Source organism: Luteibacter sp. HAY1-4A (genome assembly GCF_056755355.1).
This window is the reverse complement of sequence record NZ_JBNDHZ010000012.1, coordinates 1-57,671: the sequence shown is the minus strand read 5'-3', so window position 1 is coordinate 57,671 and position 57,671 is coordinate 1. Positions and strand designations below refer to the sequence as shown.

The 57,671-nt window shown below is 66.2% G+C and carries 46 protein-coding genes and 1 riboswitch; of the genes, 34 read left to right on the top strand and 12 right to left on the bottom strand.

Going from position 1 to position 57,671, the window contains the following annotated elements:
* Window positions 1-14 precede the first annotated feature (14 nt).
* The 5 genes from hrcA (at window position 15) to dapB (ending at window position 5,948) form a co-directional block, all read left to right on the top strand.
* Window positions 15-1,076, top strand: coding sequence for a heat-inducible transcriptional repressor HrcA (hrcA, locus tag ACPYOD_RS05855; protein ID WP_481300795.1), 1,062 nt, complete (start codon window positions 15-17; stop codon window positions 1,074-1,076).
* A gap of 87 nt (window positions 1,077-1,163) precedes the next feature.
* Window positions 1,164-1,700, top strand: a complete 537-nt coding sequence (gene grpE / locus ACPYOD_RS05850; protein WP_481300794.1) for a nucleotide exchange factor GrpE — start codon at window positions 1,164-1,166, stop codon at window positions 1,698-1,700.
* Window positions 1,701-1,830: 130 nt separating this feature from the next.
* A complete protein-coding gene (gene dnaK, locus ACPYOD_RS05845; protein WP_481300793.1) occupies window positions 1,831-3,756 on the top strand; it encodes a molecular chaperone DnaK in 1,926 nt (641 codons plus the stop codon).
* Window positions 3,757-3,880: 124 nt separating this feature from the next.
* On the top strand, window positions 3,881-5,011 hold the full coding sequence (gene dnaJ / locus ACPYOD_RS05840) for a molecular chaperone DnaJ (protein ID WP_481300792.1): 1,131 nt from the start codon (window positions 3,881-3,883) through the stop codon (window positions 5,009-5,011).
* Between the two features lie 142 nt (window positions 5,012-5,153).
* Window positions 5,154-5,948, top strand: a complete 795-nt coding sequence (dapB, locus tag ACPYOD_RS05835) for a 4-hydroxy-tetrahydrodipicolinate reductase (RefSeq protein WP_481300791.1) — start codon at window positions 5,154-5,156, stop codon at window positions 5,946-5,948.
* Between the two features lie 12 nt (window positions 5,949-5,960).
* Here dapB and ACPYOD_RS05830 read toward each other — a convergent pair whose 3' ends face one another.
* The gene (locus ACPYOD_RS05830) at window positions 5,961-6,410 is read right to left on the bottom strand and encodes a hypothetical protein (protein WP_481300790.1); all 450 of its coding nucleotides are present in this window, start codon (window positions 6,408-6,410) and stop codon (window positions 5,961-5,963) included.
* 192 nt (window positions 6,411-6,602) lie between these two features.
* A riboswitch (yybP-ykoY riboswitch) is annotated at window positions 6,603-6,718 on the top strand.
* A gap of 100 nt (window positions 6,719-6,818) precedes the next feature.
* Here ACPYOD_RS05830 and ACPYOD_RS05825 point away from each other — a divergent pair.
* The gene (locus tag ACPYOD_RS05825; RefSeq protein ID WP_481300789.1) at window positions 6,819-7,826 is read left to right on the top strand and encodes a sodium:calcium antiporter; all 1,008 of its coding nucleotides are present in this window, start codon (window positions 6,819-6,821) and stop codon (window positions 7,824-7,826) included.
* A 108-nt stretch (window positions 7,827-7,934) separates the two neighbouring features.
* Here the strand turns inward: ACPYOD_RS05825 and ACPYOD_RS05820 are convergent, their stop codons facing one another.
* Window positions 7,935-8,618 carry a 2OG-Fe(II) oxygenase family protein gene (locus ACPYOD_RS05820; protein ID WP_481300788.1) on the bottom strand — a complete coding sequence of 228 codons (684 nt, stop codon included), beginning with the start codon at window positions 8,616-8,618 and terminating at the stop codon, window positions 7,935-7,937.
* Between the two features lie 216 nt (window positions 8,619-8,834).
* On the opposite strand from ACPYOD_RS05820, the gene carA reads away from it, so the two are divergent.
* Genes carA through greA form a run of 3 tightly spaced genes read left to right on the top strand, consistent with a single transcriptional unit; the run spans window position 8,835 to window position 13,734 of the window.
* Window positions 8,835-9,977 (top strand): glutamine-hydrolyzing carbamoyl-phosphate synthase small subunit, encoded by a 1,143-nt coding sequence (carA, locus tag ACPYOD_RS05815; protein ID WP_481300787.1) that lies wholly within the window; start codon window positions 8,835-8,837, stop codon window positions 9,975-9,977.
* Window positions 9,978-10,027: 50 nt separating this feature from the next.
* Window positions 10,028-13,255 carry a carbamoyl-phosphate synthase large subunit gene (carB, locus tag ACPYOD_RS05810; RefSeq protein ID WP_481300786.1) on the top strand — a complete coding sequence of 1,076 codons (3,228 nt, stop codon included), beginning with the start codon at window positions 10,028-10,030 and terminating at the stop codon, window positions 13,253-13,255.
* Window positions 13,252-13,734: a transcription elongation factor GreA gene (greA, locus tag ACPYOD_RS05805; protein WP_481300785.1), complete on the top strand. Its 483-nt coding sequence runs from the start codon at window positions 13,252-13,254 to the stop codon at window positions 13,732-13,734. The genes carB and greA overlap by 4 nt, the downstream gene beginning before the upstream one ends.
* A 1-nt stretch (window position 13,735) precedes the next feature.
* On the opposite strand, the gene ACPYOD_RS05800 is transcribed toward greA, so the two are convergent.
* From ACPYOD_RS05800 to ACPYOD_RS05790, 3 genes are all read right to left on the bottom strand, one after another.
* Window positions 13,736-14,623, bottom strand: coding sequence for an RNA polymerase sigma-70 factor (locus ACPYOD_RS05800; protein WP_481300784.1), 888 nt, complete (start codon window positions 14,621-14,623; stop codon window positions 13,736-13,738).
* A gap of 89 nt (window positions 14,624-14,712) precedes the next feature.
* Window positions 14,713-15,126, bottom strand: a complete 414-nt coding sequence (locus ACPYOD_RS05795; protein ID WP_481300783.1) for a cupin domain-containing protein — start codon at window positions 15,124-15,126, stop codon at window positions 14,713-14,715.
* Window positions 15,127-15,151: 25 nt separating this feature from the next.
* Window positions 15,152-15,631, bottom strand: a complete 480-nt coding sequence (locus ACPYOD_RS05790) for a carboxymuconolactone decarboxylase family protein (protein ID WP_481300782.1) — start codon at window positions 15,629-15,631, stop codon at window positions 15,152-15,154.
* Window positions 15,632-15,735: 104 nt separating this feature from the next.
* Here ACPYOD_RS05790 and ACPYOD_RS05785 point away from each other — a divergent pair, with 104 nt between their 5' ends.
* The 6 genes from ACPYOD_RS05785 (at window position 15,736) to ACPYOD_RS05760 (ending at window position 20,770) form a co-directional block, all read left to right on the top strand.
* Window positions 15,736-16,056 carry a sigma factor-like helix-turn-helix DNA-binding protein gene (locus tag ACPYOD_RS05785; protein WP_481300781.1) on the top strand — a complete coding sequence of 107 codons (321 nt, stop codon included), beginning with the start codon at window positions 15,736-15,738 and terminating at the stop codon, window positions 16,054-16,056.
* The gene (locus ACPYOD_RS05780; protein ID WP_481300780.1) at window positions 16,053-17,054 is read left to right on the top strand and encodes a LysR family transcriptional regulator; all 1,002 of its coding nucleotides are present in this window, start codon (window positions 16,053-16,055) and stop codon (window positions 17,052-17,054) included. The genes ACPYOD_RS05785 and ACPYOD_RS05780 overlap by 4 nt, the downstream gene beginning before the upstream one ends.
* A 72-nt stretch (window positions 17,055-17,126) precedes the next feature.
* Window positions 17,127-17,897 carry an SDR family oxidoreductase gene (locus ACPYOD_RS05775; protein WP_481300779.1) on the top strand — a complete coding sequence of 257 codons (771 nt, stop codon included), beginning with the start codon at window positions 17,127-17,129 and terminating at the stop codon, window positions 17,895-17,897.
* 14 nt (window positions 17,898-17,911) lie between these two features.
* The gene (locus ACPYOD_RS05770; protein ID WP_481300778.1) at window positions 17,912-18,406 is read left to right on the top strand and encodes an Ohr family peroxiredoxin; all 495 of its coding nucleotides are present in this window, start codon (window positions 17,912-17,914) and stop codon (window positions 18,404-18,406) included.
* Window positions 18,407-18,663: 257 nt separating this feature from the next.
* Window positions 18,664-18,966, top strand: a complete 303-nt coding sequence (locus ACPYOD_RS05765) for a hypothetical protein (RefSeq protein WP_481300777.1) — start codon at window positions 18,664-18,666, stop codon at window positions 18,964-18,966.
* 4 nt (window positions 18,967-18,970) lie between these two features.
* Window positions 18,971-20,770, top strand: a complete 1,800-nt coding sequence (locus ACPYOD_RS05760; RefSeq protein WP_481300776.1) for a tetratricopeptide repeat-containing diguanylate cyclase — start codon at window positions 18,971-18,973, stop codon at window positions 20,768-20,770.
* 57 nt (window positions 20,771-20,827) lie between these two features.
* On the opposite strand, the gene ykgO is transcribed toward ACPYOD_RS05760, so the two are convergent.
* The 4 genes from ykgO to ACPYOD_RS05740 all read right to left on the bottom strand — a co-directional run bounded on the left by ykgO (window position 20,828) and on the right by ACPYOD_RS05740 (window position 23,653).
* Window positions 20,828-20,953 carry a type B 50S ribosomal protein L36 gene (gene ykgO / locus ACPYOD_RS05755; RefSeq protein ID WP_029213509.1) on the bottom strand — a complete coding sequence of 42 codons (126 nt, stop codon included), beginning with the start codon at window positions 20,951-20,953 and terminating at the stop codon, window positions 20,828-20,830.
* An 88-nt stretch (window positions 20,954-21,041) separates the two neighbouring features.
* Complete coding sequence (locus ACPYOD_RS05750; RefSeq protein ID WP_481300775.1) at window positions 21,042-21,956, bottom strand: LysR substrate-binding domain-containing protein; 915 nt, start codon at window positions 21,954-21,956, stop codon at window positions 21,042-21,044.
* 329 nt (window positions 21,957-22,285) lie between these two features.
* Complete coding sequence (locus ACPYOD_RS05745; protein WP_481300774.1) at window positions 22,286-22,921, bottom strand: CoA transferase subunit B; 636 nt, start codon at window positions 22,919-22,921, stop codon at window positions 22,286-22,288.
* Window positions 22,922-22,933: 12 nt separating this feature from the next.
* Window positions 22,934-23,653 (bottom strand): CoA transferase subunit A, encoded by a 720-nt coding sequence (locus ACPYOD_RS05740; RefSeq protein WP_481300773.1) that lies wholly within the window; start codon window positions 23,651-23,653, stop codon window positions 22,934-22,936.
* A gap of 169 nt (window positions 23,654-23,822) precedes the next feature.
* Between ACPYOD_RS05740 and gndA the strand changes: the two genes are divergently transcribed.
* A complete protein-coding gene (gene gndA, locus ACPYOD_RS05735; RefSeq protein WP_481300772.1) occupies window positions 23,823-25,235 on the top strand; it encodes an NADP-dependent phosphogluconate dehydrogenase in 1,413 nt (470 codons plus the stop codon).
* 196 nt (window positions 25,236-25,431) lie between these two features.
* Window positions 25,432-27,762 (top strand): type II secretion system secretin GspD, encoded by a 2,331-nt coding sequence (gene gspD / locus ACPYOD_RS05730; RefSeq protein ID WP_481300771.1) that lies wholly within the window; start codon window positions 25,432-25,434, stop codon window positions 27,760-27,762.
* A 128-nt stretch (window positions 27,763-27,890) separates the two neighbouring features.
* On the opposite strand, the gene ACPYOD_RS05725 is transcribed toward gspD, so the two are convergent.
* On the bottom strand, window positions 27,891-28,238 hold the full coding sequence (locus tag ACPYOD_RS05725; protein ID WP_481300770.1) for a hypothetical protein: 348 nt from the start codon (window positions 28,236-28,238) through the stop codon (window positions 27,891-27,893).
* Window positions 28,239-28,421: 183 nt separating this feature from the next.
* Here ACPYOD_RS05725 and ACPYOD_RS05720 point away from each other — a divergent pair, with 183 nt between their 5' ends.
* The 9 genes from ACPYOD_RS05720 to ACPYOD_RS05680 all read left to right on the top strand — a co-directional run bounded on the left by ACPYOD_RS05720 (window position 28,422) and on the right by ACPYOD_RS05680 (window position 37,665).
* Window positions 28,422-29,111: an STN domain-containing protein gene (locus ACPYOD_RS05720; protein WP_481300769.1), complete on the top strand. Its 690-nt coding sequence runs from the start codon at window positions 28,422-28,424 to the stop codon at window positions 29,109-29,111.
* A gap of 2 nt (window positions 29,112-29,113) precedes the next feature.
* Window positions 29,114-29,650, top strand: a complete 537-nt coding sequence (locus tag ACPYOD_RS05715; protein ID WP_481300768.1) for an RNA polymerase sigma factor — start codon at window positions 29,114-29,116, stop codon at window positions 29,648-29,650.
* Between the two features lie 5 nt (window positions 29,651-29,655).
* The gene (locus ACPYOD_RS05710) at window positions 29,656-30,621 is read left to right on the top strand and encodes a DUF4880 domain-containing protein (protein ID WP_481300767.1); all 966 of its coding nucleotides are present in this window, start codon (window positions 29,656-29,658) and stop codon (window positions 30,619-30,621) included.
* 137 nt (window positions 30,622-30,758) lie between these two features.
* On the top strand, window positions 30,759-32,369 hold the full coding sequence (locus ACPYOD_RS05705) for a ShlB/FhaC/HecB family hemolysin secretion/activation protein (RefSeq protein WP_481300766.1): 1,611 nt from the start codon (window positions 30,759-30,761) through the stop codon (window positions 32,367-32,369).
* Between the two features lie 39 nt (window positions 32,370-32,408).
* Window positions 32,409-34,184 carry a DUF2341 domain-containing protein gene (locus ACPYOD_RS05700; RefSeq protein WP_481300765.1) on the top strand — a complete coding sequence of 592 codons (1,776 nt, stop codon included), beginning with the start codon at window positions 32,409-32,411 and terminating at the stop codon, window positions 34,182-34,184.
* 10 nt (window positions 34,185-34,194) lie between these two features.
* Window positions 34,195-34,602, top strand: a complete 408-nt coding sequence (locus ACPYOD_RS05695; RefSeq protein WP_481300764.1) for an ExbD/TolR family protein — start codon at window positions 34,195-34,197, stop codon at window positions 34,600-34,602.
* A 4-nt stretch (window positions 34,603-34,606) separates the two neighbouring features.
* Entirely contained in the window at window positions 34,607-35,287 is a 681-nt protein-coding gene (locus ACPYOD_RS05690; RefSeq protein ID WP_481300763.1) for an energy transducer TonB family protein, read from the top strand.
* A gap of 35 nt (window positions 35,288-35,322) precedes the next feature.
* Window positions 35,323-37,029 (top strand): putative porin, encoded by a 1,707-nt coding sequence (locus ACPYOD_RS05685; RefSeq protein WP_481300762.1) that lies wholly within the window; start codon window positions 35,323-35,325, stop codon window positions 37,027-37,029.
* A 9-nt stretch (window positions 37,030-37,038) separates the two neighbouring features.
* Complete coding sequence (locus ACPYOD_RS05680) at window positions 37,039-37,665, top strand: hypothetical protein (protein WP_481300761.1); 627 nt, start codon at window positions 37,039-37,041, stop codon at window positions 37,663-37,665.
* 11 nt (window positions 37,666-37,676) lie between these two features.
* On the opposite strand, the gene ACPYOD_RS05675 is transcribed toward ACPYOD_RS05680, so the two are convergent.
* A complete protein-coding gene (locus tag ACPYOD_RS05675; RefSeq protein WP_481300760.1) occupies window positions 37,677-37,868 on the bottom strand; it encodes a hypothetical protein in 192 nt (63 codons plus the stop codon).
* On the opposite strand from ACPYOD_RS05675, the gene ACPYOD_RS05670 reads away from it, so the two are divergent.
* The 8 genes from ACPYOD_RS05670 (at window position 37,867) to ACPYOD_RS05635 (ending at window position 57,071) form a co-directional block, all read left to right on the top strand.
* On the top strand, window positions 37,867-38,259 hold the full coding sequence (locus ACPYOD_RS05670) for a hypothetical protein (protein ID WP_481300759.1): 393 nt from the start codon (window positions 37,867-37,869) through the stop codon (window positions 38,257-38,259). The genes ACPYOD_RS05675 and ACPYOD_RS05670 overlap by 2 nt on opposite strands.
* Before the next feature lie 56 nt (window positions 38,260-38,315).
* Complete coding sequence (locus tag ACPYOD_RS05665; RefSeq protein WP_481300758.1) at window positions 38,316-50,423, top strand: filamentous haemagglutinin family protein; 12,108 nt, start codon at window positions 38,316-38,318, stop codon at window positions 50,421-50,423.
* Between the two features lie 174 nt (window positions 50,424-50,597).
* Entirely contained in the window at window positions 50,598-52,010 is a 1,413-nt protein-coding gene (locus ACPYOD_RS05660) for a substrate-binding domain-containing protein (RefSeq protein ID WP_481300757.1), read from the top strand.
* 126 nt (window positions 52,011-52,136) lie between these two features.
* Window positions 52,137-52,559: a type IV pilus modification PilV family protein gene (locus ACPYOD_RS05655; RefSeq protein WP_481300756.1), complete on the top strand. Its 423-nt coding sequence runs from the start codon at window positions 52,137-52,139 to the stop codon at window positions 52,557-52,559.
* A complete protein-coding gene (locus ACPYOD_RS05650; RefSeq protein ID WP_481300755.1) occupies window positions 52,556-53,218 on the top strand; it encodes a prepilin-type N-terminal cleavage/methylation domain-containing protein in 663 nt (220 codons plus the stop codon). Before ACPYOD_RS05655 ends, ACPYOD_RS05650 begins: the two co-directional genes overlap by 4 nt.
* On the top strand, window positions 53,215-54,129 hold the full coding sequence (locus tag ACPYOD_RS05645) for a type II secretion system minor pseudopilin (protein WP_481300754.1): 915 nt from the start codon (window positions 53,215-53,217) through the stop codon (window positions 54,127-54,129). Before ACPYOD_RS05650 ends, ACPYOD_RS05645 begins: the two co-directional genes overlap by 4 nt.
* 135 nt (window positions 54,130-54,264) lie before the next feature.
* On the top strand, window positions 54,265-55,254 hold the full coding sequence (locus ACPYOD_RS05640) for a YVTN family beta-propeller repeat protein (RefSeq protein WP_481300753.1): 990 nt from the start codon (window positions 54,265-54,267) through the stop codon (window positions 55,252-55,254).
* A 140-nt stretch (window positions 55,255-55,394) separates the two neighbouring features.
* Window positions 55,395-57,071 (top strand): putative bifunctional diguanylate cyclase/phosphodiesterase, encoded by a 1,677-nt coding sequence (locus ACPYOD_RS05635; protein WP_481300752.1) that lies wholly within the window; start codon window positions 55,395-55,397, stop codon window positions 57,069-57,071.
* Here the strand turns inward: ACPYOD_RS05635 and ACPYOD_RS05630 are convergent.
* Complete coding sequence (locus tag ACPYOD_RS05630; protein WP_481300751.1) at window positions 57,056-57,622, bottom strand: hypothetical protein; 567 nt, start codon at window positions 57,620-57,622, stop codon at window positions 57,056-57,058. The two genes, ACPYOD_RS05635 and ACPYOD_RS05630, sit on opposite strands and share 16 nt — an antisense overlap.
* Between the last annotated feature and the right edge of the window lie 49 nt (window positions 57,623-57,671).

Sequence of the window (57,671 nt, the reverse complement as noted above, 5' to 3'; positions counted from 1 at the left end):
GACACGTCCAGCGCATGAATCCGTTTACCGGTCACGACATCGATGCTCGCGCGCGCCGGCTGCTGCGGACCCTCATATCCCAATACCTGTCGGACGGTGAGCCGGTCGGCTCGCGCACGCTGGCGAAGTCGTCGGGCCTGGAAGTCAGCCCGGCCACCATCCGCAACATCATGGCCGACCTGGAAGACGCCGGCCTGGTCGCGTCACCGCATACCTCGGCCGGCCGCGTGCCCACGCCGCGGGGCTTGCGTCTTTTCGTGGACAGCCTGCTCGAATTGAAGCCGCTGCCGCGCGACGAGATGGCGCGCCTGCAGGGCAGCCTGCCGCCACACCAGACCACCACGCGCGACCTGCTGGGCAACGTCTCGAACCTGCTTTCCGCCATGACCCGCTTCGCCGGCGTGGTCACCGTGCCGCGCCAGGGCGACTTCCCGCTGCGCCACATCGACTTCGTATCGCTGCCCGACGCGCGGGTGCTGGTCATCCTGGTGTTCTCCGACAATCAGGTCCAGAACCGGGTGGTGCAGCTTGCCCGCCCGCTCGACGCCAGCGAGCTGGAGCAGGCGGCCAACTACCTCAACGCCCAGTTCGCGGGCTTCCGCCTGGCGGACATCCGGGCGCACCTCGCCTCGGAACTGCGCGAGGCCGGGGGCGAACTCAACCGGATGCTGGCTGCCGCGGTGGAACTGGCCACGGCCTCGTTCGCGCACGACGAGGACGCCGACGACGTCCTGGTCAGCGGCCAGACCAACCTCATGGGCTATTCCGAGCTGGCCGACATCGACCGGCTCCGCGAGCTGTTCGACGCCTTCCAGCAGAAGCGCGACCTGCTCCAGTTGATGGAAATGTGCGTCCAGGCCCCCGGCGTCCGCCTCTTCATCGGCGAGGAGTCCGGCTTCTCGGCCCTGGACGGCTGCAGCATCGTCACCGCCACCTACGGCACCGGCGGCCGCATGCTCGGCGCGATCGGAGTTATTGGACCGACGCGTATGGCATATGAGCGGGTGATTCCGGTGGTGCAGGCCACTGCCGGATTGCTCAGCGACGCCTTGAATCGCGCCGCGGCGACCTCATAAACCGCCCCGGGAGGCGGGTTTACTATTTCCCGCGGATGTTCGGTCCCCTCCTGGAGGCGGGCCGGTAAGCTGACATTTGGAGCAAGCATGCAGAACAACGATCCCCATGCGCCGGATCAGGTGCAGGATGGCGGTGCGGCGGACGGCGGCGTGAACGCCGACCTCGACGCACTTACCGCGAAGCTGGGCGCCCTCGAATCGGAACTGGCCGGGGCGCGCGAGACGGTCCTGCGCGAGCGGGCGGAGATCGAGAACCAGCGCCGCCGTCTTCAGCGCGACCTGGAACAGGCGCGCCGTTTCGCCAACGAGAAACTGCTGGGCGACCTGCTTCCGGTGTACGACGGCATCGTGCTCGGCCTCACGAACGACTCCGCCGACGCGAAGACGTTGCGCGAGGGCCTCGAGCTGACGCTGAAGCAGCTGGAGAAGGTCACGCAGTCGAACGGCCTGACCGTCATCGATCCCCTCCACCAGCCCTTCAATCCGGAGCACCACCAGGCGATCAGTTCGGTCGAGTCGAACGAACACGCGCCGGGCACGGTGGTGGCGGTGGTCCAGAAAGGTTTCGTGCTCAACGATCGTCTGTTGCGTCCGGCGCTCGTCGCCGTGGTGCGCGACAACTGAACAAAGCCCCATGTGGCGCGGGTTCGCGGCACTTGGGGAGTCTCACCAGGCATTGAATCGATGGGGCCGGTCCCCACTTTCACAAACAGTCGCGGCCGCGGGGGCCGCTTAGAAATACGGAGCAACTTCAATGGCCAAGATCATCGGCATCGACCTCGGTACGACCAACTCCTGCGTGGCAGTGATGGAAGGTTCGACCGCACGCGTCATCGAGAACGCGGAGGGCGATCGCACCACGCCGTCCATCGTCGCGTTCACCAAGGACAATGAGGTTCTGGTCGGCGCGCCGGCCAAGCGCCAGAGCGTCACGAATCCGAAGAACACGTTCTACGCGGTGAAGCGCCTCATCGGCCGCAAGTTCACCGACGCGGAAGTGCAGAAGGACATCAAGATCGTGCCCTACGGCATCGTGGCGCACGAGAACGGCGACGCCTGGGTGCAGACGGCCGATGGCAAGAAGATGGCCCCGCAGGAAGTCTCCGCGAAGGTCCTCATGAAGATGAAGAAGACCGCCGAGGACTTCCTGGGCGAGCCGGTCACCGAAGCGGTCATCACGGTGCCGGCGTACTTCAACGACAGCCAGCGCCAGGCCACCAAGGACGCCGGCAAGATCGCCGGTCTCGACGTCAAGCGCATCATCAACGAGCCGACCGCGGCCGCACTGGCCTACGGCCTCGACAAGACCGCCTCGGGCGACCGCAAGATCGCCGTGTACGACCTCGGTGGCGGCACCTTCGACGTGTCGATCATCGAGATCGCCAACGTCGACGGCGAGAAGCAGTTCGAAGTGCTGGCCACGAATGGCGACACCTTCCTCGGTGGCGAAGACTTCGACAACCGCGTCATCGACTACCTGGTCGACGAGTTCAAGAAGGAGCAGGGCATCGACCTGCGCCAGGACCAGCTCGCGCTGCAGCGTCTGAAGGACGCCGCCGAGCGCGCGAAGATCGAGCTTTCCTCGTCGCACCAGACCGACGTGAACCTGCCGTACGTCACGGCCGATGCGTCCGGTCCGAAGCACCTCAACATCAAGCTGACCCGCGCCAAGCTCGAGTCGCTGGTGGAAGACCTGGTCAAGCGCACCATCGAGCCGTGCCGCACCGCGCTCAACGACGCCGGCCTGCGCGTGTCCGACATCAATGAGGTCATCCTCGTCGGTGGCCAGACCCGCATGCCCAAGGTGCAGGAAGCCGTGAAGGACTTCTTCGGCAAGGAAGCGCGCAAGGACGTCAACCCGGATGAAGCCGTCGCCGTCGGCGCCGCCATCCAGGGCGGCGTGCTGGGCGGTTCCGTCAAGGACGTGCTGCTGCTCGACGTCACCCCGCTGTCGCTCGGCATCGAGACGATGGGCGGCGTGATGACCAAGCTCATCGAGAAGAACACCACGGTGCCCACCAAGGCCTCGCAGGTGTTCTCCACGGCCGACGACAACCAGACCGCCGTCACCGTGCACGTGCTGCAGGGCGAACGCGAGCGCGCCAACGCCAACAAGTCGCTCGGCAAGTTCGACCTGCAGGGCATTCGCCCGGCGCCGCGCGGCACGCCGCAGATCGAAGTCACCTTCGACATCGACGCCAACGGCATCCTGCACGTGTCGGCGAAGGACAAGGACACCGGCAAGGAGCAGAAGATCGAGATCAAGGCCGGCTCGGGCCTCTCGGACGAAGAGATCCAGCGCATGGTGGCCGACGCCGAAGCCAACCGCGAGGAAGACAAGAAGTTCCACGAGCTGGTGCAGGTGCGTAACAAGGCCGACCAGCTGGTGCACGCCACGCGCAGCCAGCTGAAGGAGCATGGTGGCAAGGTGCCGGCCGAGCAGCTGGCCAGCATCGACGCCGCGGTGTCCGAGCTCGAGAAGGTGAAGGACGGCGACGACAAGAACGCCATCGAGGGGAAGATCACCAACCTCGAGCAGGTGGCGCAGTCGCTGTACGCCGCGGCGCAGTCCGGTGGTTCGCAGGACACGTCGCAGCAGTCGGCGCCGGGCGGCGGTTCGGCCCAGCCGGACGACGTGGTCGATGCCGAGTTCACCGAAGTCAAGGACGACAAGAAGTAAGTCGTCTGAACGAGCGACGTGCCGCGGCGAGGGGTTGCGGCACGTCTTCAACGGTTGACAGGAACGATCGCGCCGAGGGGCAACCCATCGGCGCGTTCGTCCGTCCAGGGAAAGCAAGCGGGCAATGAGCAGCAAGCGCGACTACTACGAAATCCTCGGTGTGGAACGCACCGTGACGGAGGGCGACCTCAAGAAGACCTTTCGTCGCGTCGCGATGAAGTACCACCCCGATCGCAATCCCGACGATCCGGAAGCGATCGAGAAATTCAAGGAAGCGAAGGAAGCCTACGACATCCTCTCCGACGCGCAGAAGCGCGCGGCCTACGACCAGTACGGTCATGCGGCCTTCGAGGGTGGCGGGTTCGGTCGCGGCAATGGCGCCGGCTTCGGCGACGTGGGCGACATCTTCGGTGACATTTTCGGCGACATCTTCGGCGGTGGCGGCGGACGCCAGCGCGCGCGCCGCGGTGCCGACCTGCGCTACATGATGGACCTCGACCTCGAGGAAGCCGTGTTCGGCGTCGAGAAGAAGATCGAGGTGCCTACCCAGGTCAATTGCCACCACTGCAACGGCACGGGCTCGGAAGACGGCAAGGTATCGACGTGCAGCACCTGCGCCGGCCATGGCCGCGTGCGCATGCAGAACGGCATTTTCTCAATCCAGCAGGCCTGCCCGACCTGCCACGGCTCCGGCCAGAAGATCGACAAGCCTTGCAAGAAGTGCCACGGCGACGGCCGCCTGGAAGAAGAGCGCACGCTGTCGGTGCGCATTCCGGCGGGCGTGGACAATGGCGACCGCATCCGCCTCACGGGGCAGGGTGAAGCCGGCCCGGCGGGTGCGCCGGCGGGCGACCTCTACGTGGAAGTGCGCGTGCGCGAGCATGCCATCTTCCAGCGCGACGGCTCCGACCTGTATTGCGAAATGCCCATCCGCTTCGCGCAGGCCGCATTGGGTACCGAGTTGATGGTGCCGACGCTGGAAGGCGAAGTGCCGGTGAACGTGCCGCCGGAAACGCAGACGGGCCAGCAATTCCGCCTGCGCGGCCGCGGCGTCAAGTCGGTACGCGGCGGCCGCACCGGCGACCTCATCTGCACGGTCGTCGTGGAAACCCCGGTACGCCTCACGAAGGAACAGCGCGACCTGCTGCTGCAGCTCGAAGCCACGTTCGTCGGGGAGGAAGCCGCCAAGCACACGCCGCGCTCCACCACGTTCATCGATGGCGTGAAGGACTTCTGGTCTCGGGTCACTTCATGATCCTTGTGGGAGCCGGCTATGCCGGCGATCCCGCGGCAGCGGGCCAGCTAGTCGCGAGCACCCATCGCCGCTGAAGCGGCTCCCACATTGCTCCGCAGTAGTCTAGGATTCGCCGTTTCAGAAGCCCTTGAAGGTTCAGCCCATGTCTCGTCCAGTCCGTCTCGCGATCAGCGGCGCCTCCGGGCGTATGGGGCTCGCACTGTTGACCCTCGTGCGCGACGACGAACGTTTCGAACTCGTCCGTGCCGTGGTTTCGTCGTCGTCCGCCTGGCTGGGCAAGTCGGTGTACGGTGACGTTTCGCCCGTCCGATTTGGCGACTGGTCGGGCGAAGGCGATGTCGACGTAGTGGTCGACTTCAGTGGTCCCGAGGGACTGATCGCGTCGCTGGATCATTGCGAGGCGAGTGGTGCCGCGCTGGTCACGGGAACCACTGGCTTGTCGCCCGCCGTCGAGGAGCGTCTCGCCAAGGCGACGGAGCGCATCGCCGTATTACGCGCGGCGAACTTCAGCCTGGGCGTCGCCGTGCTCACCCGCCTGCTGCGCGAAGCGGCCGCGGCGTTGCCGGGATGGGATCTGGATATCGTCGAGGCGCATCACAGCCGCAAGGAAGACGCCCCCTCGGGAACCGCGCTGGCCCTCGGCCATGCGGCCGCGGAAGGTCGCGGCGCGACATTGGAAGACCTGGCTGTCTATGCCCGCGAAGGCCGGCCGGGCGCGCGCAAGGCCGGCACGATCGGCTTTGCCGTAGTTCGCGGTGGCGACATCGTGGGCGAACACCAGGCGCTGCTTATGGGGCAGGGCGAACGTATCGAACTGGGCCATCGCGCCACGGACCGGTCGATCTTTGCCCGTGGCGCGGTGGAAGCCGCAATCTGGATCTCCGGGCGTGCGCCGGGCGCGTGGACGCTCGAGGATGTGATCGCGGCGAAGGTCTGAGTCGGTGTATTCCTAGCGGATCGTGAGTTTCGCCGCCCAGGTGACGCCGGGCGAGCGCTGCGCGGGTTCGGCCACACAGTGGGCCCGGGTTGTCAGGGGGCTCGCGAGATAGGAAACGGGGCGCGGCGAAGGCTGCGGGCGCGAGGCGGGGGTGTCGAGGGCCGCGATCATGCATTCCTTTCCATTCGAGGCGCCGAACGTTACCGTCGGGGTGCGAAGGGGAACCGGTCGCACATAAAGATGCTCACTCTGCCCGGGAGCGATGACGATTCCGGGAATGAGTTGACTGCCGTTGCTGTCCGCGAAGATGTCAGAGATGTGGTCTGTCCGGAACAGGTGCATTTCCGCGTCCGTGAGATTGACGATCTCGATCGATCCCATCTCGGGGGCATCGGTCGTGCTGGCAAACGCCGGTGAGGTCAGGGCGCAGAGCAGCAAAGTACACAAAGCGGGGTGTCGCATTCGAGGAGTTCCTTTTTCTCGGGGGAGGGCGCGCGCCGAATTTCGTTCGTCGCGTCAAGGGCTATTCTCCGAGGGCGAGCCCGTCAGGCGCAGTCAGCTTTAACTGACAATCCTCGGACGCATCGCCCTGGAAGCGATGTAGGTGATTCGCCACGCGTTGTTTCCGAATCTAGAACTCGTGTTAACATTTCGACCGAAGTCATTGGGGAGTAGCCATCCTCGTTCCCCCTGAGGAGTTCGCGTCAACAGACTTGGCGGTTTAACGACCCCATGGCGCGAACGGCAGCGGAGCGCACAAGCGCGCCGCCGGCCCGGCGAGACCTTTGGCCATCGACATGCTCACCCGGGCCGGGCGAGCCGTGTCGTTGCGCCATCGGTTCCGCGCGCTCGCCCGGCCTTGTATGAAACATGCTCCTTACCTGTTTCCTGTTCCTGGTATCGGCCGGGGCCATCTATTTCGCCTGCGAGTACTTCGTCAACGGCGTCGAATGGTTTGGGCGCAAGCTCAACCTCGGCTCGACCACGACGGGTACGGTGCTGGCCGCGTTCGGCACGGCGTTGCCGGAAAGCGCGGTGACCTTCGTCGCGGTCGTCTTCGGCAAGACCCCGGAAGCCAGGGACATCGGCGTGGGCGCGGCCCTGGGCGGGCCCCTCGTGCTGGCCACCATCGCCTACGCAGTGGTCGGATTCGCTTTATATGCCGGTCGCAAGCGACTGAAGCGCAACGATTTACGGGTGCGCGTGGACAACCGGCGCCTGGCCCGGGACCAGTCCTGGTTCCTGGCGATCTTCCTCGTGAAGATCGGCCTGGGGCTCGTCGCGTTCGCGTGGAAGCCGTGGCTCGGTGTGCTCTTCCTGGCCGCCTACGCCTTCTATGTCTGGCGAGAGATGCGCGACGACACGAGTGGGCCGGAGGACGAGGAGCTGGAACCGCTCACCTTCCGCCGCAACGATCCCGATCCGGCCATGGGCTGGGTGGTGATGCAGACGGGTCTGGCTCTTGTCGTGATCGCCGTGGCCTCGCGCACGTTCGTCTGGCAACTCGAGTCGTTGGGCGCGTTCCTGCACCTGTCGCCACACCTCGTCGCCCTCGTGCTGAGCCCCGTCGCCACCGAACTGCCGGAGACGGTCAACGCACTGATCTGGGTCAGGCAAGGCAAGGAACGGCTGGCGTTGGCGAACATCTCGGGCGCCATGATGATCCAGGCCACCATTCCGAGTTCATTCGCCTTGTTCGCCACCCCATGGCTGTTCGATACCCCGCTGATCGTGGCCGGCGCGATCACGGTCGTGGCGGTGGTGGCCTTGTGGGCGATGTTCCGCCGGGGAGCCGTCGAGGCGCGCTGGCTGATGCCGATCGGGGCGCTCTACGGTGTTTTCGCCGTGTTCGTGGGCTGGTATTTCGGGGCCCACTGACCATAGCGCGGCGCCCTTGTGGGAGCCGCTTCAGCGGCGATGGGGGCCGCGGCGAGCCTGCCCGCTGCTGCGGGATTGCCGGCATAGCCGGCTCCCACAAGGTCGGCCTCAGTCCGGGTGCGAAGCGCTGCGGTCGCGGTCGGCGCCCACCTTCCGGTCCAGCTTGCCGAAGATCTTCTTGAAGGCTCGGGAGAACTTGCCGCGCTTTGTCTTGCGGGCCTTTTCCTCTTCCGATGTAAGCCAGGCCACCTGGATGACCCGGCGCTCACCCTCGTAGGGCAGGTGGCCGTGGAACGAGTTCTCGGCGCGGCGGAACACGGCGAACTCGCCGTAGAGCGGCTTCAACTCCGGCGCAACGACATCGTCGATGTCATTGATGGAACGAAGGAAACGCAGGCAGCCGTCGCTGGTGTCCGGCCACATCGGGTTGAGGTAGATCAGCGCCGTGGCGATCTTCGACTTGCTGTCGGTGTGGATCGTGCCGTGACGGCGGTTCAGCAGGCGGCACAAGGTGACCAGGGTGGGGTAATTCTCCAGCCCCTCGATGCCCAGGTGCCTGCCGATGGCCGCGGAGAATTCCCGCGAGGTCATCTGCGCCACGAGCTCGTTCACCGACGGGCCGCAGTCGCTGGCGTCGTACGGAAAGAACCCCGCGCTGCCGTACTGGGGGAAATCGCGGTCGAGGTCGCCCCGGGCCTCGTCCGGAAGCTGCCCGTGCGCGATCATGAACGAGAACGGCTCGTGCCTGATGTCAGTGTCGGGACGTTCCAGGCGAGCGGGGTCGAGCAGCATGCGATCGGTTCTCGGGTAGGTACCTCGGACGCCATTGTATCGTGACGGAGCGGGTTCCCAGGGGCATTTTCCTACGCGTTCAGACATCGTTTCCGGTGGACAGAAAGCCGCCTGTCATCTATCATTCTTTCCCGCCCAACGATTCCTTTTCCCCAAGGCCCACGAGCCGCTTCAAGCAGGCTTGCGGGCTTTGCTGCACCCGAAGGCGGCCATCCCATGCGTACTCCTGCTCTGCTTGCTCTCGAAGACGGCAGCATTTTTCACGGCCACGCCGTTGGTGCCCGCGGTGAGACGGTTGGCGAGGTGGTGTTCAACACCGCCATGACCGGTTACCAGGAAATCCTGACCGACCCGTCGTACTCCCGACAGATCGTCACCCTCACGTACCCGCACATCGGCAACACCGGTACCAACGACGTCGACGTCGAAGCCGACCGCGTTCACGCGGCCGGCCTCATCGTGCGCGACGTGCCGCGCCTGGCCAGCAACTGGCGCAGTGTGGAACCGCTGCCGCATTACCTCGAACGCCATGGCATCGTCGCCATCGCGGGCATCGACACGCGCCGCCTCACCCGCATCCTTCGCGAGAAGGGCGCGCTGAACGGATGCATCGTCGCCGGCGACGCGATCGACGCCGACGCCGCGGTGGCGAAAGCGAAGGCCTTCCCTGGCCTCAACGGCATGGATCTGGCCAAGGTGGTCAGCACCACGAAAACCTACCAGTGGAGCGAGGGCGTCTACGACCTCGATAAACAGGCCTTCTACAACGCGCCGAAGAAGTTCAAGGTGGTGGCGTACGACTACGGCGTGAAGCAGAACATCCTGCGCCTGCTCGCCAGTCGCGGCGTCGACATCACGGTGGTCCCGGCGCAGACGCCCGCCGCCGAGGTGCTCGCCATGAACCCCGACGGCATCTTCCTCGCCAACGGTCCGGGCGATCCGGCCGCCTGCGACTACGCCATCGCATCCACGAAGCAGATCCTCGACACGAAGATCCCCACCTTCGGCATCTGCCTCGGCCACCAGATCATGGCGCTGGCCGTTGGCGCGAAGACGCTGAAGATGAAGTTCGGCCACCACGGCGCGAACCACCCCGTGAAGGACCACGACACGGGCCGCGTGCTGATCAGCTCGCAGAACCACGGCTTCGCCGTGGATCCCGACACGCTGCCGGCCAACGTCCGCGTCACCCACACCTCGCTGTTCGACGGCTCGCTGCAGGGCTTCGCCCTGACCGACCGCCCGGCGTTCTGCTTCCAGGGCCATCCGGAAGCCAGCCCGGGACCGGAAGACGTCGGCTATCTGTTCGACACGTTCATTGCCGCGATGGAAGCGCACAAGGCGAAGAAGGCGTCCTGACGCCCCGCTTACCGCCGTCCTCCCACGCCATCGATTTGCGAGAGAAAAGCATGCCAAAGCGCAGCGACATCAAGACCATCCTCGTCATCGGCGCCGGCCCGATCGTCATCGGCCAGGCCTGCGAGTTCGACTACTCCGGTGCCCAGGCCTGCAAGGCGCTGAAAGAAGAGGGTTACCGCGTCGTCCTGGTGAATTCGAACCCGGCGACGATCATGACCGACCCGGAAACGGCCGACGCCGTCTACATCGAGCCGATCAACTGGCAGACCGTGGAGCGCATCATCGCCAAGGAGCGCCCCGATGCGGTGCTGCCGACGATGGGCGGCCAGACGGGCCTCAACTGCGCCCTCGACCTCGCCGACAATGGCGTGCTCGAGAAGTACGACGTGGAGCTGATCGGTGCGTCGCGCGAGGCCATCCGCATGGCCGAAGATCGCGACCTCTTCCGCAAGGCCATGGCCGACATCGGCCTGGAATGCCCGAAGGCGGAAGTGGCGCGCTCGATGGAGCAGGCGCTCGAGATCCAGACCACCGTGGGCTTTCCCACCATCATCCGCCCGAGCTTCACGCTCGGCGGTTCCGGTGGCGGCATCGCCTACAACAAGGAAGAGTTCATCGAGATCGTCGGCCGCGGCCTCGAGCTCTCGCCCGTGCACGAAGTGCTGGTCGAGGAATCGGTGCTGGGGTGGAAAGAGTTCGAGATGGAAGTGGTTCGCGACAAGGCGGACAACTGCATCATCGTGTGCTCGATCGAGAACTTCGACCCGATGGGCGTGCACACCGGCGATTCCATCACCGTCGCGCCGGCGCAGACGCTCACCGACAAGGAATACCAGCGCCTGCGCAATGCCTCCATCGCGGTGCTGCGCAAGATCGGCGTGGACACCGGCGGCTCGAACGTGCAGTTCGGCATCAACGCCGAAGACGGCCGTGTGGTCGTCATCGAGATGAACCCGCGCGTGTCGCGTTCCTCGGCGCTGGCCTCCAAGGCCACCGGCTTCCCGATCGCCAAGGTCGCCGCCAAGCTGGCCGTCGGCTACACCCTCGACGAGCTGAAGAACGACATCACGGGCGGCCTCACGCCTGCGTCGTTCGAGCCGTCCATCGACTACGTCGTCACCAAGATCCCGCGCTTCGCCTTCGAGAAGTTCCCGGCGGCCGACGCGCGCCTCACCACGCAGATGAAGTCGGTGGGCGAGGTGATGGCCATGGGCCGCACCTTCCACGAGTCGATGCAGAAGGCCCTGCGCGGTCTTGAGATCGGTAAGACCGGCTTGAACCCCACCGGCCTGGACATCGGCAGCGAGGAAGGTTTCCTGACGCTTAAGCGCGAACTGCGCGAGCCGCGTCCGGATCGCGTCTTCCACGTGGCGGACGCCTTCCGTGCCGGCCTGTCGCTGGAAGAAGTACACGACCTCACCCGCATCGATCCGTGGTTCCTCGCGGCGTTCGAGGACATCGTGATGACCGAGGGAGAAGTGCAGCGCCAGGGCCTCACGGCGCTGGACGAGCCGCGCATGCGCGAACTGAAGCGCATGGGCTTCTCCGACGCGCGTCTCGCCGAGCTGGTCGGCACCGACGAAGGCGCCGTGCGCCACCTGCGCCGCACCCTCGGCGTGCGTCCGGTGTACAAGCGCGTGGATTCCTGCGCGGCCGAATTCGCCACCACCACGGCGTACATGTACTCCACCTATGAGGAGGAGTGCGAAGCCAACCCGACGAACCGTGACAAGATCATCGTGCTCGGCGGTGGCCCGAACCGCATCGGCCAGGGTATCGAGTTCGACTACTGCTGCGTGCACGCGGCCCTCGCCCTGCGCGAGGATGGTTTCGAAACCATCATGGTCAACTGCAATCCGGAAACCGTCTCCACCGACTACGACACCTCCGACCGCCTGTACTTCGAGCCGCTCACGCTCGAAGACGTGCTGGAGATCGTCGATCTCGAGAAGCCGAAGGGCGTCATCGTGCAGTACGGCGGCCAGACCCCGCTGAAGCTCGCGCGCGCCCTCGAAGCGGCGGGCGTGCCGGTCATCGGCACCAGCGCCGACTCGATCGACCTCGCCGAGGACCGCGAGCGTTTCCAGAAGATGATCCAGAAGCTCGGCCTGAAGCAGCCGCCGAACCGCACCGCGCGCAATGCCGACGAGGCGCTGGCGCTGGCGCGCGAGATCGGCTATCCGCTGGTGGTGCGTCCCAGCTACGTGCTGGGCGGCCGCGCCATGGAAATCGTCTACGCCGACGCCGACCTGTCGCGCTACATCCGCGAGGCGGTGCAGGTGTCGAACGAATCGCCCGTGCTGCTCGACCGCTTCCTCGACCACGCGGTGGAAGTGGACGTGGACATCGTCGCGGACGCCGAAGGCAACGTGCTGGTGGGCGGCATCATGGAGCACATCGAGGAGGCCGGCGTGCATTCCGGCGACTCGTCGTGTTCGCTGCCGCCTTATTCGCTCAGCGCCGAAGTGCAGGATGAAATGCGCCGCCAGGTGAAGATGATGGCGCAGGAGCTGAAGGTCATCGGCCTCATGAACACGCAGTTCGCCATCCAGGGCGACGACGTGTTCATCCTCGAGGTGAACCCGCGCGCCTCGCGTACGGTGCCGTTCGTGTGCAAGGCCACCGGCATGTCGCTGGCGAAGATCGCCGCGCGCGCCATGGCGGGCCGTACGCTCGTCGAGCAGGGCGCGACGAAGGAAATCATTCCGTCGTACTACTCGGTGAAGGAAGCCATCTTCCCGTTCCTGAAGTTCCAGAACGTCGACCCGATCCTCGGCCCCGAGATGCGTTCCACCGGCGAGGTGATGGGCGTTGGCCGCAGCTTCGGCGCCGCGTTCGCGCGTGGCCATGAGGCCGCCGGCATCAAGGCGCCGCCGAAGGGCAAGGTGTTCATGTCGGTGCGCGATGCCGACAAGGATCGCCTGCTGCCCATCGCACAGGACGTGGCCGCGCGCGGCTACGTCATCGTGGCCACCTCGGGCACCGCGAAGTTCCTGCAGGACAACGGCGTGGCATGCGAGCGCATCAACAAGGTGCTCGAGGGCCGGCCGCACATCGTCGACCTGATCAAGAACGGCGAGGTGGTCTATATCGTCAACACGACGGAAGGCAAGCAGGCCATTTCCGACTCGTTCTCGATCCGCCGCGAAGCGCTGCAGCAGCGCGTCACGTATTCCACGACCGTCGCAGGCGCGCGTGCCCTGGTGCATTCGCTCGACTTCCACGCCGATGGCGAAGTCAACAGCCTGCAGGACCTGCACAAGGAGTTGAAGGCATGAGCAGTACGCGTCCTCCCCTGACCCAGAAGGGTGCCGACCGCCTGCGCGACGAGCTCGAGTACCTGAAGCGCGTGAAGCGCCCGGAAATCGTCGCCGCGGTAGCGGAAGCGCGCGCGCACGGCGACCTGAAGGAGAACGCCGAGTATCACGCCGCCCGCGAGATGCACGGCTTCAACGAAGGTCGCATCGCCGAGCTGGAGGCCGCGCTGTCGAATTCGGAAGTGATCGACACCGAGCGCCTCAGCGTGGGCAAGCGCATCGTCTTCGGCGCGATCGTGGACCTGGTCGACCTGGATTCGGATGCCCAGGTCACCTACCAGATCGTCGGCGACCTCGAGGCCGACATCAAGCAGAACCTCATTGCCGTGTCTTCGCCGATCGCCCGTGCACTGATCGGCAAGAGTGAAGGCGACGAGTTCGACTTCACGGCGCCGAACGGTGTGAAGACCTACGAGATTACCGGCGTCCGCTACAGCTGACTTAGGCTCGGAAACCCTGCATTCCACGCACGATCCGGGCGAGCTTGTCCGGATTGCGCTGCACGTGGATGCTTAGGATCTTCTCGCCGTCCGTGACATAGGTCTGCGCCGACTCCAGGTCGCCGTCGATATAGCGAAGCAGCGACCATTCGCCATTGATGCGCGCAAGGCGTACCTGCACACCGTCGCCGTAACGCAGGTACGCGGCGAAGAACAGCTGGGCGATCCGCTGGCCGCCGAGCATCGGCTTCGGGAACGTGCTGACCTTCCCGCCGCCATCGCCCTGGAGGTCGGCATCCACCGCCAGCAAAGACCGTAACGTCTGGAAGTCGCCGCGCATCATGGCGTCGGCGAAGCGCCGCATCAGCCCCAGGTGGGTGTCGTGCGGCACGGTCTGGCGAGGACGTTCGTCGCGAAGCTGGTCCTTCGCACGATGCACCAGCTGGCGGCACGCCGCCTCGCTCTTGCCCAGGGCGTCGGCGATTTCAGGGTAGTCCGCATCCAGCACCTCGCGGAGGATGAACGCGGCGCGCGCTTCCGGGGACAGGCGTTCCAGCAGCAGGAGGAACGCGACGGACACATCGCCCGCGAGTTCCTGCAATTCTTCTGGCGAGGTGCCCTCGTCGGTGAGGATCGGCTCGGGAAGCCAGATGCCCACGTAGTCCTCGCGCCGCGCCTTGGCGGCGCGCAGCCGGTCGATGGCGCGCCGTGTCGTGGCGGCCACCAGCCAGGCTTCCGGATTGTCGATGGCGCCGTGTTCGGCGCCGTTCCAGCTCAGCCAGATGTCCTGGACCACATCCTCCGACTCCGCCACCGAGCCAAGCATGCGATAGGCGATCCCATGCAGGCGCGGTCGCAGGGCGGAGAAAGTGGCGGTAGCTTCGTTCATACCCATCCAGACGATTCTGCCTGCGCGTTTGTGACGCGTCTTGTCAAAATCATCCCAGGCGCAACCTTTGCGCCTTCATGGAATTGCCGTCAGTGCACCGGCATCACCAGTGGCTTGCCCTGGTCCTTCAGGATGAACACCACGAACCGGGCGGGCTCGGTCTTGCTGGCATTGCGGCCCACGGTATGGATGTCGTCGGGACCTTCATAGAAGGTGTCGCCGGCCTTCAACGTCTGCTCCGGCTTGCCCTTGACGCCCATCACGATGTTGCCCTGGATCACGTACAGCATGGCGTGGGCGTCGTGGCGGTGTACGTGCTCGATGGCGCCGGGCGGGTAGTCCACGGAGATCATGGTGATCTCCTTCCCGGGGTTGTCCTTCAAGGCCTTGGTCATGAGGCCCTTGACGTCCGGCTGCGGGGCGCCGTCCGCGGGGTCCTTCTGGGCGAGGGCGAGTGCCGGGGCGAAGGCGAGGAGGAGGGCGAGCATCTTTGCGATACGCATGGTGGAATCCTCTGTGGGGTAGGGCTCAGGAGAGGCCGGCCTTGTCCAGGCCCCAGGCTTTGTCGAACCCGCCCGGCGTCGGAACGAAGGCCACATTGGCGCGATTCCATGCGTTGATGACCATGATCTGGAAGGTCAGGTCGGACAGCTCCTTCTCGGAAAACTGGCCGCGGACGCGCTCGTAGAGTTCGTCGGGAATGCCGTGTTCGGGAATCCTGGTGAGCGCTTCGGTCCAGGCAAGCGCGGCGCGTTCGCGCGGTTCGAACAGGGGCGACTCGCGCCAGATGGCCACGTGATACAGCCGCAACTCGCGCTCGCCGTGGATCTTCGCTTCCTTGCTGTGCATGTCGACGCAGAACGCGCAGCCGTTGATCTGGGAGGCGCGGATGTTCACGAGGTCGTGGATCGTGTCGCCCAAGGTCGACTTCTTGTAGAGGGCGCTGAGCTCCATGAGCTTCTTCACCATGTCCGGGGACTGCTGCATGTAATCGAGGCGCTGCGTCATGGGGTGGAACCTCTGTGGGAGATGACAAGAGGCTATGGCCGTGTCGCCGGCGGGAGTAGGTCCGCGGCCGTGACCACGGTGTTGTCCGTCACACACCAATCGCGATGTCACAGACGGTCGAGCCGCCACGTCTGTGGAATATGGACCCCTGCATTTCCGTCTACGAAAGTTTGCGCAGACAGCTATCGACGCGGCAGCCGCTCGATGCCGTGTTCAACGGGCTGCTGGACGCGCTTGAAGCCCTGCCCGCGGATGCACGCGTGGTCTTCCTGATGAGCGACATCTTCGAAGCCGGCATCGACGAGGTGGCCCTCCTGCTGCGCCGCGACGCGGTTGCCTGCCGCGAATTGCTCAACCTTGCACGCTCTTACATACAGGCGACCCGCACATGCCGGGCGCCGATTCGAAACGAGGATCTGCCATGAATTCCCTTTCGCCGTCGGCTTGCGGAGGCGCGGATGCGCTCGCCACCTCGTTCTCGGCAAGCTATGCGGGCGTGATCGCCTTCATCGCCGTGGTGAACGAAGGCAGTTTCGCCCGGGCCGCGGATCGCCTGGGCATCGGCCGGTCGGCGGTCAGCCGCAGTGTGCAGAAGCTGGAGCAGCAGGTCGGCGCCCGTCTTTTCTCACGCACCACGCGCAGCACGGCGCTCACCCGCGAAGGAGAAATCTTCTTCGAGAACTGCCACCCCGGCGTGGAAAAGATTGCCCAGGCGCTGGACGACATGCGCGAACTGCGTAGTGGCCCGCCACGAGGCCAACTGCGGATCGGTGCCCCGGTAGGATTCGGCCGCAAGATCGTCGCACCGTTGTTGAACCGCTTCCGGGAGAATTACCCCGACATCGCGATCGACCTGCTGCTCGACGACCGCCCGTTCGACTTCACGGCCGACCGTGTCGACGTCGCCTTCCGCAACGGACGCATGGAAGACAGCCAGATCGTCGCGCGGCAGGTCGTGCCGATGCAGATGTTCGTCTGCGCCACGCCCGGTTACCTGCGCGACCACGGTGTGCCCGAGAGCGTGGAGGCACTCGCCCGGCACAACGGCATCCATTATCGGGCGGGTTCCGGCCGCATCGACGAGTGGGAGTTCAAGGTCGACGGCCGTCTGCGCAAGGCCCTGCCTCCGGGCATGGAAGTGTTCAACGACGCGGAACTCGTGTTGCAGGCGGTGCTCGACGGGCGCGGCATCGCCCAGCTGGCGGGCTACCAGGTGTGCGAGCACCTGAAATCCGGCCGCCTGGTGGCGTGCCTTGGGCAATACGCACCCGACGATCACGGGCACTACGTGTGCTACCAGAGCCGCCGGCAACTGCCTGCACGCATTCGTGTGTTCATCGACTTCATCGTCGGTGCCATTCGTGCCCTGGACCTCGAATGCGGCAGCACGTTGCCCATTGGTGCCCCGGCGGCAACACCGTGATACCGCCGACGGCGCTACCGGGTGCCGGCCGCCGAACCTACGATCAATCAACGTCAAACAAAGGTCATGACCATGAAAATCCTCGTCATCGGCGGCACCGGCCTCATCGGTAGCAAGGTCGTCGAGCGCCTGCGCGCAAAGGGACACGAAGCCATTGCCGCGTCCCCGTCATCGGGGGTGAACACGTTGACCGGCGAAGGGCTCGACGCCGCGATGGTGGGCGTCGACACCGTGCTGGACCTGGCGAACTCGCCCGTTTTCGTCGGGCCGCAGGTGCTGGAATTCTTCGAGACGGCGGGCCGCCATATCGTCGCCGCGGAAAAGCGGGCCGGCGTCACCCATCATGTGGCGCTGTCCGTGGTCGGTGCCGACAGGCTGCCCGATAGCGAATACCTGCGCGCAAAAGTGGCGCAGGAAAACATCATTGCGCATGCCGGCATCCCGTACACGATCGTCCGCTCGACACAGTTCTTCGAATTCCTGGGCGGTATCGCGCAGTCTGCCGCCGCGAGCGACACCATCACGCTTCCCACCGCTTACATCCAGCCGATCGCGTCCGACGACGTGGCCGATGCCGTCACCGCGAGGACGCTCGGTGCGCCGGTGAACGGCATCGTGGAAATCGGTGGGCCCGCGAAGTTCCCGATGGCCGACCTCGTCGCCCGTTTCCTTACGATCGTCAAGGATCCGCACAAGGTGGTGGGTGACGCGAACGCTCCCTACTTCGGGGCGCGGCTCGACGAAGGCTCCCTGGTTGCCGGCCGTGATGCACACCTGGGCACGATCGACTTCCCGACCTGGCTCAAGACGTCGAAGTACGCCCAATACGCTTCGGCGGCTTGAGAGCGGGCACGTCCATGGCCAAACCGACGCCGCCCCCGGTGTCCTTGCTCGACAGGTACAACGGGGCGGAATTCGCCCCGCTGTACACGGGCACCGTTCGCGTCACCGGCGGCGAGGCTTCGCACGGTCGCGCTTCCGGTATCGCCCAGTCGACCGACGGATGGCTCGACATCGCTCTCCGTTTGCCGCCCGAGCTGGGCGGCCCGGGCGGTGGAAGCAATCCCGAGCAACTCTTCGCCGCCGGATTCGCCGCCTGCTTCCACGGTGCCTTGTGCCTCCTGGCAACGCGCGAACGGATACCGATCCCCGATGCCGCCGTCACCGCCGCGGTCACCTTCGGCCGCGATCCGATGGACGGCTTGTTCACCCTCGTGGCGCACGTCGCCATCGCGCTGCCTGGAGTCCCCCGCGCCCTCGCGGAAGGGCTCGTCCGCAACACCGAACGCCTGTGTCCCTACGCCAAGATGGCGCGCCAGGGCATCGAGTGCGTGGTGAGGCTGGAGGACTGATCCCCAGACCAAGATCAAGATGGGGCGATGAACTGGCACTCGCCCTGCGGAAGGCGGCCGCGCTGATCTGACCTCAGCCCTGTCTCGTTTCCGGAACCTGTCACGCCAGGTATCTGATCTGCGTCGCATTCCCTTCGGCTGGTCCGGTTGGCCTACTACTCGGAGCCCGCGCGGAGGACTATGATCCGCTCGCGAGTGGCCTCGAGGGGAGGTGCGCCGCGAGGGTCGGGCAGGCCCCGGCTCAGAGGACGAGGCAGATGGGGAAGGTCATCGAATTCCTTGCGCGCGTCGGCAGCGACGCGTCGCTGCGGCATGCATCCGCGGATGCCGTGCGCACGGCGTTGCTGGAAGCTGGCGTCGACGACGCCGCGCTCGCCGCCGCGTTCTCGACGAATGACGGTGCGGCTCTCCGCGCCTTGCTTGGCCAGCGGGAATACATCAGTTCGCAATTGCCGGCCGATCCCGCAGAAGAGAAGGATCCGAGCGATGGCGAGGACGAGGACACGGACGAACCCGCCGAAATCGTCTCCCGCACCCCATCCGCGGATACTTTCAGCTGAGGCCGTGAAAAAGACCTCGCGCCATGCGCTTTCGTTGCTGGCCACCGTGCTGCTGGTGGTTTGCGCGGGGGTGCGTGCCACCCCCGACGAATCGGGCAATCCCTCGTCGACCCAGGCGATCCTCGACCGCGCCGACGCGATCAAGCTCGGCGATTTCGAAACCTTCGGCCGTCTCGTCGACGACCTCGCGAAGCGGGATGCGAAGCTGACGCCGCTCGAGCACTGGAGGCTGCGTTTCCTCCAGGGATGGCGTTCGACCTGGATCGGCGATTACGAGAACGGGCGGAAAGCCCTGGAAGAGGTAGCGGACAACGCCACCGACAGCGTGTTGCGCTTCCGTGCGACCGCCACGCTGATCAACCTGCTCGGTGTCGGACACCGCTACCAGGAAGCGTTCGTGCGGCTCAACCAGCTGCAGGACCTGATGCCGTCCATTCGCGACAGGAAGGCGCGTTTCCAGGGCCTCGGCGAAGCGTCGCAACTGCTGAGTTCCGCCGGCCAGTTCGAGCAGGCCGAGGCGTACGCACGCGAGATGATGGAGAACCCTCCGCCGGGTCAGACGAATTGCATCGGTGCGCAGCACCTGCTGCGTGCGCAACGCGAGGCGAATCGCCTGAAGGCACTGGACCCGATGTACTTCCGTGCCATCGAGGTCTGCGATGCGACGGGCAACGACGTCTTCTCCGACACCATGCGTGCCGACATCGCCGCGTTCCAGCTGGCGCAGGGCAAGGCAGCGGAGGCAGTGAAACTGTTGACCGAATCGCGCGATGGCTTGCGCGCCCTGAACTATCCGGCCTTGCTCGCGGAATACGACGCCACGCTCGCGCAGGCGTACCTGAAGCTGGGCGATCTTGCCAATGCGCGTCGATTCGGATTGTCCGCCGTGGCGGTTTCGATCAAGGATGAATTCACCGATCCGCGGCGCATGGGGTATTCGGTGCTATACGAGGTGGAGCGTCGGCTCGGCAATGCCGCCGCCGCGCTGGGCTACCACGAGAAGTACATGGAAGCCGACAAGGCCTACCTCAACGACGTGAGCGCGCGCAGCCTCGCGTTCCAGATCGTCGATCAGCAACTCCTGGCCCGGAAAGCCGAGGTCGATGCCCTCAACAAGCAGAACGAGATCCTTCGCCTCACCGGTGCGCTGGACCGGAAGGAAGTCGAGACCGGCCGGCTGTACATCGTGGTGCTGCTGGCCAGCCTGGGTGCGATCGGCTGGCTGCTGCTGTGGTTGCGGCGTTCCCAACTGCGCTTCATGAAGTTGGCGCGGCGCGATGGACTCACGGGCATCTGCAACCGCGAACACTTCGTGGAGCAGGCGCAGCGCGTGCTCGCTTATGGCGCCCGTTCCGATCGCGGTGCCTGCCTGATCCTGTTCGACCTGGACCATTTCAAGGCGGTGAACGACACCTATGGCCACGCGGTCGGCGACGAGGTGCTCAAGCGCGCGGTGGATGTCTGCCGCCGCGCACTGCATGCGTGCGATGTGTTCGGGCGCCTGGGTGGCGAGGAATTCGCGGTGCTGCTGCCCGACTGCAGCCCGGCGCAGGCTCGTGCCCGTGCCGAGCAGCTGCGTCTTTCGATTGCGGCCACATCGGCAACGCAGGCGCGGCCGGACCTGGCGGTTACAGCCAGCTTCGGCATCGCCGGTACGACCCAGTGCGGCTTCGAACTGCACCGGCTGCTCGTGGTAGCCGACGCCGCGCTCTACCGGGCGAAGCGGGCAGGGCGCAATTGCGTGTTCATGGGCGACACGGGAGACATTCCGGATTCGCCTTACCTGACCGAGGCACGCGGGTAGCCGGGACAAAAAAAAGGCCGCTTTCGCGGCCTTTTTCTTCGACACGTCGCAGCTGGATCAGCGCTGACGAGCCTTGAAACGCGGGTTGCTCTTGCAGATCACGAACACTTTGCCGCGACGGCGAACGACTTTGCAGTCACGGTGACGCGACTTCGCGGACTTCAAAGAGGAAAGCACCTTCACGGCCAGCTCCTGAAACTTTAAGGACAAGGAAAAACGGAATTGTAGCGGCGTCTGCCTTCTTACGCAAGCGCCGGTCCCTGTTGATCTTTCAGCCGAGGCCCAGCTTCAAGCGGGCCTCGCGGACGGTGCGGAGGAAGCTGTCCAGGACCGGGGACGTATTGTCCACGCGGGACGCCACGGCGAGCAACAGGTGGGCTTCCGGGTCGTCCACCGGAACGAAGGCCACGCCTTTCAGGTGCACCACGCGCAGTGAGGCCGGAACAAGGGCCACGCCGAGCCCGGCCGCCACGAGAGGGAGCAGGGAAGGGATCTGCTGGGCTTCCTGGCGTATCTGTGGGCGGAATCCGGCCTTGTCGGCGAGGAGCGCGAGCCGGTCATTGAGGGTTGCCGCCTGGGCGCGCGGCGGGGCTACGAAGCGTTCGCCGGCCAGATCGGCCATGCGCAGCACAGGCTGCTTCGCCAGCCGGTGGCCCACCGCCAGGGCGATGACCAGTGGCTCCTGGTCGATCACTTCCACATTGAGCAGGCGGGCGTTCGCCACACCCTCGGGAGGGGCCCGCAGCAGGCCCACGTCGATCTGCCCCGAGAGAATGGCGTCGTATTGGGCGCCGGTGAACATTTCGCCCAGGTGCAGGCTTACGCCAGGCACGGCATGGGAAAAGCGCAAAAGCGTCTCAGGCAGGGCCGGGTGGAACGAGACCGACACGGCATAGGCCAGGCGGAGCTGGCCGGTGAACCCTGCCGCGGCTTCGGTTACCACCGTGCGGGCGCTGTCGGCGCGGGCAAGGATGGCCTTGGCTTCCACCAGGAAAAGCCGGCCCGGCTCGGTGAGAGCCACGCGCCGGCGGTTGCGGTCCAGCAGGCGAACGCCCAAATCGGCCTCGAGCGACTGGATCTGCTGGGACAGCGGTGGCTGGGAAATGTGCAGCCGTTGGGCCGCCTGGGTGAAGCTGAGGGTCTCGGCGACCTCGACGAAGTAGCGCAGCTGGCGGAGGTCGAACATAGTCGGAATTCGAATAAGTGAGTGCCGAAAGATATATTGGCCGGAATTTCCTAGGAAATCTATGATTCGTCTCGACCTACCACCAACCCCTCCCCCTGGGTCGGTAGGTCCCTCGCCCCGCATCGACGCTAACTACCGGCATCCGGCCTACCTCCCCCCCGAGGCCCATGCTGAGGCGTCCTCTGCGGGGCGACTTCTTTTTCCCAGAGCGGAAATCTCGTGTGGCAGCCGATTTTCTTGTGGGAGCCGGCTTTGCCGGCGATCCCGCGGCAGCGGGCATCGCCGCTGAAGCGGCTCCCACAGAGCGCCAGCCCCATGGAAGCCAGCGTTCAGACCTTCGAAGTGAAGTCGCACCCGGTGCCGGCGCGCACCTGCGCCTCGTCCACCCCGGGCGCCAGTTCCACCAGTTCCAAGCCGCCGGCTGCCACGTCGAAGACCGCCAGGTCGGTGATGATGCGGTTCACCACGCCCTTGCCCGTGAGGGGCAGGGTGCACTCGGTGAGGATCTTGGGCGAGCCGTCCTTCGCCATGTGTTCCATGAGCACCACGACGCGCTTCACGCCGGCCACCAGGTCCATGGCGCCGCCCATGCCCTTCACCATCTTGCCGGGCACCATCCAGTTCGCGATGTCGCCCTCGCAGGTGACCTGCATGGCACCGAGGATGGAGATGTCGATATGTCCGCCGCGGATCATCGCGAAGGAATCGGCGCTGGAAAAATACGACGCGCCCGGGCGGGCGGTCACCGTCTGCTTGCCGGCGTTGATCAGGTCGGCGTCCACTTCGTCGTCGGTCGGAAACGGGCCGATGCCGAGCAGGCCGTTTTCCGACTGCAGCCACACGTCGACGCCGTCCGGCAGGTGGTTCGCCACCATCGTCGGCAAGCCGATGCCGAGGTTCACATAGTCGCCGTCGGAGAGTTCCAGGGCGGCGCGCTGCGCCATCTGTTCGCGGGTCCAGGCCATGGTGGGTCTCCTTCAGGCGCGCACGGTGCGCTGTTCGATGCGCTTGGAGGGCGCGGGATTGTGCACGATGCGGTCGACGTAGATGCCCGGCGTGTGGACCTGGTCCGGGTCAAGCTCGCCCACCTCGACCATGATCTCCACCTCGGCGATGCAGACCTTGCCCGCCGTGGCCACCATCGGATTGAAGTTGCGCGCCGTCTTCCGGTAGACCAGGTTGCCCGACGGGTCGGCCTTCCACGCCTTCACCAGTGCCACGTCGGCCACGATGGAGCGTTCCATCACGTACATGTGTCCGTCGAATTCGCGCGTTTCCTTGCCTTCGGCCACCTGGGTGCCGTAACCGGTGCGGGTGAAGAAGGCGGGAATGCCGGCGCCGCCGGCGCGCAGCTTCTCGGCAAGCGTGCCCTGCGGGGTGAATTCCACTTCCAGTTCGCCCGCCAGGAACTGCCGCTCGAACTCCTTGTTCTCGCCCACGTACGACGAAATCATCTTGCGGATCTGGCGGGTGGCCAGCAGCTGGCCCAACCCCACGCCGTCGATGCCGGCATTGTTGGAGACGGCGGTGAGGCCGGTCACGCCCGAATCGCGCAGGGCCTCGATCAGCAGCTCCGGGATGCCGCAGAGGCCGAAGCCGCCGACGGCGACGGTCTGCCCGTCCGCCACGAGGCCGGCCAGTGCCTCGCGGGCGCTGGCGACGCGTTTGTCGCGCGAATGCGACTTCACCTGGTTCATGCGCATCGATTCCATCCGGGCGGTCCCGCCGCCGGTTCGCCCGCCATGATAGCGGAGCCCGGCGAAAGGCTTCGCCGCAGTGCGGGAAAGGTGCAAGAAACCCAGCCTTGTTGGCGCTTTCATCGTGAACGTCGCATCCTCACCTTTCCCCCGCATCGGAGAACCGCCCGTGAGCAAGCAGAAGATCGGCGTCATCGGCATGGCCGTCATGGGGCGCAACCTCGCCTGGAACATCGAAGGCCGCGGTCACGCGGTGTCCATCTTCAACCGCAGCCGGGAGAAGACCGACGAGGTGATGGCCGAGAGCCCGGGCAGGAAGCTGGTGCCTTCGTACACGCTCGAGGACTTCGTCGATTCGCTGGAAAAGCCGCGCCGCATCCTGCTCATGGTGCAGGCGGGCGCCGGCACCGATGCCGTGATCGAGCAGCTGCGCCCCTTGCTGGACAAGGGTGACATCCTGATCGACGGCGGCAACACCTATTACAAGGACACTGTGCGCCGCGGCGACGAACTGGCCGCCGACGGCCTGCACTTCATCGGCACCGGTGTGTCGGGTGGCGAGGAGGGCGCGTTGAAGGGCCCCTCCATCATGCCGGGCGGTCCGCGCGACGCCTACGACCTGGTGGCGCCGATACTCACCGAGATCGCGGCCCGCGCACCCGATGGCGAACCTTGCGTCATCTACATCGGCCCCGGCGGCGCGGGGCACTACGTGAAAATGGTGCACAACGGCATCGAATACGGCGACATGCAGCTGATTGCGGAAAGCTACGCGGTGCTGAAGCACGTGGCGGGGCTGTCCAACGATGAACTCGCCGACGTCTACCGCGAATGGAACGAGGGCGAACTCGACAGCTTCCTGATCGATATCACCTCGAAGATCTTCCGCCGCAAGGACGAGAAGAGCGGCAAGATGCTCGTGGACGTGATCCTCGATCGTGCAGCGCAGAAGGGCACCGGCAAGTGGACGAGCCAGAGCGCGCTGGACCTCGGCGTGCCGCTTACCCTCATCACCGAATCGGTCTTCGCGCGAGTGCTGTCCTCGATGAAGGACGAACGCGTCGCTGCCAGCCGCCAGCTCGCCGGACCGCAGGCGGAAGCCTTCGCGGGCGACCGCAAGGCATTCATCGAATCGGTGCGGCGCGCGCTGTACATGAGCAAGATCATCTCGTACGCCCAGGGTTTCGCGCAGTTGCGCGCCGCGTCGGACGAAAATCGCTGGGACCTCGACTACGGCGGCATCGCCAAGATCTTCCGCGCCGGCTGCATCATCCGGGCGCGCTTCCTGCAGAAGATCACCGACGCCTATCGTAACGACGGTGCGCTGAAGAACCTGCTGCTCGACCCTTATTTCCGCGACGTGGCGCAGTCGTACCAGGCCGCCTTGCGCGAGGTGGTGGGCGAGGCGGTGCGCGTAGGCGTGCCGGTGCCCGGCTTTTCGGCCGCCATCGCCTACTACGACAGCTACCGGGCGGAGACGCTGCCAGCCAACCTCATCCAGGCCCAGCGCGACTTCTTCGGGGCGCATACTTTCGAGCGAGTGGACGAGAAGGGCAGCTTCCACGCGGAATGGGCGCCCTAGGCGCCCCGTCCCTCGTTGCGTGGGTATTTCGGCTGCATTTCAGGGAACTATTAAATTTTGCGATTTGTCGAATCCCGTGAAGCAGGTCAGCCACGGGGTGCTAGCGCTGTAAGGACCCTCCCTTTAGAGTTGGCGGACCGGCAGCAGGCCAGGGGTCGGCGTTCATGCCGTGTCCAACGAGGGAGTACGTTGTTCCATGCCTAGAAGTTCCCTGATCGCCGCTACGGCGCTCGCGGTCGCGCTTGCCGGCTGCACGACGCTGCCGCAGCCGCGCGACGACGGATCGCTGCAACGCGAGGCACTGGCCGGGACGGAAAAGCCCGTTCCGCAGCCGCTGTCGCTTCCCAACTCCAACCCGCCGGTACAACCGGCGGCCGCGCCAGATATCACCACGGGCACGGGCGAATTCGTGAAACCCGTGGGGCTGGCCAAACCCAAGCCGATCGCGGCGGGGGCGGGCACGGTCACCTTCAACTTCGAGAACCAGCCGGTGGAATCGGTGGTCAAGGCGATCCTCGGCGACCTGCTGCACGAGAACTACTCGATCGTGCCGGGGGTGCAGGGCAACGTTTCGTTCTCCACCTCGCAGCCGGTCACCAGCGAACAGGCGCTGCCGATCCTGGAGACGCTGCTGTCCTGGACGGGCAATGCGCTGGTGCAAACCAACGGCCGCTATGTGGTCATGCCCGCCAAGGACGCGGTGGCGGGCAACCTCGTGCCGAGCATCGGGGCCGCGGCACCCCCGGGCGGCCTGCAGGCCCGCCTGTTCCCGCTGCGCTTCATCTCGGCCACCGAGATGCAGAAGCTGATCAAGCCCTTCGCCCGGCCCGATGCCACGCTGCTGGCCGATCCGACGCGCAACGTGCTGGTGATGGCGGGCACGCCCACCGAACTGGACAACTACGAACGAACGGTGAAGACCTTCGACGTCGACTGGCTGCGCGGCATGTCGGTCGGCGTCTTCAGTCTGCAGCGGGCCGAGGTGAAGGAACTCACGCCCACGCTGGACAAGCTGTTCGGCGAGAAGGGCAATACCCCGATGGCGGGGCTGCTGCGCTTCATTCCCATCGAGCGCACGAACTCGCTCGTGGTGATCAGCCCGCAGCCCGCGTACCTGGAAGAGGTGCGCAGCTGGATCGACCGCATCGATCGCGGCGGCGGCAACGAACCGCAGCTGTACGTGTACGACGTGCGCAACGTGCAGGCCTCGGACCTGGCCCAGTACCTTTCCGATATCTACGGCGGTGGCTCCGGCGGCGGGCGTTCCGGCGACAATGGCGGGCGTGTCGGTCCGGGGCTGAGCTCCGGCACGCTCGGCGGCAGCGACAACGACCTGGGCAACCGTGACGGTTCCGGGCTGGGCAGCACCACGGGCGCCTTCGGCAACAGTTCGTCGTCGGGTTCCAGCCTGCTGAACACCACGAACAACAACAACGGCCTCAACGGATCGTCGACGGGAATGAACGGCGGTTCGTCGTTCGGTTCCCTCGGTTCGAACGGCAGCAGCGGCTTCGGCGACGATTCCTCGTCGCGCCGCCAGCACAGTGGTCCCGTCACCACCGACGACGGCGTACGCATCACGTCGGTGGATTCGAACAACCAGCTGATGGTGCGTTGCCGGCCGTCGCAGTGGACGGAGATCGAGCAGGCGATCAAGCGGCTCGACGCGGTGCCGCTGCAGGTGCAGATCGAGACACGCATCCTCGAGGTGGCGTTGACCGGACAGTTCCAGTTCGGCGTGCAGTGGTACCTGGAGGGCCTGGTCGGTGGAACGGACGGGTCCGTCGGTCAACCCGGCAACAAGCAGCAGTGGGCTCTTGGTGATGGAGGCAATAGTTTTCATCAAAATCAGGACGCGTTCTTCTACTCGTTCGTGAACAACAATCTCGCCGTTGCGCTGCGTGCGATGGAAACCAGCGGCAACACGAAGACGCTCTCCGCGCCGTCGCTGGTGGTACTCAACAACCAGAAGGCACATATCCAGGTCGGCGACCAGATTCCCATCACGCAGACCTTCGTGAACACCAACGCCAACACGGACAACACGATCGGCCAGGTGGAGTACAAGGACACGGGCGTGATCCTGAATGTGCGTCCGCGCGTGAATCCGGGCGGCCTGGTGTACCTCAACATCAACCAGGTGGTGAGCGCGCCGGGCCTGAAAGACACCACCACCGGCAACTTCCCGATCCAGCAGCGCGAAGTGGCCACGCAGGTGGCGGTGCAGAGCGGGCAGACGGTACTGCTCGGTGGCCTGATCAAGCAGCAGGAGGGAGTGACCGACACGGGTATTCCCGGATTGAACCGGATCCCCGTCGTCGGCCGGCTGTTCGGTTCCACCTCGCGCAACCGCGACCGCACGGAACTCATCGTGCTGATCACGCCGCGCGTCATCAGCAACGGCAACGAAGCCAAGCAGGTCACGGACGAGTACCAGCAGAAGTTCGAGTCGCTGCGTCCCTACCGGGCCGACGCGAAGCTGGGCAGCGGCGAGCCCACCGTGACGGTGCCGCTCAACAAGCCCTGACTAATGTGGGAGCCGCTTCAGCGGCGATGGTGCTTGCGGCAAGCTTGCCCGCTGCCGCGGGATCGCCGGCATAGCCGGCTCCCACATGTGCCGCGCGGACGCTGGCGTCGCCAGCTCCCACGTGGACCTCAGTGAACCAGCGGGTTCGGGTAGCTCACCTTCGGGCGATACGGCTGCACCGAGATGCCGAAGTTCGGCCCCATGCGATTGCGGAGGCCGCTGGCGTTGTAGAGGCCCAGCGTATTGCTCGGCCGCTGTGACGGGTCGGTCTGCAACGTGGTCGCGGGCGTCGACGGCGGTGCTGTCATCAGGTGCGTGAGGCAGTCATACGACAGCGCGGACGATGAACCGGACGCCGGTTCCACGCACCCCGATTCCGCCGACGCACGGACGGCCGGCAGGTCGACGACCTGCGCGGTGACGGCCACGGATGCCGTCATGAACACGGCTCCCACGATCCCGAATCGGATGTCCATGCGCTTCCTTCCGTAACTCCCGTGTACGGAATACCACGTAAGCGGTTGCATCGGTAAGCAATGCCGGCGATGTCACGGTCCTGTCATTAATCATGTCACCGTCCTGGCACCGTTCCGTCATCCGGCGCGCCTAGCCTTCCCCCGAAGACGAGTTCCCGTACCGCCCACGCGTGAGGAATGAACGTGGCACGCAGCGTGATCGCGCTCGTCGCGTGCATGGTCCTGCTCGCCCCGCCGGAGTGCATGGCGAGGGTGCAGGCCTCCGAAGGACAGCCACAGGGGTCGGAAGGAGCGTATGCGCCGAGGCGCTTCGACATCGAGGCACAAGCACTTGCCACGGCCCTGCGCGCCTTCAGCGAGGCGTCCGGCACGGCCGTGCTCTTCGACGACGCGCTGGTGGCGGACCGGCGGACGCAAGGCATCCACGGCGAGGCGTCCCCGCGCGACGCACTGCGTATCCTCCTTGTCGGCACGGGCCTCGAAGCCCGCTTCTCGTCGATGAACGCCTTTACCGTCACGTTACAGACGGCTCCGGTAGCCGAGGCGAGCCCCGTGCCGGACGCGGAGCAGCGAACGGAAGTCCCCGACACCCGCGAGGCGGGCATCCTGCAAGCAGCCATCGAACGCGCCCTGTGCACCCGTGCCGCGACGCGGCCCGGCTCGTTCCGGCTCGCCATGCAACTGTGGATCGATACGGCCGGTGGCGTGGCGAAGGCCGCGGCACTCGCGCCGTCGGAGAACCCGGCGAGGGACGACGAAGTACTGTCCGCGGTGCGCGCGGTTCGGGTGCCCGGGACTTTTCACCGGTTCAGTCCGGTGACGATCCTGCTCGCGCCGAACGGCGGCCATAACGATCCGTGCAGGGAGGGTTGATCGTGGAAACCACGCTGCTCGGCACCTTCCTCGACAATTACGAAGACTTCCGGCGGCGCCTGCGCCGGCGGCTGCGCTCCGACGACATCGTGGATGACGTGTTGCAGGAGACGTACCTCAAGGTGGTCCCGGCCATGGGGGCCGCGGCAATGCCTGGGAATCCCACTGCATATCTGTTCCGGATGGCGCTGAACCTGGCGGTCGACCATCACCGCGGCTCCGGCCGTCTGATGACCGGGGTGGAGGTGGAGGAGTTGCTGCATGGCGTGGACGCTCCCGCCGATCCGCCCACCGTGCTGGCATCACGCCAGGACCTTGAGGCGCTGGGCGCGGCCCTGGACGCCCTGACCCGGCGCCAGCGCGACATCCTGATGGCGGCTCGCGTGGACGAACTGCCGCATACGGAAATCGCGGCGCGTCACGGCATTTCGGTGCGCATGGTCGGCAAGGAATTGAAGAAAGCACTTGAGACCTGTGCCACAAAAGTGGGACGCCGTTCGATCCAGCGGTTCGGTCCCGGTGCCGGCGATCCGTCTTGAGCGGTATGGGAACGACCAGCACCAAGGAAAGCGAGCGCCAGGCCCGGGCGTGGCTCGTGCACCTGACGTCGGGCACGGCCACGCGCGAGGATGGCGAAGCGTTCCGTCGCTGGTGCCTTTCCGACCCGCGGCACGCGGAAGCGTTCGCGCGCGCACGGCGCATGTGGGAACACTTGGGGCCCGCCATCGCGGAGCACGATCGCGCGGATCGGAGCAGGGCGCCCGTTCCGCGGCACGGCGTGCGCATGGGCCGGCGCGCGTTCCTCGCGGCGGCGGTGAGCGCGTCGGTTGCTGCGATACTGATCGGGCGCCATGGCCTGGACATCGGGTTCGGCAAGGACGACGCGGAGCACCTGTCTACCGCGGTGGGCGAGCAACGCCGCGTCGAGGTCGTTCCCGGCGTCGTCGTCGAAATGAATACGGGCACCGACATTGGCCTGCGCAGGAGCGCCGGCATCGTCACCGGTATGCGTTTGCGCCAGGGTGAGGCGGTGGTGCGCATCGACGCCTCGCGGAACGCGTCGTTTATCGTCCAGGTCGCGGATGCCAGCCTGGCCTCGGCTCCGGGATCCTCGTTCGCCGTGCGCTGCATCGACAGCGAGTCGGCGGTGACCTGCCTCGACGGCAGGACCGTCCTGTCGCGCGGCGGTACGGACACGCTGGTGAAGCCGGCGCAGCTGGTGGCCTTCGACGACCGCGGCATCGCACCCGCGGTAGCGGTGAATCCGGCGACGGCACTGGCATGGCGCGACCGCGTGCTGATCTACGACAACCAGCCGCTGGCCGACGTGGTCGCGGACATCAATCGCTATCGCCCCGGACGCATCGTGATCACCGATCGGGCGCTGGCCGAGCGGCGTGTGCATGCACGCTTCACCCTCGACCAGATGGCCGACGTCGCCACGCTGATCGAGGACGCGTACGGCGCGCATGCGACCCATCTGCCGGGTGGCTGGGTGCTGCTGAGCTGAGTTCCGCCGCGCCGCGCGCCGCGCACTCGGTGAATTTTTTATGACACCGGTTCAGTGCCACCCGTGCCCGTGCGTCTTGTGGGCAAACGGAACAGCAGGGGATCGAGCGTGCAAGCACGAGCAGTATGGGTGAACGCATGAGGCGTCTCGCCGCCCACCGCCGGGCGCGTGCGCTCGCGCTGGCGATATGCCTCGGCCTCGCATCGCATGCGATGGCCCAGGATGCGCCGCCGGCATTCGACGTCAACGAGTATGTCGTCGACGGCAATACCACGCTCCAGCCGCTGGACATCGAGACGGCGGTCTATCCGTTCCTCGGCCCCGGCAAGACGATGGCCGATGTCACGGCGGCGCGGGAAGCGTTGCAGAAGGCCTACCAGGCACACGGCTACCAGTCGGTGGTGGTCGATCTGCCGCAGCAACAGGTGAAGGGCGGCGTCATTCGCTTCCAGGTGACCGAGAACGTCATCGGCCGCGTGCGCGTCGAAGGCGCCACCTACCGCTCGCCCAAGGACATTCGCGACGCTGTGCCCGCCTTGCGCGAAGGGGAGGTTCCCGACTTCCGCCAGGCACAGGAACAGCTGACGGACGTGAACCGCCACAGCGGAGCACAGGTGCTGCCGGTGCTCACGCCCGGCAAGCTGCCGCAGACGATGGACGTGACCCTGAAGGTGACGGATGCCTCGCCGTTGCACGCGAGTCTTGAAGTCAACAACGACCACAGCGTGAACACCCCCGAGCTGCGCACCGTGGCCAGCGTGCGCGACGACAACCTGTTCCAGAAGGGCCATGCCGCCTCGCTCACGTATATCGTGGCGCCGCAGGACCGCAACGCGGCGGAAGTCTGGGCCGGTTCGTACCTGGTTCCCCTCGGCGGCGAATGGAGCCTGCTGGCCTCGGCCTATAAGTCGAACAGCAATGCGAACGCGGTTGGCGGCACCACGGTGCTCGGCAAGGGCAACGCGTTCGGGTTCAGCCTCGTGCGCACCCTTCCGACGCACGGCGAGTATTCGCAGTCGCTCACGATGGGCCTGACGCGCAAGCACTTCGACCAGAACATCAGCCTGGGCAACGAGACCTCGAAGGCGCCCATTACATACATCCCGCTCAACGTGACGTACCAGGGGCAATCGATCGGCGAGCGCTCGGCCAGCACCATCGCGATCGGGGGCACGCTGGGATTCCGTGCCGGCGGCAGCAGCGCTGCGGAATTCGACAACCAGCGCTATAAGGCCAGGGCCAATTTCTTCTATGTGAAGGTCGATGGCGGACACACGCGCACCCTGGACAACGGCTTCGCCCTGGCGGGACGCCTGGGCCTGCAGCTGTCCAACTCGTCCCTGATTTCGAGCGAACAGTACGCCGCCGGTGGCGACAGCACCGTGCGCGGTTACCTCGAAGCGGAACAGACGGCCGACCACGGCGCCATCGGTTCGTTCGAGGTGCGTTCGCCGTCGATCGCCGCGCATCTTGGCGAGTGGGTGAACGACCTGCGCCTGCACGCCTTCGTCGATGCCGCACACCTCGTGCTGATGAATGCGTTGCCCAGCCTGGTCGATCCGGCACGGCCCGAGGCCGGAAGCACGCGCGTGACCAGCTACAACCTGTCCAGCGCGGGACTCGGCACGCGCTTCCAGATTTTCAACGTTGCGACCGGCGCGTTCGAGATCGCCTATCCGTTCAAGGACGGGCAGGCGACGCGGGCGCACGACACGCGTCTTCATTTTTCGCTCAAGGCAGATCTCTGACCGGCAGATCGGACTTTCAGACATTCCAGGGGTATTACCGTGACTCGACTCTTGCTACTGACCTGCTTGCTGCTCCTCGGCTGGGTGCCGTCCGCGTATGCGGATGCCTCGTGGTGGAACCAGGACTTCGCCTTCCGCAAGGCGATTACCGTCGACACGACCGCGAAGGGCGGCAACGTGGCGACTGCGGCCGGACGCGTGCCGCTCCTGGTTCGCCTGCACTCGGGCAACTTCACCTTCGACGGCGTTTCCGAAACCGGTGCGGACGTGCGCTTTGTCGCGTCCGACGACAAGACCGCGCTGAATTACCAGATCGAGAGCTTCGATCCGGTGCTGGGTGTTGCACTGGTCTGGGTTGACGTGCCGCAGATCGCCGCGGACAGCCAGCAGCAGATCTGGATGTACTACGGCAACCCGAAGGCGCAGGGCGGCGAAAAGGCGGGCGCGGTGTTCGACGCCGACTATGCGGCCGTCTACCACTTCGAGGAAGCAGCCGGCACGCCGCCGCACGATGCCACGGCCTATGCCAACAACGCGGTCGGAAACGACATCCTCATTGCCGACGGCATCATCGGCAAGGCGGCGCGCTTCGACGGTTCGAAGATCGTGACGCTCCCGGGTAGCGTGTCGATGAACGTGGCCGAGGGCGGCAGCTTCACCTTCAGCGGCTGGGTCAAGCCGGACCCGATGCCAGCGGGCCGCACGCTGCTGTATGCGCGGCACCAGGGCGAGCAGAAGCTGCTCGTCGGCCTCGACAATGGCGTGCCCTTCGTCCAGGTGAACGACGCTGTCACGCCCGCGGGCGACGCGATCAAGCCGGGTGGCTGGGCGCACCTCGCCGTGACGGCCAGCGGCAACGACATCGCGCTGTACGTGGACGGCCGGCCGTACGCCAAGCTGGACGCGAAACTGCCGGCCATGACCAGCCAGGCCACGCTCGGTGGCGACGCCGCGGGCCAGTCCGATGGCTCCGTGCCCTTTACCGGCATGCTGGACGAGGTGCGGCTCTCGCGCGTTGCGCGCTCCGCGACGCTCATCGCCGTGGACGCGCAGACGCAGGGCGCCGAGTCGAAGCTTCTCATCTATGGCGCGGACGAGAAGCAGTCGGGCGTGGGCTTCGGCTATTTCGGCATCATCGTGAAGTCGGTGACCGCCGACGCCTGGGTCGTGATTGGCATCCTTCTCGTCATGGCCGCTATTTCCTGGCTGGTGATGTGGCAGCGCGCCGCATACGTGAACAAGGTGACCCGGGCGAACGAGGAATTCCTCGACGCGTTCCGCCAGCAAGGCCGCAACATCCTCGCGCTCTCGCGCGATCCCGCCGCGGCGCGCCTCGGCGACGCCTCGCTCTTCCGCCTGTACAAGGTGGGTGCCGCGGAAGTCTGGAGCCGCCGCGACGAGGACGGCCACGACCATATCGCGTCCGAATCCATCGAGGCGATCCGCGCCACCATGGACTCGGTGCTGGTGCGCGAGAACCAGGCTCTCTCCAAGTCGATGGTGCTGCTCACCATCGCCATCTCGGGTGGCCCGTTCCTCGGTCTGCTGGGCACGGTGGTCGGCGTGATGATCACCTTCGCCGCCATCGCGGCGGCGGGCGACGTCAACGTGAACGCCATCGCTCCCGGTATCGCCGCCGCGTTGCTGGCCACGGTGGCCGGCCTGTTCGTCGCGATTCCCGCCTTGTTCGGCTACAACTATCTGTTGATCCGCAACAAGAACGTCACCGCGAACATGCAGGTGTTCGTGGACGAGTTCGTGACGCGACTGGCGGAACAGCAGCGCACCTCCAAGCCTTCCGCTGTCGCGGCCTGAGGACGGGACGATGCGCGCCCAAGACGACGACAAGCCGTACGACGACATCAACATCACGCCGATGCTCGACCTGGCGTACGTGTTGCTCGTGATCGTCATCATCATGACCACGGCGTCCGTGCAGGGCATCAAGGTGAACCTGCCCAAGGCCAGTGCGGCGGTGAGCATGGCCAAGCCGCAGACCAAGGCCATCACCATCGCCGATTCGGGCCAGGTGTTCCTGGACGCCTATCCGGTCACCATCGACGAGCTCGAGCAGCGCCTCCGCGCGCTGAAGGCCATCAATCCGGATTTCCCGGTGGTGGTGAAGGGCGATTCCACGGTCCAGTACCAGAAGGTGATGGACGTGCTGGACCTGTTGCGTCGCGTGGACCTGCCGCAGGTCGGCCTGGTCACCGGCAAGTCGCCGAAGGGATGAGCGCGTGACGACGCAGCCTTTCCATCGCCGACGCCGGCGACGCTGGCCGGGCCCGGTGCTCGGCGGGGCAGCCGTACTGCTGCTTGCCGCGCTGGTCTGGCATTTCGCCGGCAGCAGCGTCGGCGTGCGTCGCGAAGCGCCGCGCATCGCCACCATCACCCCGTTGCCACCGCCGCCCCCGCCCCCGAAAGAGAAGCCTCCGGAACCGAAGAAGGTGGAGGAAGAAATGAAGCCGGTGGAGAAACCCCAGGACATACCGCAGAAGCCGGTCGACGCGCCGAAGCCGAGCAACGACGTCGCGAAGAACGTGACGATCAACGGCGATGCCCAGGCCGGTACCGACGCCTTCAACATCGGCGCGGGCGACGGCGGCGGCATGATGGGCTCGGGCGGCGGGAACGGCACCGGTACCGGCAGCTACAACCAGTACCTCGGCTACGCGATCCAGCAGGCGGTGCAGCGCGACGACCGGGTGAACCGGCTCGTCTTCGACGTGCGCGCGGACGTGTGGCTGGACGCCGAAGGCCGCCTCACGCGCGCCGAACTGGTGGGCTCCAGCGGCAACGAAAAGACCGACGCGGCCCTGATCGACGCCTTGCGCGCCATGCCTCGCATCGAGGTGGCGCCACCGTCGTCGCTGCGCTTCCCCTTGCGCGTCGCCATTCGCGGGAAGCGTCCCGCATGAGCGCCTTGAACACACTACATACCCGGAGAGTTCGCATGACCATCGGAAAGGCCCGCCACCGTCCCGCGCGAGCCATGCTGACCGCCGCCATCGCGCTGGCGCTCTGCGCAGGCGGCGCGCACGCACAGAGTGCACCGTCCGATAACGCCACCATCAATCTCGTGCGCCTGCTCGTGAAGCGCGGCGTGCTGACCCAGTCGGATGCGGACGGACTCATCGCGCAGGCGAACGCCGAGGCCGCGCAGGCGCAGAAACTCGCCGGCACCGCCAACGCGGCACCCGCGGTGCCCGGGCAGGTACGCGTGACCTACGTGCCCGAGGTGGTGCGCAACCAGATCAAGGACGAGTTGCGCCAGGAGGTGGTGGCGCAGGCCAAGAGCGAGCACTGGGCCGAACCGGGTGCCCTCCCGGGCTGGCTCGACCGGATCAGCTGGTCGGGCGACATGCGCGTGCGCGACGAATTCCATTACTACGACAAGGGCAACGCCTATCCCGTGGTGGACTTCGCGCAGCTGAATCGCACGGGGCCGTACGACCTCAACGGGGTCAATCCGCCGCCGCTGCTCAACACGAGGGAGAACCGCACCAACTCGCTGCGCATCCGTGCGCGGCTCGGCGTGAACGTGGACCTGGGCGAGAACGTGAGCGCCAGCATCCGCATCGGCACCGGTAACGTCAACAACCCGGTGTCCACCACGCAGACGCTCGGCGGGGGCCTGGCGAAGAAGGATCTCTGGCTCGACCAGGCGTGGCTGGCGTGGAAGCCGACGCCGTGGGCGCAGGTGATCGGCGGCCGCATGCCGAACCCGTTCATGAGCACGGACCTCGTGTATTCGAACGACCTGAACTTCGACGGCATCGTCGGCAAGTTCAACGTGCCGATGACGGACGAGATCGGCGCGTTCGCGAACGTGGGCATGTTCCCGATCGAATACCAGGCCGACGACTTCCCCTCGCAGCAGGGCATCAAGAACGCCAGCCGCGACAAGTGGATGACCGGTGCGCAGCTCGGCGGCAGCTGGAAGTTCAACGAAGACACCGAATGGAAGCTGGCCCTGGCCTATTACCGCTTCGACCACATGCGTGGGGAGCTGTCCTCGCCGTGCTCGATCTACCTCGGCGTGAGCTTCTGCGACACCGACGCGACCCGCTCTGCCTTCATGCAGAAGGGCAACTCGCTGTTCCTCATCCGCGACATCGTGCCGGACCCGAACTCGCCGACGAGCTACGCGCAGCCGCAGTACGTGGGGCTGGTCTACGACTACCACGTGGCCGACGCGAATACGCAACTCGACATGAAGGTGGCGGATACGCCGCTGCGCCTGGAAGCCGATTACATCCGCAACATGGCGTACCACCGTCGCGACGCCTTCCGCAGCGACGTGGGCCTGAGCCGTCTGGTGAACAACTTCGGTGCCGGCGACTTCAGCGAAGGCACGTACAAGAGCGGCCCGGTGGGCTGGATGGTCCGGGCCACGCTCGGCGACGTGAATCCGCATGCGGCCGGCGACTGGAACGTGGCCCTTGCCTATAAGTACCTGCAGCCGGACGCCACGCTCGACGGCCTGACCGACACCGACTTCCACCTGGGCGGCACCAACGCCAAGGGTTTCATCCTGGGCGGCAGCTACGGCATCTCGCCGTACGCATGGCTGAGCGCGCGCTACTTCAACGCGAAGGAAGTCTTCGGCCCGCCGCTTTCCATCGACGTGTTCCAGCTCGAAATGAATGCGCGGTTCTAAGGAGGCGACATGAAACGCACCCTCATCGCACTGGCCTTGCTCGCCGTCATGCCGGCGGCCTTCGCCCAGACCGGCAGTCTCGAAAGCCGCATCCGCGACCAGCTGCGGGAAGCACGTACGCAATTGCAGGACCTGCAGGCGCAGCAGTCGCAATGGGCCGCGGAGAAGGCGGCACTGGAGAAGGAGCGCGACGAGGCGAAGCAGGCGGCGGAAGCGGCCCGTGCCGGCGCGAAGACCGCCACGGGCCTGTCGCCCGAAGCCATCCGCGCCATCGCCGCCGAACGGCAGAAGCGCGAGGCCGCCGAGGCCGAGTTGCAGCGCGGCAAGGCCGACGCGGGTTCCGCGGCCGTGGCCTTGCGTACCGCGGAAGCCGAACGGACAAAGCTTGCGAAGGAACTCGACGCGGCAAAGGGGCAGGTGGACGCCTGCACGGCGCGCAACGTGCAGATGTACCGCGTGGGCCAGGAGGTGATTTCGGCCTACGAGAACATCGACATGGCCGACGTGGTCGCCTCGCGCCAGCCCTTCGCGGCGAAGGCGCGGGCGAAGCTGGAGAACGCGGCGCAGTCGTTCGGCGACAGGCTCTACGAGCAGCGCTTCGATCCGCGGGCCGGCCAGGCATCGGCCACGCCATGAAGCGGAACGGGTTAGCCCAGTGGTGGGGCGCAAGGGACGGCATCGGACACCGCACCGGACAAGGACGTCCCCATGCGTTCCGTGTCGGCGGCGAGGTGGGTCATGTATCCCGACCATGATCTCGCGTCGCCGCCCGCGTACCACGTATCGCGCCCACGCAGCTCGCGCGCACGCGCGGCGGCGGATGCGCGGATCTGCGGCATGACCTGTATGCACGCCCTGGCCGAGATGCTTCGCCAGCTTTATTCGGCCCGGCAGGGCCGGGCGGCGGAGGTGCTGATGGACCGTTGCTCGCGCGAGGCGCTGGAGAAGCTGGTGCGCGAGTCGTCGGCCTTCCTCGGCTCGCGTGTGCTGTACGCCGTGGAAGACAGGCTACGCCATCGCAAGCCGCAACTGGACGATACCGCGCTGCCCACGATCCGCGCGATCGCGAGTGTGTTGAACGCGTGGCTCCACGACGGGCGCCGGTTGGCGATCCGCGCGGTGCTGCGCGAACTCAGCGAGGACGAGCTCAAGGAACTCGCCGCGCTACCGGAATTGAATGACGAAGTGGCAACGATGACCGGCGATTTCGCGGGCGGGAACGCGCCCTGATCGTTGCCGATACACAGCGCGGCGCAGACACGCCGCAACCGTTTCCGAGGCCAGTCATGATCGTACGCACCCAGGTTCCCGCCCGTAGCCGTTCCAGCCAGCCCGCGAAGCCGCGACCGGCGTTGCACCGGCGCGCGATGTGCCACTTCATCGCCCTCGCACTGTTCGGCGGTGGCGCGGCTCACGCGGCCACGCCGCAGGCGGCGTTCAGTCCCGGCTGGCTCGCCGGCAAGCAAGTGGGTGCCGCGCGCCCGGTCACGAGCGGGACCGGTAGCGGCCAGGTGGGCAACGGCGGCAACGTCTTCACGCCCGGCAACGTGATGCTGCAACAGCGCGTGCAGCAGTCGATCGCAAACCTCGACGCGGCCGCCCAGGCCGTCGCGGCGCAGATGAGTGCGCAGAAGAGCGCCCAGGCCGCTGCGCAGGCGCTGGCCTCGAACGTGCCGGACGGCCTGGGTGCCGGCGGCCTCAAGGTCGACAGCCGCGTGGGTACCGATCCGACGCTGTGGCAGAACGCCAACGCGCCGACGCAGTCGGTAGCCGGCGGACGCACCACCGTGGAGATCAAGCAGACGAAATCCAAGGCGATCATGACCTGGGAGTCGTTCAACGTGGGGCGGAAGACCACGGTGCATTTCGATCAGACCGGTGGCGCGCAGACGAACGGCGGCAACCAGTGGATCGCGTTGAACCGCGTCAACGACCCGAGCGGCAAGCCCAGCGAGATCCTGGGCCAGATCAAGGCGGAGGGCACGGTCTACCTGCTCAACCGCAATGGCGTGATCTTCGGCGGCGGCGCACAGGTCGATACGCACTCGTTGCTTGCGAGTTCACTCGACCTCTTTTCCAGCGACGTGGCGAAGAGCAACGCATTCTTCCTGAAGTACGGCATCGGAAGCGCGGCGGATCCGGAGAATATCCTCGGCCTCGGCAATTCGGTGGACATCCTCACCGACAGCGGTGATGCGGGACGGCCCGATGCGCAACGAGGGGCCGTGGAAGTCGAAAAGGGTGCGATCATCTCAGCTTCCAAGGACGGCTACGCTTTGCTCTCGGCCCCCCGCATCGAACAAGGTGGCCAGATCGTCGCAGACAGCGGACAGGTGATCCTGGCGGCAGTCCAGAGCCTCCGGCTCGCGACGAATTCCTCGGCCAACGGATTGGATGTCGTTGCGCCCTTCAGCACGCAGAAAGTGGATGGCGTCATCGCCAACACGGGCCTGATCCAGGCACGGCAAGGGCGCATCCAGTGGCTCGGCGAAGACATGCAGCAGGATGGGGTGCTTGTCTCTTCCACCAGCCTCAGCCATCCAGGCAGCATCCGCTTCGACGTGGGAAGCCAACAGAATTTCTCGTCCGTGCTCAGCCTCGGTCCAACGTCGGTCACTACGGTGCTGCCGGAGAAGAACGGGGAAACCACCACGTCGTCGCCGGATGCCGATGCGGCGTTCGTGACGAGCAACGTGGACTTCAACATGAAGACCGTGCTGCGGCCCGGGGCGCTGGTGGAGGTGCCGGCAGGTAACGTCACCTTCCATCGCGACGCCTACGTGGACAGCGGCGCCACGATCGATGTGTCCGGACTTGCCGACGTCACGCTGCCGATGTCGGCCTTGCTCGTCACCATTCCGCGCGTGGGCCTGAACGAACTCGCCAACTCGCCGCTCCTGCGCGACAGCTTCCTGTTCTCCGCGAAGAATGTCGCGATCGACAGCACCCGCGCCGGGACGCGCCCGGACGGCCTGGACTGGGTGGGCAGTCCAATCCTCAACGTTGCGGGCTACGTGAATACCGTGCCGCGCACCGTCGACCAGCTGATGATCCGCGCGGGCCATATCGCCTTCCAGCAGGGCGGTATCGTCCGCACCGGCGCCCAATTGCGGCTGGAGGGCGGCTTCCTCAATTACTTGCCGGGCTACGTCGCCACGCCCCGCCTCCAGGCCAGCAACGGGCTTATCTACGACATCGCTTCCGCGGATCCCAATGTCGACTACACCGGCTTCGCGGGTGTCTACAGCCAGAATCATTCCCGTTGGGGCGTCACCGAGACCTACAACAATCCGCTGCTGGCCAATACGGGCCGCTGGGATCCGGGCTTCATCCATGGGGGGGACGCCGGTACGCTTTCGGTTGGAAAGAGCGACAACGACACGCTCATCAACGATGTGATCCTCGACGGCGACGTGAGCGCGCACGCTTATGCCGGGCGCGAGCAGGTGCGTGGCAGGAACGAGCCGATGGGTGGCTCGCTCGATATCGATGTGATCGAGCTCTCCAAGCAAAATCCCTTGAGTGGAGTGTCCCTCGCCAATTCCGTGAACTTCGTGATTCAGGCGGAGCACGTGCCGCTTGAGGCATACGCTCCCCAGATAACGGCGGACGACCCATGGCCGGTCAAGGGTGGCGACCCCGCCGACCCGAACAACCCGCTATCGTGGCGCAGCCTCTCCACGGCGATGATCGACAATGCGGGCCTGCGCAAGGTTCGCATCAGCACCGCGGGCACAATCCTGGTGAAGGACGGCGATGAATTGCACGTAACGAACGGCGGCGAAGTAGATCTCACCGCAACCAACGTCGACATCGAAGGCGGGATCGTGTCGCACGGCGGCTCGATCGACCTTTCGGCGCGTGCCACGGAGCCGAACCGACAGGAATCCATCACCTCGGCCATCACGATGGGGGCACGGGGACGCCTCGACGCGAGCGGCCTGTGGGTGAACGATGCGGGCCGGACAATGGATGATGCGCAAGGCGATCACTGGATCGACGGTGGCAGTGTCACGTTGACCGGTTTCACCAGCGGCCGTGCGAACGTTCCCGATATCACGCCGGACATTCACCTGGCTGGCGGGTCCGTCATCGACGTGTCCGGCGGCGGCTACGTCGGTACCGACGGCGTGCTCTCGATGAACGGTGCGGTACCGAGAGGCAGGGGTGGCAACGTGACGTTGCAGACCCACGTCGATACGGCGCAGATGAGCTTCGCCACGTTCGGATCAGGCCAGCCATCCGACATTCTGGGCGGAGCGATCGAACTCGGTTCCACACTTGTGGCCGAAGGGTTTTCAGGCGGTGGCAAGCTGACCCTGCACGCCCCGGAGATCCAGATCGGCGGCGAGACGTCGCCAACGCCCGGCATCGCGCTCCTCTACCTCGACCCCTCGATGTTCTCGTCGCTGGGTTTCTCCAGTTACAACCTTCTGGCGGAAACGGACGTGACCGTAGCGCCCGATGCGCAGGTCGCGGTGGCGCCAAGGGCGATGCTGGCCGACCGGACGGCACTGCTGGGCGTCGGCAGCCGTTCGGGTCTGCTCGGACCCACAGGGCAAGGGGATGTGGCCGCATCGGGCACACTCGACCCGTATGTTCGCTACACCCAGCGGCAGCCCGGCGATGGCCTGGCAGTCCAGGCCGGCATCTACCGGGCCTGGTCGGGTGTCGACCTTCCGGGGGTCAGATCCAGCGTGATCATCGGAAAGGGTGCGCGCGTCGGCGTGGATGCGGGCGGCACCGTGGCCCTCGCTGCGACCGGCAGCGTCGTCGTCGACGGTGCGCTGGTGGCGCGCGGGGGCTCGATCGCGCTGCACGATCTCAATGTAAGCGTCGCCATCGGCAAGCTGGATGCGCCCAACCGGAGCGTGTGGCTGGGTGCCGACAGCGTGCTGGATGCAAGCGGCATCTCGCTTCGGGACCCCGGCGCGGGCAGGCTACCCGGCGATGGAACGGCGACCGCCTTGCGGCGCGACGGTGTGGTCCTCAATGGCGGCAGCATCCAGTTGTACTCGGACCATGACGTGGTGGCCGAGCGCGGCTCGCGCGTTGTCGTTTCCGGTGCCAGCGACACCTACGATCTCCCGGCAAGCGGACGGCGGGCGGGCATCGCAAGTGTGTCCGATGTGGCTACGCCTGTCTGGAGCGACGGCGGCACCCTGGACATCCAGACGAACGCGGGTCTGTATTTCGATGGGACGATCGATGCCCGCGGTGGCGCTGCACTGGCATCCGGCGGTCAGTTTGCGATTTCCACCCGAACCGGCAGGTCGCAGTCCAGCAGCAATCAGGGACTGCTCGTATTCACGCAGGACGAGTGGCGCCTTCCGCAGGGAAGCGATCCTTTCGCTTCCACTGCGCTCGACGAGGGCGACGGCGGCGACGTGCGCTTCGACGTGAACAGGCTCGCGGGAAGCGGCGTGGATGACTTCTACGTCGGGCGGCCCGTCGACGGCGGTGACGCGACGGTGCTGCAGGGCCTCTCGATCGCGTTCGCGGGGGACGTATCCCTACGCACGGGTCGCAGCATCCAGATGCAGACGGTCGGTCTCTCGGCCATCGGCGCCGATGCGCGTACACCGGCGGATGGCGTGAGTGGCACAGGCGGGACGGTGTCGCTGGAAGCGCCCTACGTCGCGATCCTGGGTGTGAGAGCCCTGGCGGCAGCGCCCGCGCCCAGCACGCTCGATGGCGGCACCCTGAATGTGGACGCCCAGGCTATCGATCTGGGCGGCCGCGTGAACCTTGCGGGCTTCAGCCAGGCGTCATTCAATGCCCTGGGCGACATCCGTTTCACTGTGCCCGCCACCGACACCAGCACCAACCTCACGGGCTGGCTCTACAGCACGGGCAATCTGGCTTTCACGGCCAGCCGGTTGTACCCGGTGACGCATTACTCGTTCCTGATCGATGCGGCTCATCCGTCGTCCGAAACCACGGTGTCCTTCCACCCCTCGGCACGGCGCGATGGCACGACGCCACTCAGCGCCGGCGGCACGCTTGCGGTAGCCGCGGACCACATCGAGCAGGACGGCACCGTGTGGGTACCCTCGGGCTCGATCGTGCTCGGCACCGACGATCCGGAAGCGATGAAGACCGCGCTCGGTCTGCCCGATGCGCTGCCGGTCGTCTCGGCGCGCGACGTGCACCTGGGGGCGGGAAGCGTCACCTCCGTGTCGCTTGGCGGGGCAACGTTGCCGTACGGTACGACCGTCGACGGCAAGGACTGGCATTACGAAAACGCCGACGGCAGCAATCAGCCGCTGGTCGTTCGGCCGCCGGAGAAATCCATCGCCATCGCCGGCGGCTCCATCGCCCTGGATGCCGGTGCGGTGGTGGACCTCTCGGGCGGTGGCGACCTGCAGGCCGTGGAGTGGGTTCCCGGTACCGGAGGGTCGCGCGATGTCCTCGCGCAGACCTATGTCGACTACAGCACGTCGCAGGAAGGCCAAAGGAAATCGCAATACGCGGACGGCCGGCCCATCTACGCGATCCTGCCCGGTTACGACGCGCCGTTGTCCGCACACGATACGGCGCTGGAACTCGGTATGGGCGCCGGTCCGCAGGCGGGGCAGGCAGTGTACCTGTCCGGCGTCCCCGGCCTGGCCGATGGCGTGTACACACTTCTTCCCGCGCGTTACGCGACCCTGCCGGGGGCGTACCGCATCGTGCAGAACACGGGCGTCAAGGATCCCGTGCCGGGATCGGCAAGCACGGCGCCCGACGGCAGCCACCTGGTCACCGGCTACTTCACCAACGCCCTGACTGGCGCGCGAGACGCACGCGCGAGCTCGTTCACGGTGCAATCGGCGGACACGTGGGGACAGTATTCGGAATACGCGCTCACCTCGGCCGCCACTTTCTTCGCCGACAAGGCGGACGCGAACGGCGACGTCGTACCCCGCCTCGGTGCGGATGCGGGGCGCCTGTCCATCGCCGCCACCGCGGCGCTGACTCTGGGCGCAACACTGGACGCCGATCCGGCAAAGGGTGGCCGTGGCTCGCAGGTGGATATTGCCGGCGATGCGATCCAGATCGTGGGCGGTGGCGAAACAACACGAGAGGGCTATCTGCACGTGGCGGCCGACGAGCTGTCGACGTTGGGAGCCGGCAGCCTGCTCATCGGCGGCAAGCGCTCGAGTACCGACGACGGCGATCGTGTCGACGTGCTCGCCAACCACGTGCTGCTGTCGAACGACGCGGCACATCCCCTGCAGGGCGGTGAAATCATCCTCGCCGCGAACGGAAGCGGTGGCGTGACCCTGGACGATGGCAGCGTGCTCCGCGCGACGGCCAGCAGCGATAAGGCCGGGGCGCCCCTCATCATCGGACAGACCGCCAGCGACACCTCGCCGGGCGTCAGTGGCGATGGCGCCCTGTTACGTGTATCGGGTATGGACGCGGCACCGGTGTTGCGAGCGAACATCACCGGACTGGACGGAGCGGCCGGTATGCCCGGCGGGGATCTCGTCGTAGGGGCCGGTGCCGTGATCGAGGCCGCGATGTCGATCAGCATGGATGCCACCGGGCTCACCATGCTGGCCCCGGATGCCACGCTGCATGCGCAGGCAGTGGACGTCACCGCATCCCGCATCGGCCTGACCGGCAGCGATCCAGCTCCCCAGGACGAGGCGGGCCGCCTGCTGATCGGTCCGCGCACGCTTGCGCAACTTGCGGCGAGCGACGAGCTTACGCTGAGGGGGCGCAAGGCCATCGACCTCATCGGCGACGCCACGCTAAGCGTGGCGAACGCGCTGACATTGAGCGCGCCGACCATCCTGAGCGACGGCGGACACGCGTCGCTCGCCGCCGGCTCGCTCACCATCGGCAACGACACCGGCGGTACGTCCGCGGCGCCCCTGGCCGGCGACGGCAGCCTGCGCGTGGACGTGGCGGACCTGTATCTCGGAGGAGGTAGCACTTTGTTGAGCGGCTTCGCGCAGTTCGCGGCGAACGCCACCCGCGGCGTCCATGGCACCGGCGTCGGCGTGATCGATCTCGGCGCGGCAGACGTCGATGTCGCCACGCCAGGCTTCGCACTATCGCTTGGCGCGGACAACCGCATGCAAACGACCGGTGCCATGCAGCTGTCCGGGAACGGCGGGACGCTCGCCACCGTTGGCACCGCGGGCGGAAAGCTCGCCCTGCAAGCGGGCTCCATCGATCTCGACACCGCCATCGTAACGCCGGGCGGCAGCGTGTCCCTCCATGCCAGCGAAGGGGATGTACACCTGGGCGATCACGCGGCGATCGATGCCAGCGGCCTCGCACTGCCGTTCATCGACACGACCGTGCCGATACCCGGTGGCTCCGTGAACTTGCAGGCGGACGCGGGAAACATCGTGACGTCGGCTGGATCGAAGATCGATGTCAGTAGTCCATCCGACGGGAAGAGCGCCGGTAGTGCCGGACGCCTGACCGTGGTCGCGTCGCAAGGCAGCGCACTCCTCGACGGAACGCTGGCCGGTCACGCCGCCACCGGTTACCTCGGCGGCGTGCTGTCCCTGGACACCGCCGGTTCGCTGGACCTGGGTGCACTCGCCGGCAGGGCGGACGCGGGTGGCATGGACGGTTCGATCACTGTCCACACGCGCAGTGGCGATCTCTCGCTCGGCGGCGGACAGACGCTGCGCGCGCATGCCGTGAACCTCACTGCCGATGGTGGCAGCGTGAGCGTCGCGGGCGATGTCGATGCCTCGGGCACGTTCGGCGGCAGCATCAAGCTGTTCGGTGCACGTGGCGTGGACGTCGACGGTAGCCTGGCCACGAGTGCTTCCGCGGCAGGGAAGGACGGCGGCGACATCGCCATCGGCACCGGCGGCACCGGCGACGGTACGGTGAACGATGTGTTCGGGTACCAGAACGTGCAGCGGGCCGATGCCGGCCACATCCGTATCGGCGCCGGCGCGCGTATCGTGCAGAGCGGCACCGGTAGAGACGGCAAGCTCTACCTTCGCGCACCGCTGTTGAGCGATGGCGACGTGCCCGTCGACATTGCGCCGCAGGTGGACCTGTCGTACACGCGCGAGCCTTCGCTCGAAGCCTATGCCGTGTGGGATACGCGCGATTCGTCCTCCGATCCTGCGAAACACTTCGACGGCCTGGTGGACGCCGCGGGATGGTTCAGTGCCGATCCGTCCACGGGCAAGCCGATGCTCGTGGCAGGTACTTTCATGGACGATGCGGGCAATGTCGTGCCGGGCCCCGATCCGGCGGATGCGGCGCAGGTTGCCGATTACCTCGCGCGCTATCGTTTCACCCCGTCGGCGGCGAACCAGGCGCACACCTCGTTCTACGGTTACCGCAATGGTGACGAGAGCCAGGGCGCGGGCACCTTGATGGGCTTCATCGAAGCGCCGGGTTTCACCTTCGAGAACCGCCTGAAGGGTGCGGCACCGACGCTTGCCATGCGCCCTGGCGTGGAACTGCGCAACGGCGACGCCACCTGGAACGATGGCAGCATCGCGGTGCTCACGAACTGGAACCTCGGCGCCGGCACCCGCGATGCGGACGGCACGCTGCACCTTGCCTATCGCTACGGTGCGCAGGCTCCCGCGTTGAGTCTGCGCGCGGAGGGCGACCTGGACATCCGCGCAAGCATCACCGACGGCTTCTACCAGGAGGGCAGCGCGGGTGGCACGGGCGGCAAGGCGCCGGAGGCCGGTCAGGACGAGGCCAAGATGTGGTACGAGACGATCGTGAGCCAGGCCAACGGCACGGAGACGATCGACGGCCTGTTCGCGAAGCCGGAGGAATTCACGGACGGCGATTCCGAGGCCGTGAAGCAGTACTACGGCCAATACGTGGAGTACGCGAAGTACCTGACGTCGGGCATCGGTGAATTCAGCGATCCCAACAGTCCGACGCCGGTCACGCCCGCCACGGTGATTTCGTTCTCGCTTGGTTTCGGGTTGCTCGATCCCTCGGTACAGGCGCCGCCGGCACCGACACGGCCGACTGTGCTGAACGAGTATCCGTCCTACCTCGCCGGCTACAAGGGGTACCTCGTCACGGCAGGCACGTCCACGGATTTCAAGGACACCTTTACCATGCCGTTCGACTTCGTCACGCTCGACGGACCGCCGACGACGCTTGACGTGATCGCGCCTACGGCCGCGCCGGTCGACAACGGTCCGTCGCCCCAGGCGGTGGCCGGCAATCCGCTGCCGATCCTGAGCGCGACGCTCACGGGCGGCAACAGTTCCACCTATCGCCTCACGGCAGGCGCGGATCTCGCATCGACCGATCCGGGAGCCACGCTCGCAGGCAGCCTCGGCGCGGTGCACCTGTCCGGGCATACGGACTACGCCGACCCACAGACGGACCGCGTGCTTGCCGCACCCACCGTCGTGCGCACAGGCACCGGCGACATCGAGATCGCGGCGGCCGGCGATATCCGCTGGACGGATGAAAGGGCGCCCGCGGCAGTGTACACGGCGGGTGCGCCGGTGCAGGGCACGACGGCCGACGACTCCGTATCGCTGTTGAGGCCGTCGACGAATATCGGTCTTGAGGAGTCGGCCACGCCGGAACTGGTCCTCACCGGCCCGGTGAACCCGGACGGTGCGGGCCATCTTGATCTGCACGCGGGCGGCGACATCGTTGGCATCCAGGACGCGGTGGACACGTCCGGCGACCTCACAGGCACGGCCGGTACGCACACGGCGCAGTACTGGTGGCCGTGGATGCAGACGAACAACAGCGAAACGCGATCGTCGATCAACTTCGGCGGCTTCGACCAGGGCCTGATGAGCGTCGGCGGCAACGTCAGCGTGCAGGCCGGGGGCGACATCCGTCAGCTTTCGGTGTCGCTGCCCAGCACCTGGATCATCGACACCGACGCCTCCGGTGCGCGCAGCCTCCAGACCTTCGGTGGCGGCGACCTCGACGTGCGTGCGGGTGGCGACATCCTCAGTGGCACCTATTTCGTGGCGCACGGCCGCGGCAGCATCGAAGCCGGCGGCCGGATCGGCAGCGACTTTTCCGTGTCGTATACGACCCCGCTGAATCGCGAGGCGACCATGCCGGTTTCCACGTTGATCGGCATGCAGGACAGCCAGGTCACGGTCCAGGGTGTCGGTACGGTCGACCTCGGCGGCGTTTTCAATCCGTCCCTGCTGGACAGCAACGCGGTGTCGGCACTCGCTTCGGCGGGGCATCCCGATCGCCAGAACTATTCGGCGGCGTCCCGCATCGACATCACGTCCCTCCTGGGCGATGTGGCCTACGGCGACCTGGCGTCACCGATCTCGCTGTTCACCGCCGGGCTGATACCGTCGGCGAGTTTCTTTGCCGACACGGCCGGAGACATGTTGCCGGCCTCGGTGCGCTTCGCATCTCCTAACGGCGACTTGACCTTGCTCGGCAGCGGCGAACTCTATCCGTCCAGGGACGGCAACCTGGAACTGCTTGCGCGGGGTAACGTGACCTTCGACCTCGCGAATGTGGGGCAGGTCACCAATCGTCCCGCATGGGGCATGATCGACGCCCCCTTGAGTTCCCTGGTTTCTCCCTTGAACCTTACGCCGCTGGGGCTCACGTCGGGAGCGAGTGCGCCGCAGAGTGGTTATCTGATGGGACAGACGTTGACCGTCGCGGCGGCACAATCGGGTTTTCACGCCACCGATGCCTGGCACGCCGACGACACCGATCCCGTGCGGGTCTACGCGCTTGATGGCGACATCGTCAATGGCAGCGCGGCAAGCGTGAACGCAAGTTTCCTGATGCCGAACAAGGTGGCGCATATCGAGGCCGGCCGGGACATCGTCGATCTCGCCTACCTCGGTCAACAACTCCACAACGCCGACATTTCGGTGATCAAGGCCGGTCGCGACATCGTCGATCGACCGCTCGCCGATGTGCCGCTCGGCGAGCAGACGGGCAATCCCCTGGCGGTCATCGCGCAGGCCGGGCCGGGCTACCTCTCCGTGGAAGCCGGCCGGAACCTGGGGCGTCTCGCGTCGCAAAGTGAACTGTATACACCGCCGCTTGGCGTAAAGGCGCTCATGGCGCCGGCAGGGGGCGTTCAGTACACGGGTATCGACTCCGTTGGCAATATCTACAATGCCGCACTTCCCGACCAGGGTGCGTCGCTCATCGTCTCGTACGGGGTCGCACCGGGCGTGGACCGTGCCGCCTTCATCGCGCGCTATATCGACCCGTCGGCGGTCAAGCCGCCGGGCCTGGATGATGCGTCCGCCGCGCTGGTGGCATTCGTCGAGAACTACGACGCGGGCTTGTCGGTGAACACGGGACTCGTCGCCGACAGTCACGTGCCGGACTACAGCGTCGACCAGGCCTGGGCACGGTTCCAGGCGCTTCCGGACGAAGCGCAGGCCATCTTCACCCAGCAGACGCTGTTCCGTGTGCTCGCGCAGGTAGGCAAGGACTACAACGACGTGTCGAGTCCTTTCGCGAACCAATACGCCCGAGGTTATGAGGCGCTCAACACGTTGTTCCCCGCATCGCTCGGCTATACGGCCAACGGCCTTGGCGGCGGCGGCAATGGTGCCGAGAAGACCATCCGCACGGGTGACCTCGACATCCGCGGCAGCACGATCCAGACGCAGCGTGGCGGGGACGTCTCCATCGTCGCGCCAGGCGGCGAAGCATTGCTGGGCAGCGCTTCCGCTCCGCCGGTCATCACGAACAGCGTCACCGGCGACGTGCTCGCGGGCCCGAACACTCAAGGCATCCTCACGTTGCAGCGAGGCAATGTCTCGCTGTTCACCGATCGCAGCACCTTGCTCGCGCAGAGCCGCATCTTCACCGAGCAGGGCGGCGACGTGACGATCTGGAGTTCCAACGGCGACATCAATGCCGGCAAGGGTGCGAAGACGAACAGCGAGATCCCGCCGGTGCGCTATCTGTGCTCGGTCGATGCATGGTGCTTCCAGGATGCGGCGGGCCAGGTGAGCGGCGCCGGCATCGCCACGCTGCAGACGATTCCGGATGCACCGGAGGGTTCGGTGTACCTGATGGCTCCGCGCGGCACGGTGGACGCGGGAGACGCGGGCATACGCGTTTCCGGCAACCTCGTCGTGGCCGCGGCGCATGTGGCGAATGCGGACAACGTGCAGGTGAAGGGCGATGCCGTGGGCCTGCCCGTGGTTCAGGCGGTGAATGTCGGTGCGCTCAACGCCGCGAGTTCCGCCGCGTCCGCCGCCACGAAGGCCGCCGAAGACGTGGCGCGCCAGCAGCAGGCCGATGCGCGCGACCGGCAACCTTCGATCATCTCGGTGCAGGTGATCGGCGGCGATCCGAGTGCGAGTGTCGACGACAAGGCACGCGGTGCCGGTTACGACAGTGCAAGCCCGGTGCAGGTCGTTCGCCGCGCAGGTGCCGCGGGAGACGGACTGACACCGGCGGAGCGCGCGCGACTCGTGCAATGAATCAGGCCTTCGTTGTCATGCGACGTGTCATGAACGTGGTTTGTGCCAACGGTACGTTAACCGTGTAACCGTTCTGGCATGTCGAAGGACATCACCACGTCATGGCCGGGACAATAACGAAGCGAATACTCGTAAGGCCTCCAAGAAGGAGGTCTTACGACTAGGGGTAACACCATGTTCAAGCGCAATGCTATGGGGAACACCCGCGCCAAGCTCCTCGCTGGCGCCGTATTGATGACGCTCGGTCTGACCGCTGCCGGCGCAGCGATGAGCACCAACGTGGGTGGCGGTGGCGCAACGCTGCCTGCCGGTGGTTACGTTGGTTGGAATTTCACCACGTCGGGCGCCGTGTCGCCCGTCTTCTCCAGCAACGTGTCGGGCAAGCCGGGTTCGTCGGTCGACACGGCTTCGCTGATGGGTAACTGGGCCAGCACCAGCTCGCCGACGAACAGCGTGTCGTACTGCCAGACCGGCAGCGGCGGCGGCAAGAAGATCTTCGATCACTCAGACGGTACGGCCACCTGGGGTGGCGCCGGTCAGGCCTGCACCGGCGCGGCGAGCGCGACCACCGGTTTCGGCGCCGATACCTCGATCGTCGATCCGCACTTCGTGGGCAGCGACGCGCCCATGTCGCAGAATGAGTTCAACTGGTTCGGCAATGGCACCAACCTCGGCAACAAGGCCACCAAGTACGGCCAGCCGTCGCAGTTCCCGGCCATCGTGGGTTCGGTTGCCGTCGCGTTCAATAACCCGGACGTGGCTTCGCTCGACTTCGCCGATGCCGGCCTGTGCCGCATCTTCTCGGGCCAGGTGACCAACTGGAACCAGCTCACGGCGTCGGACTTCAACACCGTCCCGTCGCTTCCGCTGCCGAGCCGCACGCTCGTTCTCGCCTATCGCGGCGATGGCAGCGGCACCACGTTCTCGTTCGCCAACCATCTCAGCAACGTCTGCACCTCCCTCCCGAGCGGCAAGTTCTTCCAGGCCGACCAGAGCTTTGCCACGGTGACCGCTCAGTTCACGCTGCCGGCGGGTTCCATTGCCGGTCAGGGCAACCCGGGCGTCGTGACCGCCATCAGCAACACGGCGGGCGCGATCGGCTACGCCGAGTCGGCCAACTTCAAGCACACCACTGTCTCGGCCACCACTCACGTCGCCAAGGTGAACGGCAAGGACCCGTACACCGATTTGCCGGACGCCCTCACGTTCACGACCGTTGCGGTGGACAAGGTCATCAACGGCTGGAATCCCGCCGGTGGCAGCCTGATTCCGGGTACGCCGAAGGTCGACGCGCTCGTCGGTGCCACCACGGCCGGCTGCATGGTCATGGCCGATCCCTCCACGTACGCGAAGGGCGTCGGCACCAGCTACCCGATCCTCGCCGTGTCGAACCTGATCTTCAACCAGAAGGGTAACGGTAGCGATCTGGCCGCCACGCGCGACCTGATGTCCTACACCTACAGCACCACCCGCCGCGTGGGCGCCACGCTCGTCGGCAACCGCACCGCCACCGGTGGCGGCACGGGCTACGCGTTCGTCACCGCTCCGGCGGCCGCGTCGAAGATCAACACCTGCATCACTCTCTGATCGATTACGGATCGGACCGTCACGGATGAGTCATGGATGAGCGGAAAGGGCCTTCGGGCCCTTTCTTTTTTGACATCGGGCCGAAACGTGCCTCGCCGTATGCTCGACGAAGGAGGAGGAAAGACGATGCGACCGTGGCGCGTGCAAGGATTCAGCCTGCTGGAGACGCTGGCCGCGATGTTCCTGCTGGCGCTTTGCTTTGGCGCGCTCATGCAGGCCGCGGGCGCATCCATGGCGTTGAACGCACGCGCCGCCGACTACACGCAAGCGTCGCTGTGGGCCAGCGGCTTTCTCGACCGGCAATTTGTAACGGAGTTTCGATCGACGGGAACGCATGAAGGCCGGTTCGACGACACCTATCGCTGGACGATGACGGTGACCGAACCGCCGTCGGAGTCCGCGGTGCCGACCGTCACGCCCATGCGGCTCTACCGCATCGCGCTCACCGTCGAATGGCGCGAGAAGGGGAAGGACGCATCGGCGCGGTTCGTCACGCAACGCGTGGTGTCCGAACTTCCTCCACGCGATCCGCCGAGGGGCGATTCGTGAAGCGGGCATCCGGCTTCAGCCTGATGGAAACGCTGGCGGCGCTGGCGTTGCTCGCGCTACTGCTCCTTGGCGTGCTCGCTTCGCTGGAGACCATTGCGCGATCCACGCATGCCAGCCTCGCCGCGACGGAGCGGCTCGACCAGATGCGGGCCACGCAGAACTATCTCCGCAGGGCGCTTTCCGGTGCGCTTCCCTACCCATGGGCCTTGGGAAAGGACAAGCATCCCGTGGTGTTTCGCGGAAACGAACAGGCGGCAACCTTCGTTGCGCCCGGCCCGGGATACCTCGCGAACGAGGGGCTGCAATTGCAGACGCTTTCGCTGGTCGGCGAGCCGGGCGATCAACGCCTGGAGGTGGCTTTCGCGCCGCTTCCGACGCGCAGCGGTGCCAAGGTGGTGCCGGCGTCGCCGGAGATGTTGCTGGAACATATCGCATCGGGTCGTCTCGTCTACGGTGGGCGCGACGAACAAGGTCGCGTGCTGCCCTGGCAGCCGTCATGGCCGGATGAGCAGCGCATGCCGACGTTGGTCGGCATCGAACTCACGCTGCGTCCCGGTCTTCATTGGCCGACACTGGTGGTGCCGCTGCGCATGGACGCCGGCGCCGTCAACGACCGCGAAGCGTACGTTCGGCTGGCCACGACCGGAGCGGCACCGTGATTCCCTTCGCCGGAACGCGCGCGCAACGCGGCGTCGCGCTGCTCGTCGTGCTCTGGGGATGCACGCTGGCGGCGATCACCCTCGGCGCTTTGGCGAGCAGCGCCAAGGTGGAGGGCACGCAAGCCCGCGGCCAGTATCTGCAGACCAAGGGTCTCTATGCGGCGGAAGCGGGTATCGAACAGGCGGCCTATCGTCTTCGCGCCCGCCAGGCGAGCCAACGCTGGGCGGTGGATGGACGGACGTATCGTTTGCGCGTGGACGATGTCGACGTCGCGGTGTCCATCGTGGACGAAGATGGAAAGCTCAACCTCAACACGGCCACGCCCGAGCAGATTGCTGCGTTGCTTCTGGCCGTGGGAGGCGATCCGGAGAAAGCGCCGCGTTGGCGCGACGCCATCGTTCGCTGGGGAAGCGGCGGCGAGCGGTTCGCGGACAGCCTGCTGGCGAAGGGTGGCTTCGCCAGCATCGAGGAGCTGCGCCGCGTGCCCGGCCTGCCCGGCGACGTCGTGGATCGCATGGAACCCGGGCTGACCTTGTGGTCCACCTCGGGACCCAACCTCGCGCATGCGCCCTCAATCGTCGTCGCCGCGGCGACCGGGGCCGGGAGGCAAGCCGCCGAGTCCTATGTGGCCGATGTGCGTGCCATGGACCCGGAACATGGCGGACTTCCTTCCGTGCCCGGACATGCGGAAGGGACCATGGCCTCCCTGCCGTCCAGCGGAACCGTCACCGTCGTCTCGACAGCCACGATGCCCGATGGCCTGTTGGTTCGTATCGAGGCGACGCTCGCGTTGCAGAACGCACCGGGCGACCCACGGGCGTACCGCGTGCTGCGATGGCGCGAAACCGGAGCCGTCGACGAGGGGAACCACGGCAACGACGCCGACGATTCCGTCGCCGCCCGCCGGTAGGAAGGTCTTCAAACGGTCACGAGCGCGGATATATGGACATCGCCAAATCGTCACCGCGCGGGAATAGCGTCTGCTCGCGCGCTTGGGATCGGACCAGGCGCTTGTAGCGCTCTCATCCATCTTCGAGGTACTCGCATGACGACTCAACAATCGGCGTCCAGGAACGGCTGGCTCGCGACCGCGGCGCGTTGCACGCTTCCGCTGCTCGTGGCCGGGGCGGCCTTGCCGGCATCGGCCGGTCAGAACAACCACGCCTATGTGGTGAACCAGGGAAGCAACACGGTGTCGGTGATCGACATGGCCACCAACGGCGTGACCGCCACGATCACCGTGGGCTTCACGCCGGTGGCCGCCGCCGTCAGTCCGGACGGCCATCGCGTCTATGTGGTCAACAGCCAGGCCAATTCCGTATCCGTGATCGACGCCGACACCAACATCGTGTCGGCCGAGGTGCAGGTCGGCTCCACGCCCGCGGCGGTGACGGTGGGTGACGGCGGTGCCAAGGTGTACGTCGCCAACTCCGGCGACAGCACCGTGTCGGTGATCGACGCCGCCACCAACACGGTGGCGTCCAGCATCCCGGTGGGAAGCACGCCGCTCAGCATCGCCGCCGGTCCGCTCGGCGCCCGCGTCTACACGGGCAACATCGGCGACGGCACCGTATCCGTGATCGACACGCGTGCGGGTCGCACGGTGGACACCGTGCTGGTGAACGGCATTCCCTTCGGTCTCGGAATCGGTCCCTTCGGCGCGCTGCTGTATGCACCGGATATCGCGTCCAACAACGTCACCGTCGTGGAAACGCTGCACAACACCGTGGTTGGTAGCGTCACCGCGGGCAACGGCGCGTACGACGTCGCGACCAGCGTCGTCGGCACCCCGGTCTACGTCAGCAACTTCGCGGACAACACGCTTTCGGTGATCGAACCCTTCAGCAAGAAGTCGCTCGCTACCGTTCCCGTCGGCAACTCACCGGAGTCCGTCGCCGTCAGCCGCTCCACCGGCCGGGTGTACGTCACGAACACGGGTTCGAACGACGTCTCCGTGCTCGACCCGTTCCGCAACAAGGTGATTGCCACCGTGCCCGTCGGCAACTCCCCGGCATCCGTGGCCACGCAGCCCTAGTAATCGCGTATCCACGCGAGAGCCGAAAGGGCCCTTCGGGGCCCTTTCTTTTGGTTTTTCTTTTGATATGCACACATAGCGATCACGGCGGGAGCCGCACATTGCCCGGCAGAGACCGTCGGGCGGGGGAGGGGGCTGCGGTGATCCACGATCTGGGCACCTGGTCGAAAGTGCTGGAATTGATGCCCACGGCCATGTTCGTGCGCGATGCCTCGCATCGCTGGGTGTTCGTGAACCGGATAGGCTGCGAAAGCTTTGGCGTGTCCGCTGCCGACGTCCTGGGCAAGCGCGACGACGAGCTGTTTCCGCCCGACCAGGCAGCGCGGTTCGCCGCCGGCGACGATGCGGTGCTGCGCAGCCACGAGGTCGTGGAGACCGAAGAGGCGGTCACGGACCTGCAGGGGCGGGTCCGCACGCTTCTCACCCGGAAGACCTGTATCGAACTGGATGGCGAGCCGCACGTGCTGGCCTCGGTCACCGACATTACCGAATTACGCGAAACCGAGGCGCAGGTGCGGTGGCTGGCCTGCCACGATGCCTTGACCGCACTGGCGAACCGGACCGCCTTGTTCGGAAAGCTCGACGCGGCCATCGCCCGCGCCGCCGGCGGTGGCGAGACTTCGGTCCTTTTCTACCTCGATCTGGACGGCGTCAAACGGGTCAACGACACCTACGGGCACCAGGCTGGCGACGAGCTGCTGGTGGAATTCGGGGCGCGCCTGCGCGGGCTGGTCAGGACGACCGATACCGTCGCCCGCATCGGCGGCGACGAGTTCGCCGTGCTCGTGGAGGGCGGAGGCGACCTGGACGTGGCGGCCATGGCGGAGCGTATCCTCATTCTCGCCGCCATGCCGTTCGACGTGACGGCGAACAAGGCTTTCATCGGCACCTCGGTAGGCATCGTGCACATCGACGGCAATGCCGTGGCATCGGGCGAGATGGCGCGCAAGGCGGACAGTGCGCTGTACGAAGCGAAGCGTGGCCGCAACCGTTACGTCGTCTACACCGACGAGCTCGACTCGGCGCTCGCGCACCGACGCGAAGTAGAACTGGCGTTGCGTGAGACGTTGCGTTCGGGAGAAGGCCTGGAATGCCATTTCCAGCCGCTGGTAAGGGCGGCTGACGGCAAGGTGGTCGGCGTCGAAGCACTTGCCCGGTGGCGGCACCCGCGCCTGGGAGCCGTGCCTCCCGTGCAGTTCATCGCGGTGGCGGAGGAAACCGGCCTCATCGGTCCGCTGGGTGAATGGATATTGCGCGAAGCCTGTACGAGGCTCGCGCCGCTCGACGATCTGTTCGTCGCCGTGAACGTGAGCGCGGTGCAATTGCGCGACGACCGCTTCGCGGACATGGTGTTCAACGCGCTCGCTTCGTGCGGCATGCGGGCGGAGCGGCTCGAACTGGAGATCACGGAGACGGCCATCGTCAATGCGGACGCGGCGACGGTGCGCCTCCTTAAGCGCCTGCGGCGCGCCGGCGTGCGCATTTCCCTGGACGACTTCGGCACAGGGTATTCGAGCCTCACCTTGCTGAAGGACCTGGACGTCGACAAAGTGAAGATCGACCGTTCCTTCGTGCAGCTGGCGCCGACCGCCGACGACTCGGCGGCCATCGTGCGGGCCGTCTCCAACCTCGGCGCCGCACTCGGCTTGTCGGTGGTGGCGGAAGGTGTGGAGACGGAACAGCAGCGTCTTTTCCTGCGGGAAGCCGGATGCGACGAACTGCAGGGCTATCTGTTCTCGGAGGCCGTGACGGAGGATCGCATCAAGGCGATCCTCGGAGACGCCGCCCCGTTCGCCCGGGTTTATTCGAAGGAATAAGCGCCCGCGGGTGGCATCGGCCAGGTGCGGCGCAGGTCGGGCATGCCGGGCACGGTCGTTGGCTGCGGCAGGGGTAACGGCATGCGCAGGCCCGGCAGTCCCCCCGTGGCGTCGCCGACGATCGCGATGACGCAGCCGCCGCTTTCCTGAGAGGTGCCGAAGGACAACCGGCCCCAAGGCATCTGCATCACCAGGTAGCGGTTGGGCAGCATCGAGGGCGCGGATGGCAGGGCGGTTTCGGAGGTCGGGGCGTGAAAGGCCTCGCCCAGTCCCGCGCGCTGGAAGCAGGGTCGCTGTTCGAGCTGGATGGAGGTGAAGCGGACGATGGGCACGTCGCCTCCTTCGTCCATGCCGCGGGCTTCGAAAGCGCTGACCCGGAAGCCGTCACGGGTGACGAAGGGCATGCTGCGCACGATCTGGGACGGGGCATCGATCGTGGGATGCAGGCCACCCGGCAGCTTGTCCGACAAGGCATCCATCGCGTTGGGCAGTGTGCCCATGGTCGCGTTGATGATCTCCACCAGCGTCTTGTCGCTGCGCGGCACGGTCACCGGCTCGGCGCCTGCGGACAGGGCCGGAACTGTCTCTTATACACATCTT

Bases quoted from the DNA above. Each gene is read 5' to 3' on its own strand.
- hrcA (WP_481300795.1), top strand. From the start codon at position 15: ATGAATCCGTTTACCGGTCACGACATCGATGCTCGCGCGCGCCGGCTG.
- grpE (WP_481300794.1), top strand. From the start codon at position 1,164: ATGCAGAACAACGATCCCCATGCGCCGGATCAGGTGCAGGATGGCGGT.
- dnaK (WP_481300793.1), top strand. From the start codon at position 1,831: ATGGCCAAGATCATCGGCATCGACCTCGGTACGACCAACTCCTGCGTG.
- dnaJ (WP_481300792.1), top strand. From the start codon at position 3,881: ATGAGCAGCAAGCGCGACTACTACGAAATCCTCGGTGTGGAACGCACC.
- dapB (WP_481300791.1), top strand. From the start codon at position 5,154: ATGTCTCGTCCAGTCCGTCTCGCGATCAGCGGCGCCTCCGGGCGTATG.
- ACPYOD_RS05830 (WP_481300790.1), bottom strand. From the start codon at position 6,410: ATGCGACACCCCGCTTTGTGTACTTTGCTGCTCTGCGCCCTGACCTCA.
- ACPYOD_RS05825 (WP_481300789.1), top strand. From the start codon at position 6,819: ATGCTCCTTACCTGTTTCCTGTTCCTGGTATCGGCCGGGGCCATCTAT.
- ACPYOD_RS05820 (WP_481300788.1), bottom strand. From the start codon at position 8,618: ATGCTGCTCGACCCCGCTCGCCTGGAACGTCCCGACACTGACATCAGG.
- carA (WP_481300787.1), top strand. From the start codon at position 8,835: ATGCGTACTCCTGCTCTGCTTGCTCTCGAAGACGGCAGCATTTTTCAC.
- carB (WP_481300786.1), top strand. From the start codon at position 10,028: ATGCCAAAGCGCAGCGACATCAAGACCATCCTCGTCATCGGCGCCGGC.
- greA (WP_481300785.1), top strand. From the start codon at position 13,252: ATGAGCAGTACGCGTCCTCCCCTGACCCAGAAGGGTGCCGACCGCCTG.
- ACPYOD_RS05800 (WP_481300784.1), bottom strand. From the start codon at position 14,623: ATGAACGAAGCTACCGCCACTTTCTCCGCCCTGCGACCGCGCCTGCAT.
- ACPYOD_RS05795 (WP_481300783.1), bottom strand. From the start codon at position 15,126: ATGCGTATCGCAAAGATGCTCGCCCTCCTCCTCGCCTTCGCCCCGGCA.
- ACPYOD_RS05790 (WP_481300782.1), bottom strand. From the start codon at position 15,631: ATGACGCAGCGCCTCGATTACATGCAGCAGTCCCCGGACATGGTGAAG.
- ACPYOD_RS05785 (WP_481300781.1), top strand. From the start codon at position 15,736: ATGTCACAGACGGTCGAGCCGCCACGTCTGTGGAATATGGACCCCTGC.
- ACPYOD_RS05780 (WP_481300780.1), top strand. From the start codon at position 16,053: ATGAATTCCCTTTCGCCGTCGGCTTGCGGAGGCGCGGATGCGCTCGCC.
- ACPYOD_RS05775 (WP_481300779.1), top strand. From the start codon at position 17,127: ATGAAAATCCTCGTCATCGGCGGCACCGGCCTCATCGGTAGCAAGGTC.
- ACPYOD_RS05770 (WP_481300778.1), top strand. From the start codon at position 17,912: ATGGCCAAACCGACGCCGCCCCCGGTGTCCTTGCTCGACAGGTACAAC.
- ACPYOD_RS05765 (WP_481300777.1), top strand. From the start codon at position 18,664: ATGGGGAAGGTCATCGAATTCCTTGCGCGCGTCGGCAGCGACGCGTCG.
- ACPYOD_RS05750 (WP_481300775.1), bottom strand. From the start codon at position 21,956: ATGTTCGACCTCCGCCAGCTGCGCTACTTCGTCGAGGTCGCCGAGACC.
- ACPYOD_RS05745 (WP_481300774.1), bottom strand. From the start codon at position 22,921: ATGGCCTGGACCCGCGAACAGATGGCGCAGCGCGCCGCCCTGGAACTC.
- ACPYOD_RS05740 (WP_481300773.1), bottom strand. From the start codon at position 23,653: ATGAACCAGGTGAAGTCGCATTCGCGCGACAAACGCGTCGCCAGCGCC.
- gspD (WP_481300771.1), top strand. From the start codon at position 25,432: ATGCCTAGAAGTTCCCTGATCGCCGCTACGGCGCTCGCGGTCGCGCTT.
- ACPYOD_RS05725 (WP_481300770.1), bottom strand. From the start codon at position 28,238: ATGGACATCCGATTCGGGATCGTGGGAGCCGTGTTCATGACGGCATCC.
- ACPYOD_RS05710 (WP_481300767.1), top strand. From the start codon at position 29,656: ATGGGAACGACCAGCACCAAGGAAAGCGAGCGCCAGGCCCGGGCGTGG.
- ACPYOD_RS05705 (WP_481300766.1), top strand. From the start codon at position 30,759: ATGAGGCGTCTCGCCGCCCACCGCCGGGCGCGTGCGCTCGCGCTGGCG.
- ACPYOD_RS05695 (WP_481300764.1), top strand. From the start codon at position 34,195: ATGCGCGCCCAAGACGACGACAAGCCGTACGACGACATCAACATCACG.
- ACPYOD_RS05685 (WP_481300762.1), top strand. From the start codon at position 35,323: ATGACCATCGGAAAGGCCCGCCACCGTCCCGCGCGAGCCATGCTGACC.
- ACPYOD_RS05680 (WP_481300761.1), top strand. From the start codon at position 37,039: ATGAAACGCACCCTCATCGCACTGGCCTTGCTCGCCGTCATGCCGGCG.
- ACPYOD_RS05670 (WP_481300759.1), top strand. From the start codon at position 37,867: ATGACCTGTATGCACGCCCTGGCCGAGATGCTTCGCCAGCTTTATTCG.
- ACPYOD_RS05675 (WP_481300760.1), bottom strand. From the start codon at position 37,868: ATGCCGCAGATCCGCGCATCCGCCGCCGCGCGTGCGCGCGAGCTGCGT.
- ACPYOD_RS05665 (WP_481300758.1), top strand. From the start codon at position 38,316: ATGATCGTACGCACCCAGGTTCCCGCCCGTAGCCGTTCCAGCCAGCCC.
- ACPYOD_RS05660 (WP_481300757.1), top strand. From the start codon at position 50,598: ATGTTCAAGCGCAATGCTATGGGGAACACCCGCGCCAAGCTCCTCGCT.
- ACPYOD_RS05655 (WP_481300756.1), top strand. From the start codon at position 52,137: ATGCGACCGTGGCGCGTGCAAGGATTCAGCCTGCTGGAGACGCTGGCC.
- ACPYOD_RS05640 (WP_481300753.1), top strand. From the start codon at position 54,265: ATGACGACTCAACAATCGGCGTCCAGGAACGGCTGGCTCGCGACCGCG.